At 64.7% G+C, this 57,052-nt stretch carries 50 protein-coding genes, 2 tRNA genes and 5 pseudogenes (2 of these 57 running past the window's edge); 27 read left to right on the forward strand and 30 right to left on the reverse strand.

What is annotated here, in order from left to right:
* Positions 1-287 carry the 5' portion of an NAD(P)/FAD-dependent oxidoreductase gene (locus MKCMC460_RS10130; protein ID WP_236981763.1) on the reverse strand. Its footprint begins 1,144 nt before the window's first position, so only the first 287 of its 1,431 coding nucleotides appear in the window; the start codon lies at positions 285-287; the stop codon falls past the left edge of the window.
* Positions 288-313: 26 nt separating this feature from the next.
* Complete coding sequence (locus tag MKCMC460_RS10135; protein WP_236981764.1) at positions 314-2,083, reverse strand: glycosyltransferase; 1,770 nt, start codon at positions 2,081-2,083, stop codon at positions 314-316.
* 101 nt (positions 2,084-2,184) lie between these two features.
* On the opposite strand from MKCMC460_RS10135, the gene serA reads away from it, so the two are divergent.
* Both serA and MKCMC460_RS10145 read left to right on the forward strand, forming a co-directional pair.
* Positions 2,185-3,771, forward strand: a complete 1,587-nt coding sequence (gene serA, locus MKCMC460_RS10140) for a phosphoglycerate dehydrogenase (protein WP_238305654.1) — start codon at positions 2,185-2,187, stop codon at positions 3,769-3,771.
* Positions 3,768-4,781 carry a 3-isopropylmalate dehydrogenase gene (locus MKCMC460_RS10145; RefSeq protein ID WP_236981766.1) on the forward strand — a complete coding sequence of 338 codons (1,014 nt, stop codon included), beginning with the start codon at positions 3,768-3,770 and terminating at the stop codon, positions 4,779-4,781. The genes serA and MKCMC460_RS10145 overlap by 4 nt, the downstream gene beginning before the upstream one ends.
* Before the next feature lie 133 nt (positions 4,782-4,914).
* On the opposite strand, the pseudogene MKCMC460_RS10150 reads toward MKCMC460_RS10145, so the two are convergent.
* Together MKCMC460_RS10150 and MKCMC460_RS10155 are read right to left on the reverse strand one after the other, a co-directional pair.
* Positions 4,915-5,970 (reverse strand): annotated as a pseudogene (locus MKCMC460_RS10150) (MFS transporter); the annotation flags it as partial.
* Between the two features lie 63 nt (positions 5,971-6,033).
* Positions 6,034-7,275: an MFS transporter gene (locus MKCMC460_RS10155; protein ID WP_236981767.1), complete on the reverse strand. Its 1,242-nt coding sequence runs from the start codon at positions 7,273-7,275 to the stop codon at positions 6,034-6,036.
* Positions 7,276-7,368: 93 nt separating this feature from the next.
* Here MKCMC460_RS10155 and MKCMC460_RS10160 point away from each other — a divergent pair, with 93 nt between their 5' ends.
* Entirely contained in the window at positions 7,369-7,998 is a 630-nt protein-coding gene (locus MKCMC460_RS10160; protein WP_238305656.1) for a hypothetical protein, read from the forward strand.
* Here the strand turns inward: MKCMC460_RS10160 and MKCMC460_RS10165 are convergent.
* A complete protein-coding gene (locus MKCMC460_RS10165) occupies positions 7,995-9,269 on the reverse strand; it encodes a hypothetical protein (protein WP_236981769.1) in 1,275 nt (424 codons plus the stop codon). The two genes, MKCMC460_RS10160 and MKCMC460_RS10165, sit on opposite strands and share 4 nt — an antisense overlap.
* 156 nt (positions 9,270-9,425) lie before the next feature.
* Between MKCMC460_RS10165 and MKCMC460_RS10170 the strand changes: the two genes are divergently transcribed.
* From MKCMC460_RS10170 to MKCMC460_RS10185, 4 genes are all read left to right on the forward strand, one after another.
* Entirely contained in the window at positions 9,426-10,232 is an 807-nt protein-coding gene (locus MKCMC460_RS10170) for a fumarylacetoacetate hydrolase family protein (RefSeq protein WP_236981770.1), read from the forward strand.
* Positions 10,229-11,689: a glutamate--tRNA ligase gene (gene gltX / locus MKCMC460_RS10175; RefSeq protein WP_255735652.1), complete on the forward strand. Its 1,461-nt coding sequence runs from the start codon at positions 10,229-10,231 to the stop codon at positions 11,687-11,689. The genes MKCMC460_RS10170 and gltX overlap by 4 nt, the downstream gene beginning before the upstream one ends.
* A 196-nt stretch (positions 11,690-11,885) precedes the next feature.
* A tRNA-Gln gene (locus MKCMC460_RS10180) sits at positions 11,886-11,957 on the forward strand.
* 96 nt (positions 11,958-12,053) lie between these two features.
* Positions 12,054-12,126, forward strand: a tRNA-Glu gene (locus MKCMC460_RS10185).
* Between the two features lie 18 nt (positions 12,127-12,144).
* On the opposite strand, the gene MKCMC460_RS10190 is transcribed toward MKCMC460_RS10185, so the two are convergent.
* Entirely contained in the window at positions 12,145-12,645 is a 501-nt protein-coding gene (locus tag MKCMC460_RS10190) for a PPOX class F420-dependent oxidoreductase (RefSeq protein ID WP_236981771.1), read from the reverse strand.
* Between the two features lie 55 nt (positions 12,646-12,700).
* Complete coding sequence (locus MKCMC460_RS10195; RefSeq protein ID WP_236981772.1) at positions 12,701-13,402, reverse strand: IclR family transcriptional regulator; 702 nt, start codon at positions 13,400-13,402, stop codon at positions 12,701-12,703.
* A gap of 179 nt (positions 13,403-13,581) precedes the next feature.
* Here MKCMC460_RS10195 and leuC point away from each other — a divergent pair, with 179 nt between their 5' ends.
* From leuC to MKCMC460_RS10210, 3 genes are all read left to right on the forward strand, one after another.
* The gene (gene leuC, locus MKCMC460_RS10200; protein ID WP_236981773.1) at positions 13,582-15,003 is read left to right on the forward strand and encodes a 3-isopropylmalate dehydratase large subunit; all 1,422 of its coding nucleotides are present in this window, start codon (positions 13,582-13,584) and stop codon (positions 15,001-15,003) included.
* Between the two features lie 35 nt (positions 15,004-15,038).
* Entirely contained in the window at positions 15,039-15,635 is a 597-nt protein-coding gene (gene leuD, locus MKCMC460_RS10205) for a 3-isopropylmalate dehydratase small subunit (RefSeq protein WP_236981774.1), read from the forward strand.
* A 212-nt stretch (positions 15,636-15,847) separates the two neighbouring features.
* Positions 15,848-16,504: an HU family DNA-binding protein gene (locus tag MKCMC460_RS10210; RefSeq protein WP_236981775.1), complete on the forward strand. Its 657-nt coding sequence runs from the start codon at positions 15,848-15,850 to the stop codon at positions 16,502-16,504.
* A gap of 72 nt (positions 16,505-16,576) precedes the next feature.
* Here MKCMC460_RS10210 and MKCMC460_RS10215 read toward each other — a convergent pair whose 3' ends face one another.
* From MKCMC460_RS10215 to cofC, 3 genes are all read right to left on the reverse strand, one after another.
* On the reverse strand, positions 16,577-17,509 hold the full coding sequence (locus MKCMC460_RS10215; protein WP_236981776.1) for an NUDIX hydrolase: 933 nt from the start codon (positions 17,507-17,509) through the stop codon (positions 16,577-16,579).
* Positions 17,510-17,578: 69 nt separating this feature from the next.
* Entirely contained in the window at positions 17,579-19,792 is a 2,214-nt protein-coding gene (locus MKCMC460_RS10220; protein WP_236983951.1) for an RNA degradosome polyphosphate kinase, read from the reverse strand.
* Between the two features lie 74 nt (positions 19,793-19,866).
* Positions 19,867-20,523: a 2-phospho-L-lactate guanylyltransferase gene (gene cofC, locus MKCMC460_RS10225; protein ID WP_236981777.1), complete on the reverse strand. Its 657-nt coding sequence runs from the start codon at positions 20,521-20,523 to the stop codon at positions 19,867-19,869.
* Between the two features lie 121 nt (positions 20,524-20,644).
* On the opposite strand from cofC, the gene MKCMC460_RS10230 reads away from it, so the two are divergent.
* Both MKCMC460_RS10230 and MKCMC460_RS10235 read left to right on the forward strand, forming a co-directional pair.
* A complete protein-coding gene (locus tag MKCMC460_RS10230) occupies positions 20,645-21,658 on the forward strand; it encodes an NAD(P)H-dependent glycerol-3-phosphate dehydrogenase (RefSeq protein ID WP_238305659.1) in 1,014 nt (337 codons plus the stop codon).
* Between the two features lie 68 nt (positions 21,659-21,726).
* On the forward strand, positions 21,727-22,836 hold the full coding sequence (locus MKCMC460_RS10235; protein WP_238305661.1) for a D-alanine--D-alanine ligase family protein: 1,110 nt from the start codon (positions 21,727-21,729) through the stop codon (positions 22,834-22,836).
* 26 nt (positions 22,837-22,862) lie between these two features.
* Here MKCMC460_RS10235 and MKCMC460_RS10240 read toward each other — a convergent pair whose 3' ends face one another.
* Positions 22,863-23,402, reverse strand: a complete 540-nt coding sequence (locus tag MKCMC460_RS10240; RefSeq protein ID WP_236981778.1) for a DUF3515 domain-containing protein — start codon at positions 23,400-23,402, stop codon at positions 22,863-22,865.
* 65 nt (positions 23,403-23,467) lie between these two features.
* Between MKCMC460_RS10240 and MKCMC460_RS10245 the strand changes: the two genes are divergently transcribed.
* Together MKCMC460_RS10245 and MKCMC460_RS10250 are read left to right on the forward strand one after the other, a co-directional pair.
* Complete coding sequence (locus MKCMC460_RS10245; RefSeq protein WP_238305662.1) at positions 23,468-24,448, forward strand: thiamine-phosphate kinase; 981 nt, start codon at positions 23,468-23,470, stop codon at positions 24,446-24,448.
* 33 nt (positions 24,449-24,481) lie between these two features.
* Positions 24,482-25,165: a uracil-DNA glycosylase gene (locus tag MKCMC460_RS10250; protein ID WP_236981780.1), complete on the forward strand. Its 684-nt coding sequence runs from the start codon at positions 24,482-24,484 to the stop codon at positions 25,163-25,165.
* A gap of 15 nt (positions 25,166-25,180) precedes the next feature.
* On the opposite strand, the gene MKCMC460_RS10255 is transcribed toward MKCMC460_RS10250, so the two are convergent.
* From MKCMC460_RS10255 to MKCMC460_RS10270, 4 genes are read right to left on the reverse strand one after another with little or no spacing between them, the layout of a single operon-like run.
* Positions 25,181-26,011: an oxidoreductase gene (locus MKCMC460_RS10255; protein WP_236981781.1), complete on the reverse strand. Its 831-nt coding sequence runs from the start codon at positions 26,009-26,011 to the stop codon at positions 25,181-25,183.
* Between the two features lies 1 nt (position 26,012).
* The gene (locus MKCMC460_RS10260; protein WP_236981782.1) at positions 26,013-27,257 is read right to left on the reverse strand and encodes a DUF1214 domain-containing protein; all 1,245 of its coding nucleotides are present in this window, start codon (positions 27,255-27,257) and stop codon (positions 26,013-26,015) included.
* Positions 27,257-28,417: a sulfotransferase gene (locus tag MKCMC460_RS10265; protein WP_370653161.1), complete on the reverse strand. Its 1,161-nt coding sequence runs from the start codon at positions 28,415-28,417 to the stop codon at positions 27,257-27,259. Before MKCMC460_RS10265 ends, MKCMC460_RS10260 begins: the two co-directional genes overlap by 1 nt.
* A 39-nt stretch (positions 28,418-28,456) precedes the next feature.
* Positions 28,457-28,900: a nuclear transport factor 2 family protein gene (locus tag MKCMC460_RS10270; protein ID WP_236981784.1), complete on the reverse strand. Its 444-nt coding sequence runs from the start codon at positions 28,898-28,900 to the stop codon at positions 28,457-28,459.
* 108 nt (positions 28,901-29,008) lie between these two features.
* On the opposite strand from MKCMC460_RS10270, the pseudogene MKCMC460_RS10275 reads away from it, so the two are divergent.
* A pseudogene (locus MKCMC460_RS10275) lies at positions 29,009-29,791 on the forward strand (SDR family NAD(P)-dependent oxidoreductase); the annotation flags it as partial.
* A gap of 9 nt (positions 29,792-29,800) precedes the next feature.
* On the opposite strand, the gene istB reads toward MKCMC460_RS10275, so the two are convergent.
* Entirely contained in the window at positions 29,801-30,691 is an 891-nt protein-coding gene (gene istB, locus MKCMC460_RS10280) for an IS21-like element helper ATPase IstB (RefSeq protein ID WP_238305531.1), read from the reverse strand.
* Positions 30,688-32,364, reverse strand: coding sequence for an IS21 family transposase (istA, locus tag MKCMC460_RS10285; protein WP_238305664.1), 1,677 nt, complete (start codon positions 32,362-32,364; stop codon positions 30,688-30,690). The genes istB and istA overlap by 4 nt, the downstream gene beginning before the upstream one ends.
* Before the next feature lie 144 nt (positions 32,365-32,508).
* On the opposite strand from istA, the pseudogene MKCMC460_RS10290 reads away from it, so the two are divergent.
* A pseudogene (locus tag MKCMC460_RS10290) lies at positions 32,509-32,622 on the forward strand (dehydrogenase); the annotation flags it as partial.
* 75 nt (positions 32,623-32,697) lie between these two features.
* On the opposite strand, the pseudogene MKCMC460_RS10295 reads toward MKCMC460_RS10290, so the two are convergent.
* The 4 genes and pseudogenes from MKCMC460_RS10295 to MKCMC460_RS10310 all read right to left on the reverse strand — a co-directional run.
* A pseudogene (locus tag MKCMC460_RS10295) lies at positions 32,698-32,955 on the reverse strand (hypothetical protein); the annotation flags it as partial.
* A gap of 340 nt (positions 32,956-33,295) precedes the next feature.
* Positions 33,296-33,937 (reverse strand): SDR family oxidoreductase, encoded by a 642-nt coding sequence (locus tag MKCMC460_RS10300; protein ID WP_036391071.1) that lies wholly within the window; start codon positions 33,935-33,937, stop codon positions 33,296-33,298.
* 206 nt (positions 33,938-34,143) lie between these two features.
* Positions 34,144-35,127, reverse strand: coding sequence for an MDR family oxidoreductase (locus MKCMC460_RS10305; protein ID WP_031354507.1), 984 nt, complete (start codon positions 35,125-35,127; stop codon positions 34,144-34,146).
* A 14-nt stretch (positions 35,128-35,141) separates the two neighbouring features.
* Positions 35,142-35,774 carry a TetR/AcrR family transcriptional regulator gene (locus MKCMC460_RS10310; protein WP_086370962.1) on the reverse strand — a complete coding sequence of 211 codons (633 nt, stop codon included), beginning with the start codon at positions 35,772-35,774 and terminating at the stop codon, positions 35,142-35,144.
* A gap of 185 nt (positions 35,775-35,959) precedes the next feature.
* Here MKCMC460_RS10310 and MKCMC460_RS10315 point away from each other — a divergent pair, with 185 nt between their 5' ends.
* Both MKCMC460_RS10315 and MKCMC460_RS10320 read left to right on the forward strand, forming a co-directional pair.
* Entirely contained in the window at positions 35,960-36,541 is a 582-nt protein-coding gene (locus tag MKCMC460_RS10315) for a TetR/AcrR family transcriptional regulator (protein ID WP_036391083.1), read from the forward strand.
* Positions 36,542-36,684: 143 nt separating this feature from the next.
* Positions 36,685-37,380 (forward strand): cysteine hydrolase, encoded by a 696-nt coding sequence (locus MKCMC460_RS10320; RefSeq protein ID WP_225345803.1) that lies wholly within the window; start codon positions 36,685-36,687, stop codon positions 37,378-37,380.
* A 75-nt stretch (positions 37,381-37,455) separates the two neighbouring features.
* Here MKCMC460_RS10320 and MKCMC460_RS31760 read toward each other — a convergent pair whose 3' ends face one another.
* The 3 genes and pseudogenes from MKCMC460_RS31760 to MKCMC460_RS10330 form a co-directional block, all read right to left on the reverse strand.
* On the reverse strand, positions 37,456-37,710 hold the full coding sequence (locus tag MKCMC460_RS31760) for an anti-sigma factor (protein WP_080688369.1): 255 nt from the start codon (positions 37,708-37,710) through the stop codon (positions 37,456-37,458).
* 339 nt (positions 37,711-38,049) lie between these two features.
* Entirely contained in the window at positions 38,050-38,532 is a 483-nt protein-coding gene (locus MKCMC460_RS10325; RefSeq protein ID WP_031354506.1) for a YkgB family protein, read from the reverse strand.
* A gap of 360 nt (positions 38,533-38,892) precedes the next feature.
* Positions 38,893-40,127: pseudogene (locus MKCMC460_RS10330) on the reverse strand (IS256-like element IS1512 family transposase).
* A gap of 1,150 nt (positions 40,128-41,277) precedes the next feature.
* Between MKCMC460_RS10330 and MKCMC460_RS10340 the strand changes: the two are divergent.
* From MKCMC460_RS10340 to MKCMC460_RS10355, 4 genes are all read left to right on the forward strand, one after another.
* The gene (locus tag MKCMC460_RS10340; protein ID WP_016343721.1) at positions 41,278-42,762 is read left to right on the forward strand and encodes an aldehyde dehydrogenase family protein; all 1,485 of its coding nucleotides are present in this window, start codon (positions 41,278-41,280) and stop codon (positions 42,760-42,762) included.
* Between the two features lie 61 nt (positions 42,763-42,823).
* Positions 42,824-43,948 carry an alkene reductase gene (locus tag MKCMC460_RS10345; protein ID WP_016343720.1) on the forward strand — a complete coding sequence of 375 codons (1,125 nt, stop codon included), beginning with the start codon at positions 42,824-42,826 and terminating at the stop codon, positions 43,946-43,948.
* Positions 43,949-44,337: 389 nt separating this feature from the next.
* Entirely contained in the window at positions 44,338-44,685 is a 348-nt protein-coding gene (locus MKCMC460_RS10350) for a helix-turn-helix transcriptional regulator (RefSeq protein ID WP_196760141.1), read from the forward strand.
* A gap of 313 nt (positions 44,686-44,998) precedes the next feature.
* On the forward strand, positions 44,999-45,787 hold the full coding sequence (locus MKCMC460_RS10355) for an HAD-IIA family hydrolase (protein WP_031354504.1): 789 nt from the start codon (positions 44,999-45,001) through the stop codon (positions 45,785-45,787).
* Between the two features lie 1,475 nt (positions 45,788-47,262).
* Here MKCMC460_RS10355 and MKCMC460_RS10360 read toward each other — a convergent pair.
* A complete protein-coding gene (locus tag MKCMC460_RS10360) occupies positions 47,263-48,090 on the reverse strand; it encodes an LLM class F420-dependent oxidoreductase (RefSeq protein WP_033717695.1) in 828 nt (275 codons plus the stop codon).
* Positions 48,091-48,208: 118 nt separating this feature from the next.
* Positions 48,209-48,955, reverse strand: a complete 747-nt coding sequence (locus MKCMC460_RS10365; protein ID WP_023870431.1) for an SDR family NAD(P)-dependent oxidoreductase — start codon at positions 48,953-48,955, stop codon at positions 48,209-48,211.
* A 151-nt stretch (positions 48,956-49,106) separates the two neighbouring features.
* Here MKCMC460_RS10365 and MKCMC460_RS10370 point away from each other — a divergent pair, with 151 nt between their 5' ends.
* Positions 49,107-50,555 carry a bifunctional alpha/beta hydrolase/OsmC family protein gene (locus MKCMC460_RS10370; protein WP_225345739.1) on the forward strand — a complete coding sequence of 483 codons (1,449 nt, stop codon included), beginning with the start codon at positions 49,107-49,109 and terminating at the stop codon, positions 50,553-50,555.
* 822 nt (positions 50,556-51,377) lie between these two features.
* Here the strand turns inward: MKCMC460_RS10370 and MKCMC460_RS10375 are convergent.
* Both MKCMC460_RS10375 and MKCMC460_RS10380 read right to left on the reverse strand, forming a co-directional pair.
* Positions 51,378-51,611, reverse strand: a complete 234-nt coding sequence (locus tag MKCMC460_RS10375) for a zf-HC2 domain-containing protein (RefSeq protein ID WP_023870429.1) — start codon at positions 51,609-51,611, stop codon at positions 51,378-51,380.
* Positions 51,608-52,249, reverse strand: a complete 642-nt coding sequence (locus tag MKCMC460_RS10380) for an RNA polymerase sigma factor (RefSeq protein WP_031354461.1) — start codon at positions 52,247-52,249, stop codon at positions 51,608-51,610. Before MKCMC460_RS10380 ends, MKCMC460_RS10375 begins: the two co-directional genes overlap by 4 nt.
* A gap of 559 nt (positions 52,250-52,808) precedes the next feature.
* Here MKCMC460_RS10380 and MKCMC460_RS10385 point away from each other — a divergent pair.
* Positions 52,809-53,342: an HD domain-containing protein gene (locus tag MKCMC460_RS10385; RefSeq protein ID WP_031354460.1), complete on the forward strand. Its 534-nt coding sequence runs from the start codon at positions 52,809-52,811 to the stop codon at positions 53,340-53,342.
* A 20-nt stretch (positions 53,343-53,362) separates the two neighbouring features.
* Here MKCMC460_RS10385 and MKCMC460_RS10390 read toward each other — a convergent pair whose 3' ends face one another.
* Positions 53,363-53,830 (reverse strand): NUDIX hydrolase, encoded by a 468-nt coding sequence (locus MKCMC460_RS10390; RefSeq protein ID WP_023870426.1) that lies wholly within the window; start codon positions 53,828-53,830, stop codon positions 53,363-53,365.
* 8 nt (positions 53,831-53,838) lie between these two features.
* Positions 53,839-54,639, reverse strand: a complete 801-nt coding sequence (locus MKCMC460_RS10395; protein WP_023870425.1) for an XRE family transcriptional regulator — start codon at positions 54,637-54,639, stop codon at positions 53,839-53,841.
* 255 nt (positions 54,640-54,894) lie between these two features.
* On the opposite strand from MKCMC460_RS10395, the gene MKCMC460_RS10400 reads away from it, so the two are divergent.
* The 3 genes from MKCMC460_RS10400 to MKCMC460_RS10410 all read left to right on the forward strand — a co-directional run.
* A complete protein-coding gene (locus tag MKCMC460_RS10400; protein WP_023870424.1) occupies positions 54,895-55,239 on the forward strand; it encodes a hypothetical protein in 345 nt (114 codons plus the stop codon).
* Positions 55,240-55,333: 94 nt separating this feature from the next.
* Entirely contained in the window at positions 55,334-56,788 is a 1,455-nt protein-coding gene (locus MKCMC460_RS10405; RefSeq protein ID WP_023870423.1) for an FtsK/SpoIIIE domain-containing protein, read from the forward strand.
* On the forward strand, positions 56,745-57,052 hold the 5' portion of the coding sequence (locus MKCMC460_RS10410) for a replication initiator (protein ID WP_095931933.1). Its footprint extends 1,234 nt past the window's final position; the window shows 308 of its 1,542 coding nt (coding positions 1-308); its start codon is at positions 56,745-56,747; the stop codon falls past the right edge of the window. The genes MKCMC460_RS10405 and MKCMC460_RS10410 overlap by 44 nt, the downstream gene beginning before the upstream one ends.

Genomic DNA, 57,052 nt, shown 5'->3' on the forward strand with positions numbered 1-57,052 from the left:
GCCCGGCCGGCCGGCAGCGGGTTGGCGTAGGAGATCTCCGGGACCGACAACTGCACACCCCGCGCGGGCAGGTTGAACGCCGCAAAGAACGGTGACGCCAGCGCCAGCGGGTGCACCGCCGAGCACACGTCGTGTGAGACTCCGGGGAATTCGATGTCGGCCTGGGTGCGGGCGCCGCCACCGAATGTCGGCTGCGCCTCGAAGACCTGAACTTTCAACCCCGCGCGGGCGCAGATCACGGCCGCGGCGAGTCCGTTGGGCCCGCTGCCGACGACGGAGACATCCATAACTCGATTAGAGCTGACTTGCGCGCTCAAAGCGAAGCGGTGCACACCACCTCATCGAGGCTGGCGGTGCGAAAGCCGGCGGCGGCCGCACGCCGGCCCAAATCTGCGGTCGGCTCGGTCTCCGGCGCAACGCCCACCCGATCCAGCCGTTCCGTGTGGTACATCGCGGGTCCGTAAGCCACCTGCTCGGTGAGAAAGTAGCTTCCGCCGCCGGGGGCTTGGCGCACTGGATTTTCCATGGTGCGCACACCTCCCGCCTGGGCCGCGTCGGCGTAGTTGATCGCCACCTGGAACACCTTTGTTTCGGCGTCGAACACCGCCCGCAACCGGGTGATGAGGTTCTCGCGCACAAAGAACTGCCAGCCTTGACCCAGGTGCAGCCAGAACGGTCCGGCGACCTCACCGCGCAGGTGCGCCAGCGGGGTCCCGACGGATTCCTCCGGGCCAGGGTGGCAGAACTCCAGGAATTCGTAGCGGTTCAAGAGCGTCGCGCGGTCCGCGGCGGACAGCCCGGCATCGACCGCCAGGAAGCGCCCGACCCGCGACACATCGGTGCAGCAATTCAGAAACGAGTTCAGTGTCAGCTCGGTGACGGCACGATCCGGTCCGGCGACGAGACTGACCACCACGTCGGCGTCGGGTGGGCCGCAGACCATACCCCGCACCAGCTCGGCGGGATACGAGGATGCCGCTTCGCGCAGCGCCGTCGCACAGATTTCGCGGTTCTCCGCAATCCGCTGCCGATCGTCGTCGGGCAGGTCGGGTTGGGCCAGCACGCGACGCCAGACCGCGAAGGCCTCCGCGTGCTTGTCGATCCACGAAGCGCACAGCGCCAGCTCGTCCAGCGCACCCCACTGGTAGACCTCCTGGCTGACATACAGCGTGTCCTGCTCCGGGTAGGGAATGGCGGCGGCACGTTCGGCGAACAGATAGCCGAGCCAGTACCGCTCGTCGAGCCGGTACCGATGCGCGATGTCATACAGCGGCTCCGCGCGCGACGGCCGGAACTCCCAGGCCCGCAGGTAGGCGTCTTGCACCTGCGGCCACGCCTCGCCTTGTGACCACATGGAACTCGCGACCCGGTACAGCGCGTAGTAGACCTCTTCGTCCCATCCGCCCATCTCGGAGCGTTGCAGATACCACTTTCGCGCGTTGTCGAAATCCGCCAGATCGAAATAGCTCTGCGCCAGATAGAACACGGATCGCGCGTCGTCCGGGTTGCGCTCGACCTCGGCCAGTAACAGGTCGCGATCGCTTTCATACTTCTTCTGCGGGTCGGAGTTCCGCGCGCCGAGGCGGCGGGAATCGATGTAGTAATCGCCATCGAGCCGATCGTGGGTGAAGTCCCCGTCCACCATCACGTACTCGTGCACGACACCCTCGTAGCGAACCGGCAACCCGTCGCGAAACAGATTGGGGCGCCAGAAGACGGCCGAACCGAGCCCGTAACGCAGCTGGTAGAGGTCCTCGCCGAGTTGGCCGAAATCGAGAGTGCCCTCGATGCTGTCGTCAGCGTCGAGCACCCAGATGTAGTCGCCGTGGCCCTGGGCGAGCGTCAACGCCTCGGAGCGGTTGTGCCCGAAGTTGCGCCAAGGCCGCTCGAAGAGGTCACCGGGGATGCCCAGGGCCGCCATCCGGTTGCGGATCAGGTCCTGGGTTCCGTCGTCTGAGCCGGTGTCCACGATCACCCACGACCTGATGTAGGGCGCGACCATGTCGAGGGTCGCCTCGATGATCGGTGCCTCGTTGCGGACGATCATGTTGAGGCAGATCGCCGGGCGGGTGGGGGAGGACACGGCCGGATCGTACCCAGCAGCGCCGCATGACGTTGCGTGATTTTCCCGAGTGATGTCTGGCCGCGCCGCGGGCCGCCGTTGCGTCCGACTACGCTGTCCGCGTGAACTTGCCTGTTGTGTTAATCGCCGACAAACTCGCCGAATCGACCGTCGCTGCCCTGGGTGACCAGGTTGAGGTGCGCTGGGTGGACGGGCCCGACCGCGAGAAGCTGCTGGCCGCGGTGCCCGACGCCGACGCGCTGCTGGTGCGATCGGCCACCACCGTGGATGCCGAGGTGCTGGCCGCCGCCCCCAAGCTGAAGATCGTCGCCCGCGCCGGCGTCGGCCTGGACAACGTCGACGTGGACGCGGCCACCGCCCGCGGGGTGCTGGTGGTCAATGCGCCGACGTCGAACATCCACAGTGCCGCCGAGCACGCAATCGCGTTGCTGCTGGCCGCGGCCCGCCAGATCCCGGCCGCCGACGCCACGTTGCGTGAGCACACCTGGAAGCGCTCCAAGTTCTCCGGTACCGAGGTCTTCGGCAAAACCGTCGGCGTGGTCGGCCTGGGCCGGATCGGCCAGCTGGTCGCGCAGCGGATTGCCGCGTTCGGTGCCCACATCGTCGCCTACGACCCCTACGTGTCCTCGGCCCGCGCCGCCCAGCTGGGCATCGAACTGCTCTCCCTGGACGACCTGCTGGCGCGCGCCGACTTCATCTCGGTGCACCTGCCCAAGACGCCGGAAACCAAAGGCCTGCTCAACAAGGAGGCACTGGCCAAGACCAAGCCGGGCGTGATCATCGTCAACGCGGCCCGCGGCGGCCTGGTCGACGAGGCGGCGCTGGCCGAGGCGATCACCAGCGGCCACGTGCGGGCCGCCGGCCTCGACGTGTTCGCCACCGAACCGTGCACGGACAGCCCGCTTTTCGAGCTGCCGCAGGTGGTCGTCACACCGCACCTGGGTGCGTCCACCGCAGAAGCTCAGGACCGGGCCGGCACCGATGTGGCCGAGAGCGTGCGGCTGGCCCTGGCCGGCGAGTTCGTGCCCGACGCGGTCAACGTCGGCGGCGGCGTGGTCAGCGAAGAGGTGGCGCCCTGGCTGGATCTGGCCCGCAAGCTCGGTCTGCTGGCCGCCGCGCTGGCCGACGAGGCGCCGGTGACGTTGTCGGTGCAGGTGCGCGGTGAGTTGGCCGCCGAAGATGTCGAGGTGCTGAAGCTCTCGGCGCTGCGCGGCTTGTTCTCGGCGGTCATCGACGAGCCGGTGACCTTCGTCAACGCGCCCGCCCTGGCCGCCGAACGCGGCGTCACCGCCGAGATCGGCAAGGCCACCGAAAGCCCCAATCACCGCAGCGTGGTCGAGGTGCGGGCGGTCGGCGCGGACGGCTCGGTGGTCAACGTGGCCGGGACGTTGTCCGGGCCGCAACTGGTCGAGAAGATCGTGCAGGTCAACGGCCGTCACTTCGATCTGCGCGCCCAGGGGATCAACCTGGTCATCAATTACGCCGACCAGCCCGGGGCACTGGGCAAGATCGGCACGCTGCTGGGCGCGGCCGGGGTGAACATTCACGCCGCGCAGCTGTCCGAGGACGCTGAGGGCACGAACGCGACGATCCTGCTGCGGCTGGATCAGGACGTGCCCGACGACGTGCGCTCGGCAATCGCGCAGGCGGTGGGCGCCAACAAGCTCGAAGTGGTTGATCTTTCGTGACCAAACTCGCGGTGATCGCCGGCGACGGCATCGGACCGGAAGTCATCGACGAGGCACTCAAGGTGCTCGATGCCGTCAAGCCGGGCATCGAGAAGACTACCTACGACCTCGGCGCGCGGCGCTACCACGCCACCGGTGAGGTGCTGCCGGACTCGGTGGTACCCGAACTGCGCCAGCACGACGCCATCCTGCTCGGCGCGATCGGCGACCCGTCGGTGCCCAGCGGTGTCCTGGAGCGGGGTCTGCTGCTGCGGATGCGCTTCGAACTCGACCATCACGTCAATCTGCGGCCGGCCCGGCTGTACCCCGGGGTGCAAAGCCCGCTCGCCGGCAACCCCGACATCGACTTCGTCGTGGTCCGCGAAGGAACGGAAGGCCCCTACACCGGCAACGGCGGCGCGATCCGCGTCGGCACCCCGCACGAAGTCGCCACCGAGTTGAGCGTGAACACCGCATTCGGGGTGCGCCGGGTGGTGATCGACGCGTTCGAGCGGGCCCGCAAGCGGCGCAAACACCTGACCTTGGTGCACAAGACAAACGTGCTCACGTTCGCCGGGGGACTGTGGCTGCGGACCGTGCAGGACGTCGGCACGCAGTATCCCGACGTGGAGGTGGCCTACCAGCATGTCGACGCGGCCACCATCTTCCTGGCCACCGACCCGGGCCGGTTCGACGTGATCGTCACCGACAACCTGTTCGGGGACATCATCACGGATCTGGCCGCGGCGGTATGCGGCGGCATCGGGTTGGCTGCCAGCGGAAACATCGACGCGACCCGGACCAACCCGTCGATGTTCGAACCGGTGCACGGTAGTGCGCCCGACATTGCCGGTCAGGGCATCGCCGACCCGACCGCCGCGATCATGTCGGTGGCGCTGCTGCTGGCCCATCTTGGCGAGGACGAGGCCGCGGCAAAGGTGGATCGGGCCGTGGCGAGTTACCTGGCGACTCGCGGGGACGAACGGCCTGCCACCACCGATGTCGGCGAACGGATTGCAGCCGCGCTCTAGTCTCCAACCCTGGTGGCAGTAACTCGGCAGGCACCAGCGGCACCGCAGCCAGCGGGAACAGGCCGCACAGCGCCCACGCCAGCGGGTAGGCGGCCGCGGTGATCAGCGCACCGAACATCGGTGGACCGGCCGCGGCCATCAACCGCTGCATGGTGTTCTGCGTGCCCAGCGCGCGTCCGCTCCAATACGGCCCGGCGAACTCGGTGATGGCGGTGGCTTCCAGGCCGTTGTCCAGCACGGCAATCACCGAGACGAGGATCATCAGCAACACGTCGTAGCGGGAATCCGCGTGGTCGGCGAGGGCCAGCAGAAACAGCGTCAACGCCGACGCGGCGGCGATGATGCGGACCGGCCGCATCCGGGAGCCGATCCGATCCGACCAGCGGCCGACCAGGATCCGGCCGCCGGCGCCGATCAGCTGCGAGATGGTCACCAGTCCGCCGGCCGCCGCCACCGTCCAGTGGTGGTGGTTGATCAGCCAGACCAGCATGAACGTCACCGTCACCGTCTGCGGCATCATCAGCAGCGCGGAAACGGTGTGGATTCGCCACAGCACCCCCGATCCCAGGTAGGGGCTGGACAGTTCCTCGTCGCTGGCCGCTGCGCGCGGTTTGCGCGGCGGGTTCACCACGCCGATCAGGCTGACCACCGCGGCGACGGCGCATACCACCGCGGGAAACATCAACCCGGCATGCGCGCCGCCTTCGGCCAGTTCGGGAATTGCCATGGCGCCCAACGCAATTCCGAATGGTTGCGCGGTTTGGCGGATGCCCATGGCCAGGCCGCGCTGTTGCGGCGGGAACCAGCCCGACACCAGTCGGCCGCCGGCGCTGTTGGCGCTGGCGGCGGCCATGCCGCCCAGGAACAGGAAGACGCCCATCGCGAGCAGCGAGTGCACGGACGCGGCGGCGTAGGAGGCGGCGGCGGTCAGGGCCGAGCCCAGCGCCAGCACGATCCGCTCGCCGATTCGGTCCAGCACGTAGCCCCACGCGATCAGCGTCACCACCATTCCCCAGCTTGGCATCGATGCCAGCAGGCCGGCCTGGGTCAGCGGGATTCCGCGCGCGGCCTCCAGTCGCGGGATCAGAAAGGCAACACCGTTGATAAATAGGAAAGAGCTTGCCGTGACGAACAGCGACAGGACCAAGATCGACCAGCGGGCGACCGCGCCGGCCGGCTCTTGAGACATCCACTCATGCTTGCACAGCACCGAGCCGATCGGCCTGACGAATGGCCGCCGGCAGCGTCGTGGTCACTCGCGTGTGTTCACTTCGTTCTCCGCGAGCCAGCCCGTCGACCGCCGGTCCACGAAACCGGGTACCTCCAACCCGGTCGGTACCACCGGGGCCGCTGCGAGCGGAAAGATCGCGCACAGCGCGAACGCCACCGGATAACCGAAGGCTCCGATGACCGCCCCGAACAGCGGCGGCCCGGCGAGCGTCATCAGCCGTTGGCCGGTGTTCTGCACACCCAGCGCACGACCGCTCCAGAACTGCCCGGCGTATTCGGTGATCGCGGTCGCCTCCAGGCCGTTGTCCATCACGGTGATGACCGACACGGCGACCATCAGCAGCACGGCCACGGGATGGTGCTCGTTGGTGAAGGCCAGCAGCATCATCGACACACTGGTGGCCAGCGCGATCAGGCGTATCGGCCGCATCCGCGAGCCGATTCGGTCCGACCACCGCCCGGCCGCCATCCGGCTGAGCGCGCCGAGCAGCGCGGTGACTGCCACCAATATCCCGGCGGACTGCCTCGACCATCCCTGATCCGCGCGCAGCCAGATCAGCATGAACGTGACGGTCATCGACTGCGGCATCACCATCAGCGCGGACAGCGCATGAATGCGCCACAGCACGGATGAACCTCGGTAGGGACTCGCCAACTCGTCCGGATGGGCTTGGGCGCGCGGCTTGTGTGGCGGGTCATGCGCGACGACGGCGGCGACCACGGCCGACACCGCGCATGCCAGTGCCGGGAACAGCAGTCCACCGTTGGGTGACCCGTGTTCGGCGAGGTCCGGAATTACCAAGGCGTCCATCGCGATCCCGAGCGGCTGGGCAGTTTGGCGGATACTCATCGCCAGGCCCCGCTGCTGCGGTGGGAACCATCCGGCGACCAGCCGGCCGCAGGCCGGGTTGCAGCTGGCCGCGGCCATCCCGCCCAGGAACAGGAAGACCCCCATCGCAACCAGCGAGTGGACGGTCGACGCGGCGTAGGCCGCAGCCGCCGTCAACGAGGAGCCGATGGTGAGCACGATGCGTTCGCCGACAAGGTCGGCGACGTAACCCCAGGTGATGAGTGTGACCACCATGCCCAGGCTCGGCATCGCCGCCAGCAACCCGCTTTGCGACAGCGGGGTGGCCCGGCTGGACTCCAGGGCTGGGATCAGGAAGGGCGTGGCATAGATGAAGCTGAACGCACTGGCTGTCAGCACGAGCGCGACGGCAACCATCGACCAGCGCGTGGTAGCGCCGATCGCGTCCGATGACATCAAGCCATGCTTCCATACTGACAGCAATTCAGCAGGTTGCGGTGAGGAAGAGTTCTTGCCGGACCGCCCGCGTACCGCAGTAGATTCAGCTCTATGCAGTCCCACGCCGCGACCGAGCAGGTTCGTGCTGCCATCACGAGCGCGTTGTCCGGGGCGCCCCGGGTGGTGATGGTCGAGGCGCCCAACGATGCCTGGTACGTCCAGGCCGTGTTCGCCGGACTGCGCCGAAACGTGCCGGTGTACGTGCGGGACGAGGAGATCACGGGCAGCGCCGTGGCCACCGGGCAGGGTGCGCCGCCTGTCGCATTCTTCAGATATCACCGGCTGGTGCACCCCGGTTACCCGTTCATCGCCATGTTGGTGACCAGTGGAATCGGTACGGTCCAGTCCACCGGTCTGGACGAAAACCTGTGTGCCTACTACTCGGAGAACGACACTGCGGACGACACCGCAGAGCGTGTTCAGCAGCTGATGAACCGCCTGACTTTCGCGGAGCCGCTGACCGTTGTGGACGAACGTCGTCTTGTCCCGGGTACGGGGGTGGTGGTCCCGCTGGTCGCGGGGCGGCCGCCGGTCGTCTATCGGCTCAACCCCGCCCCCGGGCCGCAGCACGGTTCGCATACTTACCTGCGGTACCGGACATTCTTGATTCCGCGATCCGACGGTGAAGCGGTGAAAGCCTTGCGGCAGTTCGGATTTGCGCCCTGGCGCCCCGCAGGCTAGTTGAGCGGAACAGCGCCCGGCCCGAACTCGTGCTGCTCGGGTGGGTCGTGCCAGTCGATCCCGGGACGCCATGGGATGAAGCCGAGCCGCTCGAGATATCCAGAGCAATCGCCCTCGGGGCGCGGGACGATGAACTTCAGGAACAGCCCGCCGGGACCCGACTTGTCGGGTCGCACGTCGTGCACCACGGGCAACGCGAACTCGCGCTGCGGGATGATCATGCCGACACCCGGGCCGATCTGCCGTGGAGAGAGTGGAACCCGGCGCTGTTGGGAGAGCATGATCTCACTGACCAAACGTCTTGCGGTGTGGGCGGTTTCAGTGGGCAGGGGGTAGTGCGTGAAATAGTAGGCGGCCAGCCGGCGGTCGAGGACCGTCGACTGCACGGTCGCGTCGCCATCGAGGTTCAGCGTCGCCACGAACGGATAGTCCGGGTGCACCAAAGCCTGGTAGAGGTCGAAGTGCGGTCCCAGGCCGCAGCCTTCGCGCGTCTCGGGGCAGACGTAGACCGCCGTCGTAGACCCCACGCCGCGAAACAGGCTGTCGACGAACTGCTGCTCGTCGCGCGCGCTCACCAGCACGATGCGGGGCTCGCCGTGAAATGCCGCGATGATCTCCTGCCGAGCGGCCACCGAATCGACGGCCGGATACCGTAGTGCGGCCGGGGCATAGGTTTCCGTTGCGGGGCCGACGGGTTCGACGTGTTCGGCGGGCTCGGCGGGTTCGGCGGGTTCGGCGGGTTCGGCGGATTCGATGGGGCCGACGGGTTCGATGACGGTGACCGCGTATTCCGCCGTGCGGGGCCCGGTCACAGCGCGAGGCCGGGTTACCGTGCGGGGCCCGGTTACCGTGGGGGCCCCGGTTGCGTTGTGGGCGGCCAACGTCGCCAACTGCTCGCGGGCATAGTCCGACATCCGTGCCTGCACCACCCGGCCGCCGTCGGCCACCTCGACGGTGTCGTCCTGGGTGGCCAGGCGTTCCCACACGCTTCGACCGGCGGCGGCGTCGAGCCCGGTCAGCAGCGTGGCGGCGTACACCCGTCCGGCCGGGGTGGCGTCAGTCAGAAGTCCGAAAATGCGCCCCAGGTTCGCCGACCCCCCGGCACGAATCCGCTGGAACGCCTTGGCTGCCGGCTGGTCGGCATCGGCAGCCCCCGCGCCGCCCAAAGCCACCGCGCGGGCCCGTCTCAGTTCGTCGAAATCCGCGTCGATATCCGGGCCCGCAGGCCCTCCGGCAGACCCTTCGCCAGACCCTTCGGCAGACCAAGCCACCGAACCAGGATAGCGGTGACCACTCCGGTTGCCGCCAAGCCGATCTGCTTGAATGCCCTTGAATGCTGCAGTCGAGCCGGTGTCAGCCAGCCGGCAGTCATCGGCGTGCCCGCAGCGTGATCTGATGAGCTGTGGGCCGGACGTAGGAGAAAACGCATGCGCCTTGGTCGAATCGCCAGTCCGGACGGAGTCGCATTCGTCAGCATCGACGGCGAATTGGGCGACCCCGCCAACATGACGGTCCGCGAAATCGCCGAGCACCCGTTCGGCACGCCGACTTTCACCGGCCGCTCCTGGCCGCTGGCCGACGTGCGGCTGTTGGCGCCGATACTGGCCAGCAAGGTGGTCTGCATCGGCAAGAACTACGCCGACCATATCGCCGAGATGGGCGGCGTCACCGGCCCGGCGCCGGCCGACCCGGTGATATTCCTGAAGCCCAACACCGCGATCATCGGGCCCAACGTACCGATTCGATTGCCCGCCAACGCATCACCGGTGCATTTCGAAGGCGAGCTGGCGGTGGTGATCGGTCGGGCGTGCAAGGACGTCCCAGCAGCCCAGGCCGCCGAAAACATTCTCGGCTACACGATCGCCAACGACGTGTCGGCCCGCGACCAGCAGAAGGCCGACGGTCAGTGGACGCGCGCCAAGGGACACGACACCTTCTGCCCGGTCGGTCCCTGGATCGTGACCGATCTCACTCCGTTGGACCCGGCCGATCTGGAACTGCGCACCGAGGTCAACGGCGAGGTCAAACAGCAGTCCCGCACCTCGCTGATGATCCACGACGTCGGCGAAATCATCGAGTGGATCTCGGCGGTGATGACCTTGCTGCCAGGCGATCTCATTCTCACCGGAACGCCCGCCGGGGTGGGGCCCATCGAGGACGGCGACACCGTCTCGATCACCATCGAGGGCATCGGTACGCTCACCAACCCGGTAATGCGCAAAGGAAAGTCGTGACTGTTCGAGTTCGGTTCTGCCCGTCGCCCACCGGAACGCCGCACGTCGGGATGGTGCGCACCGCGCTGTTCAACTGGGCCTACGCCCGGCACACCGGCGGCACCTTCGTCTTTCGCATCGAGGACACCGACGCCCAGCGGGACAGCGAGGAGAGTTACGCGGCACTGCTCGACGCGTTGCGCTGGCTGGGCCTGGATTGGGACGAGGGCCCCGAGGTCGGCGGCCCTTACGCGCCGTACCGGCAGTCGCAGCGCGGCGACATCTACCGGGACGTGGTGGACCGGCTGTTGGCGGCGGGCGAGGCCTACCAAGCGTTCTCGACGCCGGATGAGGTGGAGGCGCGCCACATCGCTGCCGGGCGCAACCCGAAGCTGGGCTATGACAATTTCGACCGCGGGCTCACCGACGCCCAGCGCGCGGCGTACCTGGCCGAGGGACGCCAGCCGGTGGTGCGCCTGCGGATGCCGGAGGAGGACCTCAGCTGGGACGACCTGGTGCGCGGACCCACCACCTTCGCGGCCGGCTCGGTACCGGACTTCGCGCTCACCCGCGCCAACGGAGATCCGTTGTACACCTTGGTCAATCCGTGTGACGACGCGCTGATGCGGATCACGCATGTGCTGCGGGGCGACGACCTGCTGCCGTCGACGCCGCGGCAACTGGCGTTGTATCAGGCGCTGATCCGGATCGGGGTCGCCGAGCGAATCCCGCAATTCGCCCATCTGCCAACGGTTCTGGGGGAGGGCACCAAGAAGCTGTCCAAACGGGACCCGCAGTCGAACCTGTTCGCCCACCGCGATCGCGGTTTCATCCCCGAGGGGCTGCTGAATTACCTTGCGCTGCTCGGCTGGTCGATCGCCGACGACCACGACCTGTTCAGCCTGGACGAGATGGTCGCCGCGTTCGACGTTGTCGACGTCAACTCCAACCCGGCCCGATTCGACCAGAAGAAGGCCGACGCGCTGAACGCCGAGCACATCCGGAGGCTCACGGTCGACGACTTCACCGGCCGGTTGCGCGACTATCTCGACACCCATGGTCACCGACTCGGGCTGAGTGAGGCGCAGTTCGCCACCGCCGCCGAGTTGGTTCAGACCCGAATCGTCGTGCTCGGTGATGCCTGGGATCTGCTGAAGTTCCTCAACGACGACGAGTACGCGATCGAGGAGAAGGCCGCCGCCAAGGAGCTGGGCGCTGATTCGGGTCCGGTGCTGGATGCGTCCGTCGCGGCCCTGCAGGCCGTGGCCGGCTGGACGACCGCGCACATCGAGGAAGCCCTCAAGGCCGCCCTGATCGAGGGGCTGGAGCTCAAACCGCGCAAGGCTTTCGGGCCGATCCGGGTCGCGGTCACCGGCACCACGATCAGCCCGCCGCTGTTCGAGTCGCTGGAGTTGCTGGGCCGCGATCGCAGCCTGCACCGGCTGCGGGCGGCGCGGCAGCAGGTTCTCGCGCCGTAGCGCCTAGGCATGCGGAGTGCGGTCTGAGTCTTTGATACTCTGCACTTCGGCTTTCGGAGGCTTTTGGGAAGCTTTCGGAGGCTTTCGCAGGCTTCCGGAGGCTTGCGGAAGGTCTACAACGGCTGGCCACAGTTGTCGCAAAAGGCGGGTAACTTACCCGCAAAATCGGCAGTGACCAGCAGTTTTAGGCAGCCAATGGGGTATGGTGTAATTGGCAACACAGCTGATTCTGGTTCAGCCATTCTAGGTTCGAGTCCTGGTACCCCAGCAAGATCCCACCGCGCGTCAGACCGCTGCCAGCTAGCTGCCGAGTGATTAGGTGGGGTTTCCGGGGTGAGCTATGCTGACTCCTCGGATCATGTCCGGCCCCGTCGTCTAGCGGCCTAGGACGCCGCCCTCTCACGGCGGTAGCGTGGGTTCGAATCCCATCGGGGCTACTTCAGTTGTTCGGCGGGCTATCGCACCGTCGGCGCGGTCGAGCCGCCCACCGGCATCGGGGGCATGCCCAGTTTGCGGTGATCCCAGGACCGGGTGCGCCGGCTGACGATGCGCACGCCGACCCGCTTGTTCATCATCTGGTCGACGAACGGCTTCATCTCGTCGGTGTAGGGGCCGGTGTAGCGCTCCCACACGCTGATCCCGACCCGGTGCAGCACCTCGGGGTCGTCGACGATCTCGGCCACGCCCTCGAAGGAAACCCCGCGCAGGGTGTCGTAGGTGTCGCCGTCCTCGAGCAGGAAACTCACCCGCGGATCGCGCTTGAGGTTGACCGCCTTCTGCGATTTGGCTTTGGTCTCCAGCCAGATCTCGCCGTCGACGACGGCGTACCACATGGCCGTCAGGTGCGGTTGGCCGTCGGGGCCGATGGTGGCCAGCGTGCCGGTGCGGCTGTTGGTGACGAAGTCGGCGATCTCCTCGGGCGACATGACGATGCTCGCGCGCTGATTGGTTCCCATGGCGTCAGTGTGTCAGGTGGCTCCGTTGTCCCGCTGCCGGGTTCGCCTCGCGCACTCAGAGTCGACGGGTGAGTGCCTCGGCGGCGGCCAGCAGGTCCGCGGCCCACCGCGCCCCCGGGCGCCGGCCCATCCGGTCGATCGGGCCGGACACCGAAATCGCCGCAACCACAACGCCGCGGCTGTCGCGCACCGGTGCCGACACGCTGGCCACGCCGGGCTCGCGTTCGGCCACGCTCTGCGCCCATCCTCGGCGGCGCACCTCGGCCAGCACCCGGTCGGTGAATTTGGCATGGGGCAGCACCGCTTTTTGAGTGGCGGCATCGCTGTGGGCGAGCAGCACTTTGGCGCCCGATCCCGCCGTCATCGGCAGCCTGGTGCCGACCGGAACCGTATCGCGAAGACCCGCAGGCGGTTCCAGCGCGGCCACGCAGACTCTGGTGGTGCCTTCCCGCCGGTACAGCTGGACACTTTCGCCGGTGGTCTCCCGCAGTTGGGGCAGTACGGTCGCGCTGGCGCTCAGCAACGGATCGCTGACGTGGCCGGACAATTCGGTCACGGCCGGCCCGAGCCGCCAGCGGCCGTCGTCGTCGCGCGCCAGCAGGCGGTGTACCTCCAGTGCGGCCGCGAGCCGGTAGGTGGTGGCCCGGGGCAGGCTGGTGCGCTCGCACAGTTCGGTGAGCCCGCAGGGCGATTCGGCTACCGCGTGCAGGATGCCCACTGCCTTGTCCAGCACACCGATGCCACTCTGTTGTCTCACAAGTCAATACTAGCGTCTCAGAATTTGGGATGACACCGCTGCGGCCTGCTGAGACGTTGTCGGACTCTCGTCGATACCGGTATGCTGTCTCATGATAAGACATTCGCGTCTCACATATTGAGATCCCAGCCCAGTCGGATCGGTGCGGCGCGCGACCAACGAATCGAGGCAATTCGCGCATGAGTTCAGCCAGCGCCGGGCCGCGCACTCTGGCCGAGAAGGTATGGGACGACCACGTTGTGGTCTCGGGCGACGGGACGGCTCCCGACCTGATCTACATCGACCTGCACCTGGTGCACGAGGTCACCAGCCCGCAGGCTTTCGACGGTTTGCGACTGGCCGGCCGCCCGGTACGGCGGACCGACCTGACCATCGCCACCGAGGACCACAACGTGCCCACCCTCGACATCGACAAGCCGATCGCCGATCCGGTGTCGCGCACCCAGGTCGAGACACTGCGGCGCAACTGCGCGGAATTCGGTGTGCGGCTTTACCCGATGGGCGACATCGAGCAGGGCATCGTGCACGTCGTCGGCCCGCAACTCGGCCTCACCCAGCCGGGAATGACGATTGTCTGTGGCGATTCTCACACCTCGACGCACGGCGCATTCGGTGCGATCGCAATGGGTATCGGCACATCCGAGGTCGAGCATGTGCTCGCCACCCAGACGTTGCCGCTGCGTCCGTTCAAGACGATGGCGGTCAACGTCGACGGCGAATTGCCCGCCGGGGTGTCGGCCAAGGACATCATTCTTGCGGTGATTGCCAAGATCGGAACCGGCGGCGGGCAGGGCCATGTCATCGAATACCGGGGCAGCGCCATCGAATCGCTTTCCATGGAAGGCCGGATGACGATCTGCAACATGAGCATCGAAGCCGGTGCCCGCGCCGGCATGGTGGCCCCCGACGAGATCACCTACGAGTTCCTGCGCGGCCGCCCGCACGCTCCCACCGGCGCCGACTGGGATGCCGCACTGGCCTATTGGCGGGAACTGCGCAGCGATCCCGGCGCTGTCTTCGACACCGAGGTGTACCTCGACGCAGCTTCGCTGAGCCCGTTCGTGACCTGGGGGACCAACCCCGGTCAGGGGGTTCCGCTGGCCGCCGCGGTGCCCGATCCCGAACTGATGACCGACGACGCGCAGCGCCAGGCCGCCGAGAAAGCGTTGGCGTACATGGACCTTCGGCCTGGAATGGCGATGCGCGACATCGCGGTCGACGCCGTGTTCGTCGGCTCGTGCACCAACGGCCGCATCGAGGATCTGCGGGTGGTGGCCGACATCCTGCGGGGCCGCAAGGTGGCCCCGGGTGTGCGGATGCTGGTGGTCCCCGGTTCGATGCGGGTGCGCGCCCAGGCGGAAGCCGAAGGGCTGGGAGAGGTTTTCACCGCGGCCGGCGCCGAATGGCGGCAGGCGGGCTGCTCGATGTGCCTGGGAATGAACCCGGACCAACTCTCGCCCGGGGAGCGCTGCGCGGCGACGTCCAACCGCAATTTCGAAGGGCGACAGGGCAAGGGCGGCCGAACGCACCTGGTGTCACCGGCCGTTGCCGCGGCCACCGCGGTGCGCGGCACGCTCTCCGCGCCGGCCGACTTGAACTGACCAGACTTGAATTCAGACTGAGAAATAGGGGAATCATGGAAGCGTTTCACACCCACACCGGAATAGGGGTGCCGCTGCGGCGGTCCAATGTCGACACCGATCAGATCATTCCCGCGGTGTTCCTGAAACGGGTCACCCGAACCGGTTTCGAGGACGGCTTGTTCGCGAGCTGGCGCTCGGATCCGTCATTCGTGCTCAATCTCAGTCCCTTTGACCGGGGTTCAGTGTTGGTTGCTGGGCCGGATTTCGGCACCGGGTCCTCCCGCGAACATGCGGTGTGGGCGCTCATGGACTACGGATTCCGGGTCGTTATCTCGTCCCGGTTCGCCGACATTTTTCGCGGCAACGCGGGCAAGTCGGGTCTGTTGGCGGCCGAAGTCGACCAAGATGGTGTCGAACTTCTCTGGAAGCTGATCGAGCAGAGCCCGGGGCTGGAAATCACTGTCAATCTTCAAGATCGAAATATCACTGCGGGAACCACGGTGTTGCCGTTCAGGATTGACGATCACACTGCGTGGCGATTGCTCGAAGGACTCGACGATATCGGCCTTACGCTGCGGAAACTCGCCGAGATAGAGGCTTTTGAAGCCCACCGTCCGGCGTGGAAACCGCGCACTGTGCCAACCTCCTGACGCGTTGCGGCGGCGCCGAATTGCGACTCGGTTGCCACGCTGAACCAAGGCAATTCGCGGCGGCGCCACCGGCCTAGGGCGGCAATCGGATTGCGAATTTGTCGGCTATCGGGGCCTGAAATTGCGCGTGGCTCTTGGCAATTTGCCAGCTGAGGGTTTACCGTGTGCTCTAGTCGGTTCCAAAACGAGGACCACTGGCTTCGGAGGGTTGGATGAACAAAGCAGAGCTCATAGATGTGCTCACACAGAAATTGGGCTCAGACCGTCGGCAGGCGACCGCCGCTGTCGAGAATGTCGTCGACACGATTGTGCGTGCCGTGCACAAGGGCGAGAGCGTGACCATTACCGGCTTCGGTGTCTTCGAGCAACGGCGCCGCGCGGCTCGGGTGGCCCGCAACCCGCGTACCGGCGAGACGGTCAAGGTGAAGCCCACTTCGGTGCCGGCGTTCCGTCCCGGAGCCCAATTCAAAGCCGTTGTGGCTGGCGCACAAAAGCTGCCGGCTGAGGGCCCCGCGGTGAAGCGCGGTGTGGTCGCGGGTGCGGCCCGGAAGACGGCGGCCAAGAAGGCCCCCGCCAAGAAGGCAGCGACCAAGGCTCCGGCCAAGAAGGCTGCGACCAAGGCTCCGGCGAAGAAGGCTGCGACCAAGGCTCCGGCGAAGAAGGCTGCGACCAAGGCTCCGGCGAAGAAGGCCGCGACCAAGGCTCCGGCCAAGAAGGCCGCGACCAAGGCTCCGGCGAAGAAGGCCGCGACCAAGGCTCCGGCCAAGAAGGCCGCCACCAAGGCCCCGGTACGCAAGGCTGCGACCAAGGCCCCGGCCAAGAAGGCTCCGGCCAAGAAGGCCACCGCCACGCGGCGCGGCCGCAAGTAGTACTACACGCAATACCCTTCGGGTGACAGCGATGTCGCCCGAAGGGTATTCGTATGCGCGCGATTGGCGGCGTCAGGCCCGGACGTTGGCGGCAAGCGGGCCGCCGATGTGGTCTGCCGCGATGAGCTTGCCGTCAACGAGCGACAGCACCCAGGTGCTGCCTTTGAGATTGCGCGACTTGTCTGGCCGGATCCCGTCGCGGTCGCACCACCAGCCGATCAGATCCGGAATCACCTTGCCCTGCGTACAGATCACCGGCGTGCCCGCCCGTCCGGCGATCTGCAACACCCGCTGGCGTCCGCGCTTGGGATTCTTCGCGTACGCCTCCTCGGTCAGGTCGGGCTCGTTGTGAACTGCCACACCGAGTTCGGCGGCCAGCGGTTCCACCGTCTGGTGACAACGCACCCGGTCGGCCGCATACACGTGGGTTGCGCCGAACGCGGACAATTGGGAAACCAGCGCCTCGGCTTGGGCGCGCCCCTTCTTGTCCAACGGTCGTTTGGTGTCGTCGCCGCGGTAGCGCGCCTTGGAGCCCGCGGTGCCGTGCCGCACCACCAGCACGGTCTTGGTGTCCGCCGGTTGTTTGGCGAACCGTCGCAAGACCTTTCGGTCCGGTGCGTAGTCGAGGGCCTGCATGGCCTCGGTCACCGGTAGCCAGCGCAACTCGTCCACCTCGTCGCCGGGGGTGAATTCCCCGCCCAGGCTGCGGGCGGCCCAGTAGTGCACCTTCTTGATGCCCTGGTCGATCGGGTAGGTGATCGTGGTGAGGCACCTGCCGAGATGACTGTGCTGGCCGGTCTCTTCGAACACTTCGCGCACGGCGGCCACCGGTGCCGTCTCGCCCGGATCGACCTTTCCTTTGGGCAGCGACCAGTCGTCGTAGCGGGGGCGGTGGATCATCGCGATCTCGATCGACTCGCCCGAGTCCGCGACCGGTCGCCATAACACCGCACCCGCGGCGTACACGATCCGGGCCGGCCGGGCCGACGATTTCTGGGGCGACACTCAACTCCTGCAAGTCAATTCGAACATGTCGTGCGCGGCAGTGGATGTGTTCCGGAGCGGGGCCCGAGCTCAGGTGCTGCGATGCTTCTCCATCAGCGACACCTGGTGGTCGCGCACACTCTCGCCGTCCTGCGGGGAGGCGGTCCACACCCCGTCGGATCCTAGTTCCCAGCAACGGGTGGCGGGGTCGAGGGCCGATTCGAACAGTTCGTTGAGCTGTGCGGTCAGGCGCGGGTCTTTGACTTGAGCCATCACCTCGACCCGACGGTCGAGATTGCGATGCATCATGTCGGCGCTGCCGATCCAGAATTCGTTGATCGCGTTGAAATGCAGGATGCGCGAGTGTTCCAGGAAACGGCCGAGAATCGAACGCACGAAGATGTTCTCGGACAAGCCCTCCGTGCCCGGGCGCAGCGCGCAGATGCCGCGCACCACCACCTCCACCCGCACGCCCGCCTGCGACGCGCGGTACAACGCGTCGATGACCTGCTCGTCGACCAGGGCGTTCATCTTGAGCCGGATCCGCGCGTCCTTGCCCTGCCGGTGCGCCTCCACCTCGCGCTCGACCCGCTCGATGATGCCGGTGCGAATTCCATGCGGCGCCACCAGCAGATTGCGGTACTGCAGCTTGCGCGAGTATCCGGTGAGCGTGTTGAACAAGTCGGTGAGGTCGGCACCGATGTCGGGGTCGGCGGTGAGCAAGCCCACATCCTCGTACAGCCGTGCCGTCTTGCCGTTGTAGTTGCCCGTCCCGACATGGCAGTACCGCTTGATGTTCGGGCCTTCGCGGCGCACCACCAGGCAGGTCTTGCAGTGCGTCTTGAGTCCGACGAACCCGTACACCACGTGCACTCCCGCCTGCTCCAGCGTGCGGGCCCAGCGGATATTGGCTTGTTCGTCGAAGCGCGCCTTGATCTCCACCATTGCCACGACTTGTTTTCCGGCTTCGGCGGCGTCGATCAGCGCCCGCACGATCGGCGAGTCACCGGAGGTGCGGTACAGCGTCTGCTTGATCGCGAGCACCGCGGGATCGGCGGCGGCGGCTTCGATGAAGCGCTGCACGCTGGTGGAGAACGAGTCGTACGGGTGGTGCACCAGCACGTCACCTTCGCGCAGCGTGGCGAAAATGCCGCGGGTCGTCTCCAGATCGGCGAAGGCCGGGTGGGTGGCCGGGACGAACGCCCGGTCCTTGAGGTCGGGGCGGTCCACTCCATATATCTGCCACAACGACGACAGGTCCAGCAGCCCAGGCACTTCGATGACGTCACCGGGGTGCACGTCGAGTTCGCGGTGCAACAGCTCGAGCATGCTCTCGGTCATGTCGTCGGCGACTTCGAGGCGCACCGGGGAACCGAACCGGCGGCGCGCCAACTCCCGCTCGAGTGCCTGCAGCAGGTCTTCGTCGCGGTCCTCTTCCACTTCGAAGTCGGCGTTGCGGGTGATGCGGAAGGCATGGTGCTCCACGATTTCCATGCCGGGGAACAACACCGGCAGGAACGCGGCGATCAGTTCCTCCATCGGCAGGAATCGCACCACGGTGCCATCGGAGCTCTCGTCGCCGTCTTTGGCCTCGAGTTGGACGAACCGGTCGACGTTGTCGGGCACCTTGACCCGTGCGAAATGCTGGGTGCCGTCTTCGGGTTGCTTCACGGTGACCGCCAGGTTCAGGCTCAACCCGCTGACGAATGGGAACGGGTGCGCGGGGTCGACTGCTAGCGGCGTCAGGACCGGGAAGACCTGCTCGTTGAAATACGTCGACAGGTGGTCACGCTCATCCTCATCGAGGTCGGCCCACGTGACGATCGAGATGCCTTCTTCTTCCAGCGCGGGCAACACCGCTTCGAGGAACACCTTGGCGTGCCGGCTGGCGATCTGCTGGGTCTGCTCGCCGATGCGGCGCAGTTGCTCGCGCGGCGTCAGGCCGTCGGCGGAGCGCACCGACAGTCCCATCTCGTCGCGGCGTTTGAGGCCGGCGACCCGGACCATGTAGAACTCGTCGAGGTTGGAGGCGAAGATCGCCAAGAACTTGGCCCGCTCCAACAGCGGCAGCGAGTTGTCGGCGGCCAGCGCCAGGACGCGGGCGTTGAAGTCCAGCCAGCTCAGTTCGCGGTTGAGATAGCGCTCTTCGGGCAGCGTGTCGCTGATCGCGGCCGGAGTCGCCGCGGGCGGGGCGGCCGGGGCCGAGTCGCCCGGCTGCCATGCGTTCTCGTCGGGGCGTACCTGCGGGCTGGCTTCGATATCGGTCACCTTGCGATCATTGCCTACGCCTGGCGATGCTGCCAGCAGTCTGCCGACATCCAATCCGCCGTTGGCGTGTGATTCACCGGCTGGAAAGGTTGGCCGCGCGGCTCGGTGCGCTAGCGATGCCCGACGGCGCGCGCAGTCGCCGGGCCCACCCCAAGTTTGCGGGCGGCGGCCAGGTCGGCCGGCGTGTCGACGTCGCAACGCAGCCCGGGCCACGCGCCGGTGAGCTCGATGGCACCCGAACGGCGGTGTCGCGCGGAGGAATCCGGACCGAATTGCGGTTGCAGCGGTGTGCCGAACGCGCACAGCACCGACGTTCCCGTGCCGGCCCGGTCGGCCACGAAGCTGCGCGGGTAGGCGCGGGCGGCCGAGATCGCCTCGTCGAGTTCCTGAGTTTGCAGTGCAGGCAAATCCCCTTGCAGCACAACGAGATTGGTCACCGAGGTGGTTTTCGAACCGGTCATAGCGCGTTCGGCCGCGGCGATGGCGCTGTTGAGCGGGTCGGGGTCGTCGGCCGGCGTCGGGTCGGCCAGCACCTCGGCACCCAGTTCGGCGGCCGCGGCGCCGGCGGCCTCGTCGGGGGTGATGACCACGATCGAGTGCAACGAACGCACCCGCGACGCCGCCGTCAGCGTGTCCATCAACATGCCCAGCACCACGGCCTCCCGGGTGGGCGCCGAGAACACCGGCGCGAGCCTGGTTTTGGCGGCGGCCAGGCGCTTGACGGCGATGATCAGACCCACCTCGCCGTCGGTGCGTGTGCCGCTCATGAGTGTCATCCTGCCAGCGCCGGACTCCGGGGCTGCGGCGAGCCGGGCCGACGTCGCGTGACGGCGGCCCGTCGCTGCTCTAGGGTTGTCGGCTGCGGCGGCAACATATTAGGGGTGGCGGATGACCGGGACTGTCACGGTGATGGGCGCCGGTGCCTGGGGCACCGTGCTCGCCAAAGTGCTGGCTGACGCCGACAACCAGGTCATGTTGTGGGCGCGGCGCGCCGAGGTCGCCAAGCGGATCAACGCCACCCGGTCCAATCCGGACTATCTTCCCGACACGCAGTTGCCGGCGGGAATCCGCGCCACCGCCGACGCCGAGGAGGCGCTGTCCGGCGCGACGACGGTGCTGCTCGGCGTCCCCGCGCAGACGATGCGGGCCAATCTCGAGCAGTGGAACGGCATGTGGGCCGACGGTGCGACGCTGGTCAGCCTGGCCAAGGGTATCGAGCTGGACACGCTGATGCGGATGAGCCAGGTGATCGTGTCGGTGACCGGCGTGGACTCCTCGCAGGTGGCGGTGATCTCGGGGCCCAACCTGGCCAGCGAGATCGCGCAAGGTCAGCCGGCCGCCACCGTGGTGGCGTGCAGCGACTCCGGGCGGGCGGTGGCGTTGCAGCGCTTCCTGAACAGCGGCTATTTCCGTCCGTACACCAACTCCGATGTGGTCGGCACCGAGATCGGCGGCGCCTGCAAGAACGTCATCGCCCTGGCCTGCGGGATGGCCGTCGGGGTGGGTCTGGGCGAGAACACCGCGGCGGCGATCATCACCCGTGGACTGGCCGAGATCATGCGGCTGGGGCTGGCGCTGGGCGCCAAGGGTGCGACGCTGGCGGGCCTGGCCGGGGTCGGCGACCTGGTGGCCACCTGCACCTCGCCGTACTCGCGCAACCGGTCGCTGGGGGAGCGGCTGGGCCGCGGCGACACCATGTATTCGGCGCTGCACGGCTCCCAGAACACCCGGGACGGGCACGTGGTCGAGGGCGTGACGTCCTGCGAGTCGGTGCTGGCGCTGGCGTCCAGCTACGACGTCGAGATGCCGCTCACCGATGCGGTGCACCGGGTCTGCCACAAGGGGCTGTCGGTGAACGAGGCGATAGCGCTGCTGCTGGGCCGCACCACCAAGCCGGAATAGCGCCGGCCGGACCACCTGAGCTGCGCAATCCCGCGCTGCGGCGCCGCACCCGGTAGCCTCTTTAGGTTGTGACCGCCTCGAACCGGGTTCGCGTCGCCGTCGTTTTCGGCGGGCGCAGCAACGAGCACGCCATCTCGTGCGTGTCGGCGGGCAGCATTCTGCGCAATCTCGACCCGCAGCGTTTCGACGTCGTCGCGGTCGGAATCACGCCGCAAGGCTCCTGGGTGCTCACCGACGGCGACCCCGACGCGCTGGCGATCAGCAACCGTCAACTGCCCGCGGTGCGCCCCGAGTCGGGCACCGAGCTGGCCCTGCCCGCCGACCCGCAGCGGGGCGGGCAACTGGTGTCGCTGGGACCGGGGTCTGCGGAGATCCTGGGTTTGGTGGACGTGGTCTTCCCGGTCCTGCACGGCCCCTACGGCGAGGACGGCACCATCCAGGGGCTGCTCGAACTCGCCGGGGTGCCTTACGTCGGTGCCGGGGTGCTGGCCAGCGCCGCGGGCATGGACAAGGAGTTCACCAAGAAGTTGCTGGTCGCCGAGGGCCTACCGGTCGGCGACTACACGGTGCTGCGGCCGTCGCAGTCGACGCTGCACCCCGAGCAACGCGAGCGACTTGGCCTGCCGGTGTTCGTCAAGCCTGCCCGCGGTGGCTCGTCGATCGGGGTCAGCCGGGTGGCGAGCTGGGACGAGTTGCCCGCCGCTGTGGAGTACGCCCGCCGTCACGACCCGAAGGTCATCGTGGAAGCGGCGATCAACGGCCGCGAACTCGAATGCGGTGTGCTCGAAATGCCGGACGGCACAATCGAAGCCAGCACGCTGGGGGAGATCCGGGTGGCCGGGGTGCGGGGCCGTGAAGACTCCTTCTACGACTTCGAAACCAAGTACCTCGACGACGCGGCCGAATTGGACGTGCCGGCCAAGGTCGACGACGACGTGGCAATCGCCTTGCGGCAGTTGGCGATTCGTGCGTTTACAGCCATCGACTGCCAGGGCCTGGCCCGGGTGGACTTCTTCCTCACCGACGACGGCCCGGTGATCAACGAGATCAACACCATGCCGGGGTTCACCACGATCTCGATGTACCCGCGGATGTGGGCGGCCAGCGGCGTCGACTACCCGACGTTATTGGCCACCATGGTGGACACTGCCCTGGCGCGCGGCGTGGGGCTGCGTTAACGCACTGCGCTAACGCACCGGCGCCGCTAACGCACCGGCGCCGGATCGATCGGTGTCGCGGCGATGGCGCGGTCGATGATTGCCGAAAGATCCTGGATCGGTGTGGGTCCCGATTCGGCGGGCAGCGTGATGGCCACATAGACCGGACGATCCACCGTGTACCAGGTCGAGCTGCGGTCGTCCGACTGGCCGGACACCCGGAACCACTGCACCCGGTCGACGACCTGGATCGGTGAGCCGATCACGAAGTCGTCCGGGCGTTGCAGTCCGCACCGCACGATCACGGTGTCGGATCCGGCGCGCCAGGCGCTCGCCCCCTCCGGCGCCGGCTGCGCGACGGCGGCGCGCTGGAAATCCCCGAGCCGGGCCGGCAGGGCCGCCGACAGCGCCCGGCATTCGGCGTTGGCGGCTTGCGGGGCGGGCACCGAGGCGATCGCCACCGGCCGCTGCGGGTTGTCGCGGGTGGCCGCGAACACCAGAACGCCCGCGATCGTCACCAGGGCCACCGCCAGCGCGGCGATCAACACCGCGCGCGGTGGCCCACCGGGATCGGACTCGCCCGTCACCTGCCTGACCCCCTTCGACAATTCCACCCTTGACTACACTGACCTGCGCCCGAACGGGCCCGAGAATGAACTTACCGGCGGGGGAGGAGGCGGTCGTGCGCGACGAGTCCCCGACGCTTGCGGAACTGGGTGAGTTCGGCGTGATCGAACGCCTGGTGCGCGACCGCCGCCAGCCCGCCGCGGTGATCCTCGGACCCGGCGACGACGCCGCGGTGGTGTCGGCCGGCGCCGGCCGTACCGTGGTCTCCACCGATATGTTGGTGCAGGACAGGCACTTTCGGCTGGATTGGTCGACCCCGCACGAGGTCGGGCGCAAGGCGATCGCGCAGAACGCGGCGGACATCGAGGCGATGGGTGCGCGGCCGACGGCGTTCGTCGTCGGCTTCGGCGCCCCGGGCAGCACCGACTCCGGCCTGGTGACCGCGCTGGTCGACGGCATGTGGGATGAGGCGCAGCGGATCGGTGCCGGCATCGCCGGCGGCGACCTGGTCAGCTGCCCGCAGTGGGTGGTGTCGGTGACGGTGCTGGGCGAGCTCGACGGGCGCGCGCCGGTGCTGCGCTCGGGCGCGCGGGTGGGTTCGACGGTTGCCGTCCGCGGCGACCTGGGCCGCTCGGCGGCCGGATACGAGTTGTGGCGCAACGGGATCGAGGAGTTCGGCGAGCTGCGCTCCCGACACCTGGTACCGCGGCCGCCGTACGGCGCGGGCCCGGCGGCCGCGGCCGCCGGCGCCACCGCGATGATCGATATCTCCGACGGTCTGGTCGCCGATTTGCGGCATGTGGCCGAGGCGTCCGGGGTGGGAATCGACCTGTCCGCCGCGGCGCTGGCGCCGGACCGGGACGCGGTATCGGTCGCAGCTGCCGCCGTCGGCGCCGACCCCTGGGCGTGGGTACTCGGTGGCGGTGAGGACCACGCCCTGGTGGCGTGTTTCCCCGGTGCGGTTCCGGACGGGTGGCGTGTCATCGGCCGGGTGCTGGACGGGACGGCGCGGGTGTTGGTGGACGGTGAGGAATGGAGTGGGTATGCGGGCTGGCAGTCGTATTAGTTGCCGCGCCGGCAGTGCGGCCGGGGGAGCGCGATGACCGCGCGTCCGCTGAGCGAACTCGTCGAGGCGGGCTGGGCGAGGGCGCTGGCGCCGGTGGCCGATCAGGTGAGCCGGATGGGGCAGTTCCTGCGCGAGGAGATCGCGGCCGGGCGACGCTACCTGCCGGCCGGGCCGAACGTGTTGCGCGCCTTCACTTTCCCGTTCGACCAGGTGCGAGTGCTGATCGTCGGGCAGGACCCGTACCCCACTCCCGGACACGCGGTGGGGTTGAGCTTTTCGGTGGCACCCGACGTGCGTCCGTTGCCGCGCAGCCTGTCGAACATCTTCGACGAATACGGCAGCGACCTCGGTTTCCCGGCACCGTCCTGCGGTGACCTGACGCCGTGGGCGCAGCGCGGCGTGCTGCTGCTGAACAGGGTGCTCACCGTGCGCCCGAACAACCCGGCCTCGCACCGCGGCAAAGGCTGGGAAGCGGTGACGGAGTGCGCTATTCGCGCGCTGGTGGCGCGCGAGCAGCCGCTGGTCGCGATCCTGTGGGGTCGCGACGCCTCGACTCTGAAGCCGATGCTGGCCGAGGGGGATTGCACTGCCATCGAATCCCCGCACCCCTCGCCGCTGTCGGCGTCGCGCGGGTTCTTCGGGTCGCGGCCGTTCAGTCGCGCCAACGAACTGCTGACGGGCATGGGCGCCGAACCGATCGACTGGCGGCTGCCCTGACGGACCTGCGGACGGTCAGGCGCCCGGGAAATTGACGTCCTTGGTGACGGCTTTCCACTCCTCGATCGACGCCGACATGGCGGCGATCTTGTCGCGCATCGCCTTGAGCACGTCGCGGCCCAGCAGCAGCCGCAACGGCGGGTCGTCGAGTCCGGTGACCATCAGCACCGCCTCGGCCACCTTGCGCGGGTCGCCCGGCAGGTGATCGGCGAACTGCTTGATCAGGTCTTTTCGCGCGGCCACATCGGCATAGTCGGCGATCGGGTGTGCGGACTCCTTCATCGACCGCGACGCCCAGTCGGTCCGGAACGCGCCCGGTTCGATGGCGGTGACCTTGATGCCCAGCGGCCGCACCTCCTGGGCCAGCGCTTCGGTCACCGCCTCCAGCGCGAACTTGGTGGACGAGTAGTAGGCGTTGGGCGGGTTGGCCACCAGGCCGGTCATCGACGAGATGTTGACGATGTGCCCGCTTCCCCGGGCCCGCATCGCGGGCAGCACCGCCTTGATCATGTCCACTGCGCCGAAGTAGTTGACATCGAACAACTTTCGCACCTCGGCGTCCTCACCCTCCTCGACGGCCGACAGGTAACCGTGACCGGCGTTGTTGACCAGCACGTCGATTCCGCCGAAGGTGTCCTCGGCGGCCTTGACCGCGGCCGCGATCTGTTCGGCGTCGGTGACGTCGAGCGCCACCGCCAGCGCCCGTTCGCCGAATTCGTCGGCGAAGTCCTGCACCGCCTCGGCCCGTCGTGCGGTCACCACCACGCTGTGGCCGGCTTGCAGTGCCGCGCGGGCGATCTCGCGGCCGAAGCCGGTGGAACAGCCGGTGACCAGCCAGCGCGCCATCTCAGGCCGTCCCTTCCGGCAGCCGCCGCAGATATGCCGTGCGGCGTTCGGCGAGTTCGGTCTTGCGCATCTGCTCGGTCACCCGCGGCAGCTGCGGTACCTCGGCTTCGAGCAGGTCCCGTTTGACCACCCGGCCGTGCGCGCCCAGACCCGCACGCGGGCCGGTCTCACCGAACTCGGCCATCCGCAGGGTCAGGACGGCCTCACGGAGCCCGTCGGTGTCGATCCAGTTGGCCAGGCCGGGATCCTCGGGGGAGATCACATAGGTGTAGGTGCCGTCCTCGTTGGGCACCGACTGCGCCTTGTTGAGGCTGCCGGTGCGGTCGACGATGTCCAGCGTGGTGCCCCAGATGTTGCTCAGCGGCACCGTGAAGTATTCGGCGCCACCGGCGTTGAGGTCGACCACGAACACCTCGTCGGGGGCCAGGTCGATGCGGCCCATCACGTAGAACTGGTTGCGCATCGCGCCGTCCTTGTCCGCCGACCACGCCAGGTCGAAGTGGTTGGCCGGCATCTTGTAGACGCCGTGGCTGAGCCTGCCGGTGAAGTTGGCGAAGTAGGCCATCATCGCCGCGGTCGCCTCGGCCTGCTCGTCGAGCGTGCGGGCCGGCGTTTCGGGTGGGCCGCCGAGTCGTTGTATCTCAATATGATTCGGGTCGTCGCGGCCCCAGTCCAGCAGCACGTCCCGGATGTAGAACTCGTGCGCCTCGGGCGTGCTGCGCACGTGGTTGGGTCGCCCGTTGGCGGGCTCGGAGTCGATGGTGATGGTGTAGCTGCCGTCGGAGTCGACCGCCATGGTGCGTCCGTTGAGCACGTCGACGGTGCCCATGTCGGCGTCCCACAGGGTGAAGTAGTTCTCGGTCATCCGGTTCTTGCCCACCCGACCGTGGATTTCGTAACGTTCGTCCCCGGAGATCGGGATCACCCGGTACACGCTGTCGGGATTGTCGATGCCCCAACGTGATCCGGGGATGCGGCGGCCGTCGACGGGGTGGGCCAGCCGGGTGATGCAACTGACCTTGGGCCGCAACTTGTCCTGATTGGACGACCAGATCGCGGCCGAGAACATCACCTCGGCGAACGCGTCGTCGAAGCGTTCCCGCATCGCCTCGGATGCCTTGGCGCGGCCCAGCCAGGTTTGCGCAACGGTTTCGTAGGCGGCCCTGACGGTAGGGTGTTCGATCAGTTCGAGGGCGGCCAGTTCCTGCTCGTGCTGGGATGCCGTCGCGACCGGGTGGTCGAGCATCAATGGATCCTCTCGTCGATGAATTCTGCAAAACGCTTGTTGTACAGACTGAATCGCTCGTCGACCTGTTCGGGCCGCAGACCGTATTCGGCCAGCCCGTAGGCCGGACGCGCCGGCTCCCGGGGCCGCTCGCGCAGCCAGCGCCGCATCGCGTCCTCGGCCGGCGCGCTCAGCGGGAGACCGACGGCGTCGTAGACCCGGGCCACCTGCCCGATCGGATCGGCCACCGCGGCGTCGAACCCGACGTCGGTCACCCGTGCGGCATCGTCATCCCAGCCGTCCCGGGCAGCCACGGCCCGGTCGTTGGTCCAGCCCATCCGCTGCAGCCACTGCGCGCCCACCCGGGCGCGGTCCACGGTGTCGGCGTGCATGGCGTGCAGAGTGGCGTTGAGACCGGCGCCGGAGGCGATGGTGGTGCGCGGATTCCGGTGCATATGGACGAGGTGCAGATCCTCGAACTGCGCGCGCAACAAGTCCAGATAGCCAAGGTGGGCAGGCGATTTGAGCACCCAGCGGCGCGGCTGTTGGCCACGCTGTCGTTTCTGCCATTGCAGGAACTGCAGCATGCGGTGCAGGTAGTCGTAGGCCGGCGTGAAATCCTGTGCGTCGAGCCAGGATCGGTAGTGCGGCAGGTTCGCGCCGGATTCCGGAACGTGCGACAGGAACGCGTCGGCCAGGAAGACGATCTCCTCCTCGGCCTCGCGCGCGTACATCGGATGAATGGTGAACAACTCCGGCGCCAGTTCGCGCGACTTGGCTTCGCGCGCTTCGCTGATGGCGATGCGTGGGTCCGGGCCACCTTGGCCGTCGAACCGGTAGCCGAGCCGGGGCGCGACCTCGACCACCTCCCAGCCGTAGGCGCAGCTCAAGCGCGGGTCGGCGGCCAGGAGTCGTTGCAGCAGCGTGGTTCCGCTGCGCATCATGCCGACCACCACGATGGGTGCCTGCACCTGCTCGTCCAGTATCTCCGGGTGCCGCCGGACCCACTCCTGGGTGCGCAGCCGCATCCGCAGGCTGTGCACCAGGCCCGAGCGCAGGATGTGGGTGCCGATCGCGTTCAGTTCGGCCCGCGCGTAGTCGGCCAGCAACACCTGCAGCGGTTCCTCGAATTCGCCTGGGCCCCAATCCGTCAGCGATTCTTTGCGTTGCGCGTCGGCCATGATCGCCGCGCGGTCGAAGCCGGCTGAGTTGTCCACTGGTCAAAACTTCAGGTGACGGCTCAGATCGCCCACCTGGTCGATGAACATGGTGCGGCTGTCGAACCACCAGACGCCGTCGATCCGCTGGAAGGTGTCCTTGTAGTGCCCGGTCACGATCACCTGCAACGGCAGGTCCGGGGTGGCCTGGGTGACGCAGTAGTAGGAGGTGCTGCGCGCGGTGCCCGCGGCCTCGTCGATCTGCAGTTGCACATTGGTGGTGTTGTGGTGGGTCTTGGGGGTGCCGTCTTCGTAGAGCCGGGTGCTCATCTCGTACATGGCGCGCACGCCGGTGATGCCGGTGAAGACGGTCTCTGGTGGGCCGTCCTCCACCCCGCAGATGCGGCCGTGCCGGAAGAGCGCGGCAACACCGTCGAGATCGCCGCCGTCGAGCAGTTCGGCGTAGGTGTAGATCAAGTTCGTGATCGCTACGGCGCTGTCACTCACGTTCGATTCCGCTCCTGACTGTCTGTCGAGCAGGTGCCCAACCGAGCCCAGACCATGTTGGCAGAACCGCTGTGGCTTTCATAGAACCGCCCACTATTCTTGGCCGTTGTGACGTTACCCTGGACTCCCGCCCGGCTCGGCGATCTGAGCGGCAAGCGAGTCATCGTGACCGGAGCGACCAACGGCGTCGGCCTGGGAACCGCGCGCGCCCTGGCCAACGCCGGCGCACATGTCATCCTCGCGGTGCGCAACACCGAACTCGGTGAGCAGCGTGCCGCCCAGATCGCAGGCTCGACGTCGGTGGTCAAGCTCGACCTGGCCGACCTGTCCTCGGTGCGCGCCTTCCCCGATCTGATCGACGGAGACGTCGACATCCTGATCAACAACGCCGGAACCCTGACCGACCGGCGCAAGGACACCGTCGACGGCTTCGAGATGACGCTGGGCACCAACCTGCTCGGACCGTTCGCGCTGACGAACCTGCTGCTGCCGCGGGTGCGTTCGCAGATCGTCAATGTCGGCTCGGACGCGCACCGCTCGGCGACACTGCGACTCGACGATCTGCACCTGCGCCGCAACAAGTGGTCGCGGCTGGGGGCCTACGCGCAGTCGAAGCTCACGGTGATGTTGTGGGGCCTGGAGTTGGACCGCCGGCTGCGTGCGGCGGGCTCACCGGTCGTCAGCCAGCTCACGCACCCCGGTTGGGTCGCCTCGAACCTTTCGCATCTTTCCGACTCCGGGCTGATGTCGTTGGCGCACAAGGTAACTAAGAGTCTGGCCGATCGGCTGGGCAACGACATCGACCAGGGTGCTGCGCCCACCCTGTTCTGCATCAGCGAACCGGTGCCGCCGGGCAGCTACATCGGTGTCAGCGGTAGGGGAGGGCTGCGGGTCTCTATGTCAACCTGACTCAGGACCACTGTGACGGCTTGATTCGGGACCACCTCGGCGAGGAGGTGGTGGCTCAGGCGTCTTCGTAGGCTGTGATCGCGAGCTGCTACCGCGGGTATGGCTGAGCCGGTATGAGGTGGTGCCGGTTTCGATGATGGTGCCGTGGAAGGTGAGTCGGTCGACGATCGCGGCGCAGAGTCGGGGGTCGGTGAAGGTTTTGGTCCAGCCGGAGAAACTCTCGTTGGATGCGATGGCTACTGACGCCTTTTCCTCGCGTTCAGTGAGTACTTGGAACAGCAACTCCGCGCCCCGGCGGTCGAGTTCCATGTAGCCGAGTTCGTCGATACATAAAAGATCGACGCGGCCGTAGCGGGCGATCGTGCGGGCGAGTTGCTTTTCATCGGCGGCCTCGACGAGTTCGTTGACCAGTTTGGTCGCCAGTGTGTAGCGGACGCGGAAGCCTTGCTCGGCGGCGGCGGTGCCCACACCAATGAGCAGGTGGGACTTGCCGGTGCCCGAGTCGCCGATCAGGCAGAGCGGGTCGCCTCGGCGTATCCAATCGCCTTGGGCGACGGTATGTACGGTGGCGGCGTTGATGTTTGGGTTGGCGTCGAAATCGAAGTCGCCGAACCATTTCTGACGTGGAAACCCGGCCGCTGCGACTCGCCGCAAGGTGGATCGGCGGTCCCGGTCATCGCATTCGGCCAGGAGCAGTTCGGCGAGGAAGCCGTGGTAGGTGAGCTGTTCACGCTCGGCGACTTTCACTGCTTCGTCGATCACCGCACGCACGGTCGGCAACCGCAGGCGTCGGCATGCGGAATCGACGGCGGCTTGGGCCGCTTGTGGGGTCATCCCGCGTTGGCGGCGCAGGGTGTTGGTGACTTTCGTGGCCGTGCTCATGATCCAGTCGTTCCTTCCATTCCGTCACCGGGTGGCGGTGTTGGGGGTCTGCGTTGGAGCAGCTCGTCGTAGGCCGCGACGTCAGGCAGCGGCCGGGTGTCGGGTGGCAGGCCGGCGATCACGGTCGCTGGATCAGCCAGGCGGCGCTGGGTCAGACTGACGACCCGGTAATCGACGGTATTGGCATGGTTACCGGCGTGACGGTCTGATTCGAGACCACCACCGGCGGCATGCAGGCGTGCTTCGACCGCGACCACATCCGCTGAAACGGCACCGACCGACAGGGCGGCGTGGATCCCGGCGATCACATCGGTAGCGCGCATGCTGCGGTGCAGCAGCAGCACGTCGATTAGCGAGCGAGTCCCGCCAGCATCGCCGTCGACGCGGCGGGCCTGCTGCCAGAACGCCTCGTGCGCTGCGGTGAAAGTGCCGGCGGCGCGGGCCTGAGCAAGCGCGGTGGAGCCGGGCAACGCGCCGGGTTTGCAGTGCAACACCTCCAGATAGTGGTCGAGGTTGATCGATTGCCCGTTGCGGGTCGTGACGCGTTCATGGCGTGCGGCGATAGTGCGGCCGTCGAAGACGACCAACTCCGAGGCCCGCAGCGACACCCTGACTTTGCGTCCGATCAACCGGGCGGGAACCGAGTACTTCGCCGACCGCGCCGTGATCAGCGCCGACCGGTCCACCCGTGGATGCAGCACCAGCCCCGGGTCGAACCGCTCGGCAGGCAGAGCGGCGAGATGTTCTCGTTCGGTCTGGAAGTCCTGGCCCACGGCGTGCAGCCGGCCGGTGACCCGCCGATGATCCTCACGTGCTTCGCAGCGGCGGATGTAGTCGTTGAGCTCTGACAGCGAGTCCACTTCCGGCATGGGCGTGAGCCAGGTGCGGCGGAAACGTCCGATCTCGCCCTCGACTCCGCCTTTCTCGTGGGCGCCTTTCACTCCCGGCTGGCAGTAGAACGGGTCGAACCCGTAGAACGATCTGAACAGCACCCACCGGTCGTTCTCGACCCTGCCCCGACCGCGGCCGAACACCACCGAGGTGACCGCAGACTTCAAGTTGTCGTAGCGGATATGGCGCACCGGGATGCCGCCGATCACGTCGAATGCTTCGATGTGGCCTTCGAGGAACGCCTCCTGCGACTGAGTCGCATACACCCGATGGACTGCCTTGCCGGACATCGACATTCGGAAAACGAACATGTAGCAGCGGGTTCTGACACCAGCGAGGATGACGTGAACCTCGCCGAAATCAACCTCAGCTTCAGCGCCGGGCGGGTGTTCCTGCGGCACGAACGCTTCCTGCGCCTGCTTACCGGACTCGGCGATGATCTCCGCACGACGGACCCGGACATAGTCACGCACCGACGAATACGACACATCCTCAACGCCGTGTTCATCGGCCAGACGATTGCAAATCCTTGTCGCAGTGTGGCGTTGCTTGCGGGGCGCATCCAGATCGGTCCGCAGCATCGCATCAATCGCAGGTTTGAGCGGGCCCAGTTTCGGCGACTCCCGCACCGGTGTCTTCCGCCTCGGCGGCTCCGGATTCGCCAACGCGTGCCGGACCGTATCCCGGCCAACCTTGTACTTACGAGCAAGCGCCCGAATACCCAAACCCTCGACCCGGGCGTCCCTACGTATCTGGGCGAACAGCTCCACACGACTTCCCATCCGGAACCCTCCGACAGCGAGCCAATAATCGACACGCCAACCGTCGAGGGTGGTCCTGAATCAAACCGTCACAACACACCGGTCTGAAAGAAGGTGGTCCTGAATCAGGCCGTCACACCGGTCCTGAATCAAACTGTCATAGCCATGCGGGGCGATCCGGTGTTCATCGGACGTTCGGCCGTCGCCGGCGATTACGACACGGCGGCCCGGCTGGTGGCGTTCGCCGAAGCGGAGACCGGCACCACCGTGCCGCTTTGATGCCCGGCGAAACGGCCCGCGGCAATTTCTAGCGATTGCGGCGTTCGTCCGATTACCGCGCCGCAATCACCGCCATTAGTTCCTCGACGACGCGGGTGGTGGTTGGGGTTGGAAGGGTGTGTACCACCACCATTGGGCGTGTTCGCCGGTGGGGCCGGTGCAGGGTTTGACGTCGGGAGGTGCGGTGGTGGGGGGTCGGGCCAGTGATCCGGTGGGCAGGGGTCGGCCGTTGCTGTCGGTGACGGTGAGTTGGTCGGCGGGGCCGGTGAGGGTGATCAGGCCGCGGTGATGTGCGCGGTGGTGGTAGGGGCAGACCAGGGCCAGATTGGTTACAAGTCGTTGATCTACCTGCTTCTTGCCTGCATTCTCCCGGTGTGGCGCTGGTGAGCGTGAGCAAAGCTGGGTGAGCGTCAACGTACGTACTGAAGCCCGTACACGATCTATGGGGTTGTGCCGCCTCCCTCTGAGTGAAGTCTCTTCAGATGTTGTCATCGCCTGTGGAGCATGCAGCCAATGACGATCCGCTTGGCCTGCTCGTACTCGACCTAGGCGGTCTAGTGCTCCCGCGAGGGTGAACTTACGCCGCCCGACGCAGGCTGCGACCTCATGCCCAGAGTTCGCATTGCGCCTGGACTATCCACTATCCAACGGCTCTTCCCGATCGCGTCCGGAATTACTGCCATGCAGGCTTGTCGGCGTCGGTGCCTGGCTTGTTTACTCCCAGTGAGCCGTGGAGTTCTTGTGAGGGATCGGTAATCAATCGTACGACGAGTGCCGCGATGCTTTTTCGGGATACCTCGGTGCCTTTGAAAGGTTCTCCTTTTTGGGTGATCTCGTAGTCCACTTCGTCTTTGTCTGTAAGCCATGCGGGTCTGATGATTGTGTAGTCAAGGCGCGAAGACTCGATCACTTTCGCCGCTGCGGCGTAGGTTTCGAGATAGCCGCCGTCGAGCATCCGATGGTTCCAACGGCCAAACTCGCCGGGGACTTCGTCGTAGATCCCTAGCGTCGAGATCCAAATGAGCCTTCGCACGCGAGCGCCCTCAAGTGCAGTGACGACCCCACGCGCTTGGTCCACGATATCTTTACCGCCAAGGTTGGCATAGACGATGTCTTGTCCCGCGACCGCTTGTTTCAGGAGACTTCCGTTAAGGACATCACCTTCTACTGCCGTTGCGCGGAGGTCGGGCAAGTCGTGCAAGCGTTGGTCGTTCCGTAGGTAGAGGGTGAGATTCACGCTCTCGTCGTGGAGCAGTTCGCGTACTACGATTTGCGCGATTCTGCCTCCGGCACCAAGTACAAGAACTCGTGTCATGAATGCTGCTCCTTCTGTCGTCGTGTGTGGTGGGCGTTATAAGCGGCGATCAAGGTATTTCCTACTCGGCCGAGTCCGGCACGACAGTTACTGGCGAGCTGGCGGCCCCTCGGTTGTGCTGATCGCATGCTGCGGGAGAGCACGTGCCTATCGTGCAGATAACCCGTCAGCTAGCGACTATCCCGCACTGCTCCAGCAAAGGGGAGTTAGCGATTCACGTCAACGATGATGCGGCCCCTCACTCGGCCCTCAAGAAGATCTGTTGAAGTGGAGATAGCGTCAGTGAGGCCGATCTCGTGGCTGATCTCGCCTAGGTGTCCGGTGTCGAGGTCGCTGCTCAGCCGGCCCCACGCTGTGACGCGTTTGGCGTGGGACTGCGTGACACTGTTGATACCCAACAGGCTCACTCCGCGCAGGATGAATGGCGCAACAGTGCTTGGGAATTCCATGCCTTGAGCCATGCCACACGCGGCGACGGCTCCCTCGGCACTGGTAGTGGCACACACATTGGCCAGTGTGTGGCTGCCCACGGAGTCGATAGCGCCGGCCCAGCGCTCGCTGCCCAAGGGGCGGCCCGGTTCGGCGAGTTCGGCTCGGTCGATCACCGTAGCCGCACCCAACCTCCGCAGATAGTCTGCCTCAGCGAGGCGGCCGGTTGCCGCGACGACCGTGTAGCCGTTGCTCGCGAGCAGCGTGACCGCGATGCTTCCGACGCCGCCACTGGCACCGGTGACGAGTACTTCACCGTCGCTAGGGGTGACCCCGTGTTGTTCGAGTGCCATCAGGCAAAGCATCGCTGTATAGCCCGCAGTGCCGATGGCAGTGGCCTGCGCCTCGGTGAACGAGGGGGGGAGTGGCACTAGCCAGTCCGCCTGGAGCCGAGCGATCTGTGCAAGCCCTCCCCAGTGGGTCTCGCCCAGTCCCCAACCGTTCACCAGAACGTGATCACCGGGTTTGTAGCGCGCGTCATTGCTGGCCTCAACGACGCCGGCTAAGTCGATTCCCGGGACCATCGGGAAGCGACGGACGACGGGGCCCCTACCGGTGATGGCCAGGGCGTCTTTGTAATTGAGGCTGCTGTATGCGACCCGGACGGTCACTTGCCCCTCAGGTAGGTCGTCGCTGCCGAGCCGCCGCATTTCCGCACGGTAGTCCGTGTTGGTCTTCTCAACCACAATCGCGCTGAACATCGTATTCCCTTCTCCTACGCGCGGGCACATGCGAGGAATCCACTGAAAAACACGTCGAGCGGTTCGACTGTCCGAGCGAGTTTGGTGCGCAATACCGCTCCCTCCCAACCGATCCAGAAGAACCGTGATAGCGCGGCGCAGTCGGTGTCGGCCGGAAGATCTCCTACGTCAACGGCCAGTCGCAGGCAATCCTGTAAGCGCTGCTCCCAGTCCTCAAGTGTTTCTTCGAGTTTCGTGCGATAGCTCTCGGGAAGTGTCCGAACTTCTTGCCCAAGATTGCCAACAAGGCATCCACGATCAAACCTGTGTCTGGCCATTCCGGCTTTCGCGTCCTCGACGAAAAGGGTCAGACGTTGCAGTGGTGGCAGACTGTCGTCCAACAGCCAGCGATCAAGTTTGCGCGCGAAATACTCCGCGTAGCTCTGCAGCACCTCCAGACCGAATGCGTCTTTGCTGTCGAAGTAGTGATAAAACGAGCCCTTCGGTACATCGACGCGCTTGAGCACCGATTCAATACCTGTCGCAGTGAGGCCCTGCGCAGTCAGGATTTCCATCCCGCAGCGAAGCAATGCTCCCCGCGTGTCTTCGTGGTCACGGCTGACTTTTGGCGGCCGTCCACGACGAGGCCGGACAATGGGAGCGCTCATGGTGATGAGATTAGACCGACTGTCTCTAAATGTCCACGGGCGCGTTCAGCGCCCGGTGAGTTCGCGCTACGCAATGGCGCACCAAAAATGCTCACTTGACCGGATATGTGCGTCTGGACGCGCGTGGTCGAGTTGGTGCCGTGCACGGCCAAGGTCGTCCTTGTTCGGTCAGTTACTCTGCTCCTGTGCCTCGCCCGGGGAACCCGGATATCCGCAGACGGTTACTCGCTAGTGGACTCGAGCTCTTCTATGCCCGTGGCGTCAACGCGACAGGTGTCAAGGAAATTGCCGATCGTGCCCACGTACCGAAGGCGGCGTTCTACACGTACTACGAGAGCAAAGAAGCCTTTGTTGTCGCAGTGCTAGAACAGTACTGGCTCGAACTTCAGGACCGGTCCGGATCCTTGCTGCTAGGTCGCGGGAGACCGGTTCGCCGCCTGCAACGCTACTTCGCGGTGATTGCCGACGAGCACGAGCGCCATACCTTTATGCGCGGCTGCCTAATTGGCAATCTCGCGCTCGAAGTCTCAGCCACCAGTGCGTCGGTCCACGAAAAGCTACGCGGCATTGTTTGTGCTTGGGAGCACGAACTGGCCGCTGTTTTCACAGAGGGAACGCCTCAACGGCGTCGCGAAGTCGCAGGTTTGATTATCGAAGCGTGGGAAGGGGCAGTGCTTCGCGCCAGGATCGATCGCACCCGCGCTCCATACGACCGTTTCTCACGAATAACCTTGCCGCAGTTGGTGGGTTTGGTCGGCACGTCCTGAAGTCCCGCCTCCATCATCGAGGTCCGAAAGGCCGGACTTGTTGATATCCGACCGGTCGTCTATTTATACTTTCCGGGCGCTGCCGTGTGTCGCGCACTAGCGCCCGATAGGAAAGGGACTCCCATCCAATGTCGACTTCATCCGTGTACGACGAGCCCGCAGAGCCCGGACTTCCGCCATCTGGCTTCCAGCTTGACGTGACGCACGCTGCGCTCGTCGTGACTGACCCGCAGAACGACTTTCTCAGCCCCGATGGTGCAACATGGTCGGTGTTCGGCGCCAGCGTCGAAGACAACGGCACTGTCGAGCACATCGACCAACTACTGTCAGCTGCCAAGAGCGCGGGGATCACGGTTGCGATCTCTCCGCACTATTACTATCCATCCGATCAGGACTGGCAATTCGGCGGACCGCTTGAGCGCTTCATGCACAGTGTCGGCATGTTCGCGCGGACGCATCCGCTGCAGCTGGAAGGGTTCGACGGTTCGGGCGCGGACTATCTCGAGCGGTACAAGAACCGCATCCTGGACGGAAAGACGGTGGTCGCTTCTCCCCATAAAATCGTGGGTCCGCAGTCCAACGATCTCGTACTTCAGCTTCGCAAACGCGGTGTGACCCAGGTTCTTCTGGCTGGAATGGCCGCGAATCTGTGCACCGAAAGCCATTTGCGCGAGCTGATCGAACAGGGTTTCGAGGTTGTCGTCATCCGTGACGCGACTGCGGGTGCACGGTTGCCCGAAGGCGACGGATACTTGGCTGCCCTGATTAATTTCCGATTCCTCGCCTCAGCTATCTGGACCACCGATCAAGCGGTGGCTGAGTTGGCGCAAGCCACCTAAAGACCGATGGGCGCTGACGGCAGCAAAGTTGGTGTATCCATTGTTGCTGAGCTGAACTCGGTTGCCCTGCGAAGCTCAGCGGCGCCGTTGGTGAAAGTGCGCCGATAACGTATCGCGCAGCGTGCGCTTGAAGCCGGCCACGGGGATCTGATTCAAGATTGCGATCGTCGATATGTATTGAGTGCGATAGTTTGCGCATCCGGCGCACTCGGACAGGTGCGTTTCGAGCCTCACGTGGTCGCTCGAACCGAGCGAGTCGTCCAGGTATTCGGTGAGTAGTTCGGCGAGTTCGTTGCATCTCATCTGTCTGCATCCTTTCATGTAGTGCATGAGCGACCGGCTCGCCGGCGACCATGCTCCCCGGTGCTTGAGGAAAAATTCCCGAGGATGGCTTCGTTGCTCCGACTCCTCGTCCAGTTTCTCGTCGTCGAGGGACTGCGACCTTTCCTCCTATGAAAGTTCGCAGACAGCTCTGTGAACCGAGGTGACTGATCCTGGGAAGAGCCGATTCCTTTGTGTAAGAGGCCTTCCTGTAGGGGGCCTTCGGCGATCTGGTGTCCTGACGTAGTCGCGTGCGAGGCGTGGCGTCGTGGGGCTTGCAAGTCGACAACTTGCACGAAGCCGCCCTCGTCACCCGCACGAAGCGAGGTGACGAGGGCGGCTTCGGCCTCAGCGGCGTGTGAGTGCATCGACCAGCGTCCAGGCAGAGATTCCGAGCAGTGCGACGTCCTTGATCAGGAACTGACCAGTCGACGACAACACCGGGAAACCTCCTGCTGATGCTTCGAATGCACCAGGCGTACTGAGCACGAATGTCAGTGTTGTGGCGAACATGCCGATGGCCATGAGGCTACCGATCGCTGAGAGTCGAGGGAACCACGGTTTGACGGCGAGCAAGACCGCGATTGCGATCTCGACTACACCGAGTAGCGACGAAAAGGTGGTGATCGAGAAAATGTCGTACAGCCAAGACATGAAAGGGCTGTTCGACACGAATGGCGCGATGCCGTTGGCTTCGTACTCTGTGAACTTCAGCATGCCGATCCAGGCGATGACGACGGCCAGCCCGTACCGTGCCAGGCCCGCGCCGCCACGTGCTACTGGCGACTCTGGGCGCACGCCGGCTTGAATCTGCTCGCGGATGGTAGCGATCATGATGACTCCCTTGCTAGTTGGGTTGACTACACCACTGAGTGCTATGCACTTCGGAAAGCGTTACAGCGCTTCCGTTTAGGTGGGTGTGCCGTACGTCATAGTTCCTGCGGGGATCTTGTGGGTCGAGACCGACGACGCGGATTGCGAGGTCTCGCCCTCGACCATTTGGGTGCCCACGCCCTTCCGCGCGGCGCTGCGGTCGTCGACGCCAAGTTCCTTTAGTCGCGGTAACCCCAGAAGTCGGCTTATCCGCCCCGTGTCGGCGCAATCGACCAGCAAAGCACGGACCATTTAGCAGCGGGTCAAGTCCAGGGACGTGGTGTACGACGTCGTCGTGTGATTCTTCGATGTCGTGACTTATGCGGTTAGTGCCGCGGGGTTGTCCTCCTGTTCTGCTGGTGTGGTGGTGGTCAGGCGGGATTTGCTGAGGACGTCGAGACCCAGGTAGCGCCGTGACTCGGCCCATTCGTCGTGTTGTTCGGCCAGCACAGCGCCGACGAGGCGGATTAGAGCATCGCGGTCGGGGAAGATCCCGACGACATCGGTGCGGCGGCGGATTTCTTTGTTGAGTCGTTCCTGGGGGTTGTTGGACCAGATCTGACGCCAGATCTGCTTAGGAAAAGCCGTGAAGGCCAGCAGGTCGGACCTGGCCGCTTCGAGGTGATCAGCGACCTTGGGTAGCTTGTCGGAAAGCGCGTCGATGATCCGGTCATATCGTGCAGCAACAGAAGTGGCGTCGGGTTGATCGAACACCGAATGCAGCAGGGTCTTGACCCAGGGCCAGGAGCTCTTGGGGTGATGGCCATCAGGTTGGTGGCGTAATGGGTGCGGCAGCGCTGCCAGGACGCCCCGGGCAAGGTGGCCCCAATCGCTGAGAGCAGTCCAGCATGGGCGTCGCTGGTGACCAGCGCCACCCCAGACAGGCCGCGCGCGGTCAACGAGCGCAGAAACGTCAACCAGCCCGCACCGTCTTCGGCGGTGGTGACGTCGATGCCCAGGATTTCGCGGTAGCCCTCAGCGTTGACGCCCACCGCGATCAGCGCGTGCACGTTGACCACGCGGCCGGCCTCGCGGACCTTGAGTACCAAAGCGTCGGCGGCCATGAACGTATACGGGCCGGCATCAAGAGGCCGAGTGCGGAAAGCCTCCACGGCAGTGTCGAGTTCTTTGGCCATCACCGACACCTGCGACTTCGACAAGCCGGTAATCCCGAGGGTCTCGACCAGCTTGTCCATCCGCCGGGTCGAGACCCCGAGCAGATAGCAGGTGGCCACCACAGTTGTCAGGGCCCGCTCGGCGCGTTTGCGGCGTTCCAGCAGCCAGTCCGGGAAGTAGGACCCCTGGCGCAGCTTGGGAATCGCCAGATCCAAACTGCCTGCCCGGGTATCGAACTGGCGATGCCGATAACCGTTACGAGAGTTAGTCCGCTCGCTGCTGCGCTGACCGTAGGCCGCGCCGCATAGCGCGTCAGCCTCGGCGCCCATCAGCGTGTGGATGAAGGTAGCCAGCAGTTCGCGCAACACATCAGGGTGGGTGGTGGTGAGTCGCTCAGCCAACAGTGCGGGTAGGTCGATATCGTGGGCAGCGGTCATCGCGTCGATCCTTTGCTCTAGTGACTTTGGTCGGTCTCTCGAAGAATCACGCGATGACCCTTTACTAGCCGGCTACGACACGCCGGTCCTCACCTCACGGCCCGACTCGTACACCACTTTCGTGGACGCAACCTAGCAGCGCAGCGCGGTCAGGGAAAACGCCGGCGTGGTCTGTCGGCCCTCGTAGTGCCGATTTGCTGTGTCGCGACTAACTAACGGCCGAACAGATTTGGCGACCAATCTGCTTTGAGCAAGGCGATGAACGCAACCCTAAACGCACTGACCGCCACCAGACAGTGCTGGGTCTCTCCAGTTTTGGGCGACCTTGAGAGGCTATCGACGGCTAGGAGCGATGGTCCGACCATGTTGCGCAATCGCAGCCTGCGACAGCTTCTCCGACCGATACAGCCGGCGAATCTCCGCCCAATCCTCCACAGTGATCACTCTCCAATCGAAAGGTGAAGTGCTCACTTTTCAACCGGAACTACCTGCTCACTTTTCGACCGGAGCTGACAGGCATGGTGCACATGACGAGGTCGACGATGCTCGGCAAGCTTGCGGCGTTGCAGCAGACCTCGGCCCAGGAAGTAGACGCTGCGCGAGAATCGATCAAGTGGCCACCGCACCTACCCCCGCGTCACCAAACGAGCAGCCGCCACCAAGTTCCCACGAAAAGCACTACACCACAGGAACATCAGACACAGAGCGCCACCCGAGATCCGACTCATCCACCTACAAAGTTAACGGCATTGGGTTTGATGCGCGTCAAACCTGGGGTGGTTCACGGTTTTCGTATCGTTGCCGATTTCATTCGACTGCGGGTTCCTGGCCGGATGGCACGGTCGAACCTGCGCAGTTCGGCGAGTCCCTATTGAGTGGGGATCGTCCGAGTTAAGCCGCGCAGCAGAGCGCACCTCAAGCACGGTCACGCACCGACGGCCACCAACCAGCCGACCCGGCGGTGTTAGCGCAGGAAGACACCCCCTTTACGCCCATCTGAATATCGTGCTATTGGGATATTGACGTATCTCGATATCTAGGTTAGGGTTGGTGGCACCACGTCGTCAGGGGTGGTGAACAACGAAATCACGGAAGAGGTTGAGCCGGTTGTACTTCCGGCCCGCCCGCCAATCAGAAGGAGAAGCGCGCCATGTCCACGTCCCAGTATGCTCCGGACCGCAGCTACGGAATGTTCATCGACAACCAATGGGTGGACGCGGAGTCCGGGGAGACGATCGAGAGTATCAATCCCGCGACGGGTGAGGTGCTGACTCGTATTCCTAGTGGAACAGCCGCTGATGTCGATCGCGCGGTCCAGGCGGCGCAGCGTGCGTTTGCGGGCTGGAGGGCGACCACGGTGACGGAACGGGCGAACGCGTTGAACAGGATCGCCGACCTGCTGGAGGCTGACGCCGAGCGTTTCGCGGTCCTGGAGTCGCTGGATGTGGGCAAGCCGATTCGCGAGTCGCGCGTTCTCGACGTGCCCATCGCCATTGATCACTTCAGGTACTTCGCCGGAGTGATTCGCAGTCACTCAGACGAGGCGGCCGTGCTTGATGAACAGACCCTCAGCCTCGTGCTGAGCGAACCGCTTGGTGTGGTTGGTCAGGTGATCCCCTGGAACTTTCCGTTGTTGATGGCAGCCTGGAAGATTGCCCCGGCAATCGCCACAGGGAACACCGTGGTGATCAAGCCATCGGAGATGACGCCGGTCAGCATTTCCGAACTGGCAAAGATTTTCGCGCAAGTTCTTCCCCCCGGTGTCGTCAACATCGTCACCGGCACAGGGCCGGTTGCCGGCCAGGCCGTGCTGGATCACCCGACGGTACAGAAGCTGGCATTCACCGGTTCCACCCGAGTCGGCTACACCGTCGCCGAAGCCGCAGCCAAAAGACTGGTACCAGCAACGCTGGAGCTGGGCGGCAAATCGGCGAATATCGTTTTCCCCGACGCGAATTGGGACAAGGCCGTCGAGGGGGCAGCCCTGGCGATTCTATGGAATCAAGGCCAAGCCTGCGAATCCGGAGCTCGCCTCTTCATTCACGAGTCGATCTACGACCGTTTTATCGACGAACTAAAAGCCAAGTTCACCACGGCCCGCGTGGGGGATCCCCTCTCACCAGACACCCAGGTGGGCTCGTTGATCAGCAAAGCCCAGCTGGAGCGCGTGTTGGGTTATGTAGAAACCGGTCGTGCTGAAGGTGCCACGGTTTTGACGGGTGGTCGCCGGCTCACTGGCGGGGACTACGATTCCGGATTCTTTGTCGAGCCGACAATATTGGTCGATGTGCGCAACGATATGCGCGTTGCATCGGAAGAGATCTTTGGCCCCGTTCTCGTTGTTATCCCATTCAAGGACGAGGATGAAGTTATCGCCTTGGCCAACGACTCAGAATACGGACTCGCCGGCACAGTGTGGACCCAAGACATCAACCGTGCACTTCGCGTGGCACGCGCGGTGGAGACCGGTCGGATGTGGGTGAACACCGCCCATGAGATCCCTGCGCATGCACCCTTCGGGGGCTACAAGAAATCCGGTCTGGGCCGCGAAGCCTACAAATCCATGCTTGACGCGTACACCCACAAGAAGAACATCTACGTGAGCATGAACGAAGCTCCGCGCGGACTGTTCTAAATCGCGTATCCCATCGCTGCACAAGATTGAAACCATCACACCAACACCGGAAAGAAAAGAAATGAAAGACTCAGTGCTGTTCACCGCTACCAAGCTCGGCCCCTATGAGGTCAAGAATCGCATCGTTCTTCCCCCGTTGACCCGTTCGCGCAGTTCGCAGCCCGGCAACGTACCCAACGAACTCATGGCGGATTACTACACGCAGCGCAGTGGTGCCGGGTTCATGGTGACCGAAGGTACGCAGATCGAACCGCGCGGGCAGGGCTACGCCTGGACACCCGGGATCCACAACCTTGAACAGGTTGCGGGTTGGCGCAAAGTCACCGATGCGGTTCACACCGCCGGTGGGGTGATCTTCAACCAGCTCTGGCATGTGGGACGGGTGTCGCACACCTCGTTGCAGCCCGACGCCGGCGCACCGGTCGCCCCGTCGGCCATCACCGCGGACGCCGTGAAGGTTTTCGTGGAAACGGGCCCGGGAGCCGGAGCGCTGGCGCCGCCGTCGCCGCCGCGGGCTCTGACGACCGGCGAGGTCAAAGACGTCGTGCAGCTCTACGCCGACGCCGCGCGCAATGCTCTCGACGCCGGATTCGACGGGGTGGAAATCCACTCAGCCAACGGGTACTTGGTCAACCAGTTCATGTCCACCCATACCAACCACCGCAACGACGAATACGGCGGTTCCCTGCAGAATCGCCTCCGGTTCCTGCGCGAGGTGGTCGAGGCAGTTGCCGGCGTCGTCGGTAAAGACCGTCTGGGTGTGCGGTTTTCGCCATTGTTCACCACCACTGGCGAAGACCGTGTCTACCTTGGCCTTGTCGAAGATGACCCCCATGAGACCTACATCGAGGCGGTAAAGATCCTCGAAGAGGTTGGCATCGCATACGTGTCGTTGGCCGAGGCCGACTGGGACAACGCTCCCGAAATGCCGGAAAGCTTCCGTGTCGCAGTGCGCGAAAACTTCAGCGGAACCATCCTACTGGCGGGCAAGTACACCGCCGAACGCGCAGTCCGTGCCATTGAGGCTGGCTGGGCCGACTTGATCGCCTTCGGCCGACCGTTCATCGCCAACCCAGACCTGCCCGAACGGATCGCCAACGACTGGCCGCTCAACACCCCGGACCCGAGCACCATGTACGGCGGCACCGAGAAAGGCTACACCGATTACCCCACCTACCGTAGCTAGTAACCGAACCACGTCTTGCCGTGCAGTCGATCAGGCTGCACGGCAAGACGAGTCGCACCTCGGACGCTCCGCGGCCCAGCCGAACCGCCTACGAGAAACGTTTCATGCGGACCCAACCGCGAAGCCGCCAACGAGGTACGACATGCGCCGACGACGATCACCGATGGGCCGCGCAGCGTTCTGGCCAACTACCCAGCGCATCGGCACAAACTCGCAGGTACGCTAGTCCCTATACACGACAGGATCCGCAACATGTCCGTTCTCCAGCTCCCGGTGTGTCGAACTAGCAACGCCGCCACTGGATGTAGGCCCACGTTTACTAACTACTGTGCAACATCCGTCAGATCGGCGGCCCACCCGCGTAGCATGACCACGAAAGGGATCATAAAATGCTGAGCACTTCACCTGAACGTACTAATTCCCAGAATTCAATAAGTATTGATGTCAACGAGGCATTGAAAGCCCTCGATAACCCTACCCGATTAACGATACTCAGTTGGCTCAAGGATCCGCGAAAAAATTTCCCCGAACAGGATATCGATCCACAAGAAGTCGGCGTGTGCGTGAGTATCATTCAAAAGCATGTCGGCTTATCACAGTCGACAGTGTCGTCATATATGGCAGTTCTGCAACGCGCGCAATTGGTAACCTCCCGACGGATCGGGCCCTGGACGTACTACAAACGGCACGAAAAGAATATTGAGTCGCTGCTGGAAGCCTTGAATGCGCTGATTTAACCGCTGCGCGCTCTCCTTCGCTGACCAACTGAGCACGAGCCAGCCAGGTAATAGCCTGTGGTAAAAGCTACAGCCGTCATTTCACTTTTAACTGAACACGCAAGGACGCGGGGCTACCATCATTAACTGAGACGGCTTGATATCGCTTCGCGCAGCCCAGCCCGGCATCCACGTCAACGCCATACCGTTACAGAGGCAACTCCACTATGTCACCAAGTTCTGACAAACAGATCGGCGCCGCCCCAATCGCTCTTCCCGAACGTTCTCGATACATCCGGCACATGCGGCAGGTCAGTCATTTCGCGGAGTATCGATGACGCCAACGCCTGTAGTATTCAGCGACCTGGACGGTACGCTATACGTTGGTGACGAGCTCGTTCCCGGCGCGCCTGAGGCTGTGACAAGACTCCGAAACATGGGTTGCACGCTCCGTTTTCTCACCAACACCGATACTGTGCCACCACAGACCCTCCAAGAAACACTGCGCGAGCGCGGATTCGACGTTCGTGTCGGCGAAGTTTTCACCCCCGTATCCGCTGCCCTGCAACTCTTTGAAGCAACGCGCGGCCGGATCAACGTATTGCCGGTGGTGTCAAGCGCCTTGCTTCCGACATTTGCCCCCTACCGCCACGCCGGCGGTGCGATCACCCATGTCGTCGTCGGCAACACTCACGACACGCTAACGCATCAGCTACTCGACTTGGCGTTTCGCGCTCTCGAGCGCGGTGCGACCCTTATAGCACTCCAAAGAGGGAAGTATCGAAAACGCCCCGACGGCAACCATATCGACACCGGTGCGATCACGGCAGCGCTTGAGCACGCCACCGGCGTCACCAGCAAACTCCTCGGCAAACCATCACCAGAATTTCTGCGATCCGCCGCAGCGAGCGTGCCCGTCAAGCCGAACGCACTCTGGCTGATCGGCGACCAACCCGCCAACGATATTGCCATGGGAAACGCGGTAGGCGCACACACAATCCAGGTACGCACCGGCATGTATGCCGACCAAATCGACCTTACCCAGACACATCCCGCAGAAACCACTCTGGACTCCATCGTTGACATGCCCGCTTGGCTAACGCGCAACGAGCACCAGCACTGATAGCCATCTAGCCGTACGACGGTGCCTGCGCTGTGAGTGTGGCAGTAACCGGTGTACGCGGCTTTACGGCCCGTGCCGCCAGACGTGCTCATCCACCCCGCGCACCGCCACGCCATCCAAGCGGGCCTGGTCAGCGATGAGCAAACCGCTGGCCCACCGTCAGTTCGGCTGAGAGCGCCCCGCGGCGCCTTCGGCTCACACTGGACCGCCTATGACCGATCAACCGAAAGGCCCTCTGGCACTGGGAAGCCCGTCCCACCCGGCGCCACGAGACCAGCAACCGCGACCCGCCCACAAGCCTGACCCCGTCAACTGCGACCCGGAGTCCGGCGACCATCGCCTTGGACGGAAATCGAGACTAAGACGCTCCAATACCACCTTCCTAGATATAGCGATATCGCGATATCTGGATTAGAATCGTAGGAGTGACGCTCCGATCGGCAATTAATCTGCGAGGGCCGCAACTGACGCGGCGCCCAGCGAAAGTCGCCCAGCTGCTACTTGCCGGGTCGGCGTGCGTCGCTGCGATAGTATTCGCCGCAACGGCGACAGCTGAGGATTCTGCTAGCGATGCTGGAGCTGAATCGCCCAGCATCAGAATGACACTCGGCGAGACGACGACCAAGACGACGGCTCCTTCTGAACCTCGCACGCCGTTCGCTGAGCCAGCCGTCAAGGCAATGGTGCCCTGCGGATTCACATTCGGCTGCTGAGCGTGCCCAAGAGACTGCCAAGGTCATCCCAATCGATCCAAACGACAGACCCAGTCTAGCCACCCGGATCTTTCATCCGAAACCCGTGAAGTGGAAGGTGTTTCGTGATCAGCAAGGACATGCCTGAGGCTGGGCGGCCGTCGCTGATGGCCATGTCTAATGATTTGACCACCAAGGTGGCAATCGCCTTCGAGGCTATCGGTCAGCCGACGATGCTGCGACTGACCCTGTCGATGACAGCGCAGCAGTGCAACAGCCTTCGCTGCTGCGGTGTTGGACATATAGCATTGACCTGCAACTTATTTGGAACGAGATGCTGTAGCAGGGGCTGACCAGATAATCGACTGTGACCGCACCGCAGTGGACGTTGGAGCCACTCTGGTCCGGGCAAGTGTAGATGCCGGTCAGCCGTATCAGGGACCGACTTGGTGCGGGGGCTTCCTCGTCGGGACACCTTGGCGCACTTGGTGTTCGATGTCGTTTTGCTTGGTCCACTGAGAAGGGTGACCGGGTAGATGCCCAGATTGCCGGCGGACTAGCTCGGTGAAGTTCCCCGAGAGCGTGGAGGCATCGACAATAGGGGTCGAGATGCCAGAGAAACGGAAGAAGTACGACTAGGAGTTCCGTGAGGGTGCGGTCCAGATCGTCGAAGAAACGGGTAAGCCGGATCGCCCAGGTTGCTCGTGACCTGAGCGCGTATGAGGGCACGCTGGGTAGCGCGGACACGGGCGGCCCGCGAGGGTCGCGGTGAGCTGACCCAGTCTAGCTGTATGTATCGCGCCAGTGGATCATATCTTTGAGTTCGCGAAAGTCGAATCCGTCTGCGTCCGGGTGGATTTCAGTGGTAAAGAACGTTACCCCCATACTCGCAAATGCGTCGGCGTCGGCGCGGCCTGTCCAGTGCACTGCGCGTTCAATCGCCGACTCATCGCGCCCTACTACCTGTGCCAACTCGCCAAGCAGTGCATTCTTACGCCGGTACTCGGCGGGGCTGGCGAACGTATGCCAGATGTCGGCGTACCGTGCCACCAAAGGCAGCGTGCGGCGCACCCCCATGCCGCCGATGAGAATCGGGATGCTGCGTGTCGGAGCCGGTATCAGTTTGTCGAGCCGCTCGCTTATGCGTTTCAGGCTGCTCTCAAATAGGTCCATCCGTGACTTGACGGTACCGTACTCGTAACCGTAAACGACGTAATCCTTTTCATACCAACCGGATCCAATCCCCAGAATCAGGCGGCCATCGCTGATGTGATCGACTGTGCGGGCCATGTCAGCGAGAAGATCCGGATTGCGGTAACCGACACCAGTTACGAGCAAGCCGATCTCGGCGCGTGAGGTGATCTCGCCCCATGAGGCCAGCGACGTCCAGCCTTCGAAATTATTGACGTCGGGCTGCACGGGTAGGAGCTCGGGCAACCCGTCGGAGGTCGGGGCGGTTGCGGGTTTATGGAAATGGTCGTAGCCGAAGATTGCGTCTACGCCGAGTTGTTCAGCGGTGATCACTGCGTCGCGCCATGTGCGGTAGTCAGGGGTGTCTCCTGGCCACAGCTGCACACCGACGCGAATAGGCAGGTTCCGACGGCTAGACATATTGATATACCTCATATTTCAATGGGATGAGCAGGACACTTATTAATCGATGCACGCTGCATTCGGCTCCCGTGTGATCGGAATTGATGGCAGCATGGACTGTGCGGTTAGCTGGTGTTCAGACGGCGGTGCGGCCGCCATCTACAGCGAGGGTGACCCCGTGGATGTAGCTGGCTTGGTCGCTCGCCAAGAACACAATCGAGTTGGCGATTTCTTCAGCCTGCGCGGGACGGCCCGCGGGAGCAGGGCCAACCAGCCTGCGAAGCCCCTCACCCATAGCTGCGGTGCCTTCGGTGAATGTCGGTCCTGGACTGACCGCGTTGACCCGTATGCCCCGCGGTCCGTACTCGGCTGCCCACGTTTTGGTGAGGGATACGACCGCAGCTTTGCTGGCGCCGTACAGACTGGTTCCGACGTTTCCGTACTCGGCGACCATCGTAGTGACATTGACGATCACGCCATTGCCGCGTTCGGCCATCTTGGGGGCTAGTTCGGCTACCAAGAAGAACGGAACGCGAACGTTGAGATTGAACACCGCGGTGAAATCTTCTTCGGTCATCGATTCGGTTGGTCCGAACGGATAGACGCCGGCGTTGTTCACCAGCACGTCGATATGGCCGAGCCTTGTAACAGCCTCAGCAGCGAGCAGCCTCGCGGATTCGGCGTCGTGCAGGTCACTGCTGAGAAACTCGGCCTTGCCGCCCGTGGACTCGATCTCTCCTACTACCTGTTGCCCACGCTCCGCGTTCCGGCCTGACACTGCCACTACGGCACCGTGACTAGCCAGAGAGACGGCAACAGCCCGCCCGATTCCGCTAGTTCCGCCGGTGATGAGAACGCGTGCCTCGGACAGTTGGACAGCCATCGTTCATCCTGCTTTCTTATGGTCGACCGGATTGTGTGCCGCGGCCAAGGTTTTCTTCGTACTATCACGTGCGACCAATGAGTGTGCGGACGACGGTCAAGCGTTACAAGTCTCGGCCGTCCCGCAGAGTGCTATAGGGTTCAGCGTGGCGATGCTCGCGCTGGAGCACCGTGTGTGCAGGGTCTGCTGGCAAGCCGATCCCGAGTGGAAGGACAAGTATTGCGTTCGTCGGGCTTACGACCCCGCCCACCGCGAACTGGACACCGCGGGCGGACTGACACATCCGGCCAGTTCTAGCGATGAGGAGGTCGTCCCGATGAGCAATTCAGAACGCGTGACGTTCGCTGGCAGTAGCGGTTCGCTGTCTGGGCGGCTGGAGACTCCAGAACAGCCGCCCACGACGTGGGCGGTATTCGCGCACTGCTTTACCTGTGGAAAAGACAACTCGGCTGCGGCGCGAATCTCTCGTGCCCTCACCGGCAGTGGTATCGGCGTCCTACGCTTCGACTTCACGGGGTTGGGGGACTCCGAGGGCGACTTCGCCGCGACAGGATTCAGTTCCAATGTCGATGACTTGGTGTGTGCAGCCGACTTCATGCGAGCGAGCCACGGTGCGCCAACGATGCTGATTGGGCACTCCCTCGGTGGGGCTGCGGTGCTTGCGGCGGCGTCGCGAATCAATGATGTCAATGCCATTGCCGTTATTGGTACACCGGCAGATCCCGGTCACGTAGCGGGCCTGCTGCGCCAGTCACGCGACGACATCGCGGCAGGTGAGGCGACTATATCTATCGCCGGTCGCGAGTTCCGTCTGCAGCGGCAGTTCCTCGACGACATCGCAGCACAGCCCCAGCGGGAACGTATCCGAGCGGCCGACGCTGCACTCCTAGTGTTGCACTCGCCGACCGACCAGGTGGTCTCAGTCGACAATGCCCGAGAGATCTTCGACATCGCGCGGCACCCTAAATCCTTTGTCGCACTTGACGGCGCTGATCATCTGCTCAGCTGCCGCGACGACGCCGAGTACGCCGCTACTGTGATAGCTGCCTGGGCTGGCCGTTACCTGAAGCACCATGCGAGCACAGCTCTGACTCGCAGCGGCCCTCCGCCTAGTGACGACGGTGTCGTACGGGTCGCAGAGCGGGGTGATGCGGGAAGTCTCACCCAGGACATCACGGTCGGCTCGCACCGCCTTGTTGCGGATGAACCTCGTCCGATCAGCGACGACATGGGCCCCACCCCGTACGACCTATTGCTCGCCGCGTTGGGAGCCTGTACGTCGATGACGATCAGGATGTACGCCGAACGCAAACGATGGCCACTGGAAAGCGTGGTTGTCGATGCCCGCCATTCCCGTGTCCACGCGCAGGACTGTGCCGAGCTCGACAAAACGAAAGGGTTCATCGATCGCATTGAACGTCACATTATGTTGCAGGGACCACTGAGCGCCATCCAACGCGACAGGCTCATGGAGATCGCCAGCAGGTGTCCAGTGCACCGCACTCTCCGCTCCGAAGTGGACATTCGCACCACCGGGCGACTCCGTGACAGTAATCATTCCCAGCTTTCACCAGCATCCTCCATCATCGGCGACCGCTGAGTCACCCACGAGCCCGAAGCGCGGATCATGGGCCGCGAACGCTTCATCGCATGAGCCCATTGCGTCCCGTTGGCGTCGTGCGGATTAATGTCCGGTACAGAAGTGGTGACAGGATAGTTTGCGCGAATGCGCATCCGACCGGGCACCGTGGTGCGCCGGAACCGCCCACAGGTAGCCCGAACCCCGCGGCGATGAGCTCGAAACGACTGCGTTGCTGTGCCGCAAAGTACGCCGATACTTTTCTCACGAACGCGATATCGCGTTCCTTCTCGGCGATCCCCGTACGGAACCGGGTGCCAACTCGGCACGCTCGATCGCGGTCAGCCACCATCCGGTGGAACCCTGTGCGCATCGGTGGCAGCGCCGTCCCGGAGCCTTTCGGCCGCCACCCATTTACGTAACAGGTGCTCGTGAACATTGAGCTCCCGGCCGATCTCGGCGACCGGCTGGGCCACCATCAATCGCCCGCCGAGCGGCCTGAGCCTTGAACTCCGCCGTGAACGACCGACGAGTCCTGGACATACCCACATCCTCCCAGCGGAACCCCGTGCCCCGCTATCTCGGGTGTCCACTGAAACCGGGGAGGCTCACCATACACCAATGCCGCTGACCAAGAGCGTAAGCATGCAAATAGTTGCGCACGAATAGGTTTGGTCAAGTTACTCGGGACGAAGCCCGCTGCGACCTTCGCAAGCCGATGCCCGAGTCAAATAGCGCCTACCAACAACTGTGGCGCCATCCCCGCACGATCGCGCGTGCTTGCCAGGCGCCGGGACTGCTTCATTTGGCCCGCAGGTGGCACTCTGTGGTTGTAAAAGGGCGTCACCGCCAATCCTTGAAAGCCTCAAGTAGTTGCGCGCGGAATTCCGGTGCCAACTCGCTTTCACGGATCCGGCCGACCGTGCTGATAGTGACCCGAAACTGCTGCAGGTAGTTATCGCATCCGTCGCATTCGAGCAGGTGCTCGTCGAAGCGCGCCCGCGTTTCGAGGTCGAGTGAGCCGTCCAGATAGGCAGTGACAATTTCGACGAGCTCGTTGCAATCGAGTGGGTTCACGACGCATCTTTCAGGTAATTTTCGAGAGCCTCTCGAATGACCGCACGGCCACGATGAAGCAATACCCGCTGGTTCGCAGCGCTGATCTCGAGTAGTGCACAGACCTCATCGGAATCGAGACCGAGCATGTCGCGCATCGTCACGACAATGCGCTGACGCTCAGGCAAGGTATCGAGATTGCGCTTGGCGACGTCGGTGAGTTCTCTGCTGAGAGCCGAGCCCTCAGGGGTGTCCGGGAAAGGAGTCGGTGTCTCCTCCGCCTTCCAGTGCCCGGGTAGCTCGTCGCCAGCAGCACGGAACCGCTCGGGGTCAACTGTGCCGCCGGTGAACGCTTTGATCTGAGTGTCGACGTGCCTGCGTTCCTTGAGCCCTCTAGTCTTGGCGATATTGACAAGAACCGTAAAAAGCCAAGTACGTAGGGACGACCGTCCCTCGAATCTGTCCAAGCCCTTGAGGAGCGCGATCCACGTCTCCTGCACGACGTCCTCGGCATGCTGCTCACTCGGCACGTAGCCACGTGCCACCCGCAGCATCGCCGGAGTGTGACGATCGACCAACCGAGCAAAAGCTCGATGGTCGCCGGCGCGAAGTGCAGCGACCAAAGCGCCCTCGTCTTCCGAAACCGTGGCTGCGGTCATGGTCACTCAGCGACTGTACCTACCGGTATAGCGATGGCGCTACCGACGGCTCAGCCATACCCGTCATACCTCTATTGACCGGGATTCCCAATCGGGTGCGAGCCGAATTGCCTACATTTCGGCAGGCCTGCGCTCTCGAACGATTTGGTGAAATACATGTACAGTTCGGCCGGACGATGCGCCGCGTGGTCTCGTCCTTGATAGCAGTAAGGAAAGTTATCACACCGCAGGTCAAGGCGGTCAGGCGGGCATCGGTCGCGCCTGCTGCGCGCGGCGTCTCGATGCGGCGGGGGCGAGGACAGTGAGGCTGGTCGTGCTGCCAGGGTGTGGTGGGCATTGAGATGCGGGCACTGGATGTCTGCGCGGGCTGGTGTTGGCGGCGGACGGAGGGCGAAGCGTAGGGAGCGGCGCGGACGGGAGCGCCAGCGGACGGGAGCAGAGCGAGCGTAGCGAAGCCCGCAGGTAGCCGCCGGATTTCTACGGGCTTCGGAGACGAATGCTGCAACGGCCATCAGCTATGGGCCTGCACAGTGGCGGTGGGACTCGTAGGCTGGCGGTTGTGAGCGGGGTTCTGACGCAGCGTGCACGGCGAGAGGCGGAGGCACGGCTGGCTGGGTTGCCGCGGTTGGCGCATGTGCGGGGTGTCGCGGCGGCTGCCGAGCGGTTGAGTCGACGTTTCGATGCGGACACAGCGGACTGCTTGGTGGCGGCGGCGTGGCTGCACGATATCGGCTACGCACCGTCGGTGCGCCAAACCGAGTTTCATCCTCTCGACGGCGCGAAGTTTGCCCGGTGGGCGGGTTTTGGGGAATTGGTCGCGTCGTTGGTGGCGTTTCACACCGGTGCGCTCGCGGAGGCTGCTGAGCGAGGCGTGTCGGGTTTATCGGCGTTCGGCGATCCACCCAGCGATGTTCTGGATGCGTTGACCTTTTGCGATCTCACGACCGGACCTGACGGGTTACCGATACCTCCGCAGGATCGCCTGAGCGACGTGTTAGCGCGCTACGGGCCCGAGGATCCGGTGCACCGGGCGGTCGACGCAGGTCGCGACGAGTTGCTGGCGACAGTAGGACGGGTACGCGCCTGGAAGTAGCCGCCCTTACTGCTCGCGGATCAGCCGAGGTAGGGAGCGTCGCGGTGTTGCAGGTAGTGGTCGATGCGCAGCCGCATCGATGGGTGCATGTCCAGGCCGGTCATGTCGTCGGGATGGGTCCAGGCGATTTCGGTGCTTTCATCGTCGATCGCCAGGGTTCCGCCGAGCACCTTGGTGGTGAAGGACAGCGAGAACTGTTGGCGGACTTCACCATCGGAGAACGCGACCACGTGCTGCGGGTTGGTGTAGACACCGACCAGTCCGGTGACTTCGACGTCAAGCCCGGTTTCTTCTTTGACCTCGCGTACCGCGGTATCGGCGATGGTTTCGCCGATGTCGTGTCCACCGCCGGGTAGCGCCCACAGGGTGTTGTCGCGGCGTTTGATGAGCAGGATGCGTCCCTGTTCGTCAGTGACGATGGCCGAAGCCGAGGGGACGACACTGTTGGGCTGCGGGGCGTTGGGGTCGTTGTAGTAGTCGGTGCGCATCGATGGGTTCAGCCTTTCGCGGTCAGGGGTGTGGCGTTGTCCCATACCTGGGTGAAGGCCTGTTCGAGGGTGGCCCAGAGGCGGGGTTCGTGGTGGCGCGATAGCACGAGGACGGGGTTGTTGCGTCCGGGTGAGCCGTAGATGTGGAAGTTGACGATCATCGCATCGTCGACGCGGAAGATCGACGTGTAGAGCGTGGTGTCGTGGGTGCGGATGTTCAGTCCTGGGGTGCCGGCGTGGGGGGTGAGCAGTTCGACGGAGGTGCGGCATCGGGCGATGACGGCTTCACCGATCCCCTCGTCTTGACCGCGCAGGATCGTGGTGGCGGTGTCGGGGTTACCAACGAGAAATCGCACTGCAACGCCGCGGGCGGCGGCGTCGAGGAGGGTGTCGAGGAATCCGTCGAGGGTGTCGAAGAGGAACGTGGCGGCCAGGACGAGGATGTCGATGCTGGTGGTGGCGTCGGCGAAATGCTGCTGCCATGCGGTGATCGGTAGCTGGGTGCGGCTGGCATACAGCGTCGCGGTGAACGGCCCACCCGATGACGTTGTCGCCAGTGGGTGCGCAGTGGAGGGCGGGTATTGGTTGGGCCACAGGTCGTACGGGGTGCAGTCGAGCACATCGGCGGCCCGGTGGGCGTTGTGTTCTCGGACCTTGTAGTCACTGTCGGCCAGCCAGCGTCGCACTGTCTTGATATCCACACCCACGGCAGTGGCGAACCGTGCGTGGGATAGGCCCTTGGCCCGTAGCCGCTGTGCGAGGCGCTCGTTGGGGATCGTCACGGCCTCAGCATCGTCGTGATCGTCCATCGTGTCAGCGCACATCTTCCCGTGTCGATTCTGTCCATCCTCTACGCGTGGTTCCTAGTTTGCCATGGGTCCGTCGCCACTCCGTGACGGTAATGCCCGTGCGACGTCCGCTGGTGTGTCTCGGTCGTGTCTGAAACGTCCGAGGCCGTGTCGGCAATGCCTGTAAATGTCCCTCGCTACGTCCCCGGTGTCCACGTGAACTGTGCCCAGCATTCGAAACGGGTGCAAGCAGATCATGAAAGGACCAGTAGGACAATGCGTTTGAGAATCGATACGTCAGGAACCCGGTTCATCGTCACCCGTGCGGCTGAGCCAAGGCTGAACTTCGAGACCGGCAGCCCGAAAGTCGACACCGCCACCGGGGTGCCGCTGTTTGCCACCCAGGTGCTGGCGTTGGATGACACCGGCGGTGAAGTCCTCAACGTCACCGTCGCAGGTGACCCGAAAGTGACAGTCACGCAACCAGTCTCAGTGTCGGGGTTGGTGGCCATCCCATGGGCACAAGGCGATCGCAGTGGTGTGGCGTTCCGAGCCGACGCGATCAGCCCCACCACCCCGAACGGTGCTGGGTCGAGTGAGCAGGCCCGTCCGCAGAAATAACCGCTGAGCGGGTTGGGGCGCGCGTTGAGCAGATCGTCGCGCCCCACCCCCGGGGAACTCCTGCCGACCATTTCGCTCGCGAAGGGCACCTGACATGGCATTAAACAATAGGAACACCAACAACACTGAGCAGAATAATGATGATGACTGGTTCGGGGATCTGGTCATGTCTCTGTTCACCGCGGCCGGATATCTGCTGTGGTGGGCGGCGCTGTTCCCGGCCATCAGCCTCCCCATCATCGCCAGCCTCGCACTCGGCATCACCCATGGCCCGCGTGCGGGCCTAGTCTGCGCGCTCGCACTGAGCGTCGCGTATGCAGGCTGGGCGTGGCTCGATCGAGGCTCGTTTCGCGGCTGGGTGACCGAACCGGTACGCCGACGGTGGCTGACCTGGTCGCGCTACACCCGCAGCTGGGAATCGACATGCACCCTGCACGGCCTGGCCGCCCGCCTCGGCGAACGCACCCTCACACCCACACTGCGCTACGTGCGCATCGGCAGAACCACCGATGTGTTGGCGGTGCGGATCGTCACCGGCCAATCGACGGCCGACTGGCACAAGCAATCCGATGCGTTGGCCGCCGCGTGGCGCGCCGACCGGATCACCATCCGCGCGACCGCCCCCGGCGAACTGAAGATCACGTTGATGCGCGGGGATGTGCTCGCCGAACCCATTGGTCTGCCGATACCCACCGCGGTGACCCCGGTGGATCTGGGGGCCGTGCCGGTGGGGATCACCGAAACCCGCCACAGCTGGCAGCTACCGCTGCTCGGCCATCATGTGCTGATCGCGGGAGCCACCGGCGCCGGGAAAGGCTCGGTGTTGTGGTCGCTGATTGCCGGGATCGCCCCAGCGGTGAAAACCGGGCTGGTGCGGTTGTGTGTCATCGATCCCAAAGGCGGCATGGAACTGGGCTCCGGGGCACCGATGTTCACGGTGTTCACCCACGACGCCACCGACACCACCCTGGAACTCCTCCGCCAACTCGTGACGGTGATGCACGCACGGGCCAACCGGCTGCGTGGCCACACCCGGCTACACACCCCGACATCGGCTGAGCCGTTGTTTGTAGTGGTGATCGATGAGATCGCCGCGTTGACTGCGTATGTGACCGACCGCAAGGTCCGCACCGAAATTGAACAACTCCTCGGCCTGCTGCTCTCCCAAGGCCGCGCAGTGGGGATCAGTGTGGTGGCCGCGGTGCAAGACCCGGCCAAAGACACCCTGCCGGTGCGGCAGCTGTTCACCGTGCGGATCGGGTTGCGGCTGACCGAAGCCACCCAAACCACCATGGTCCTCGGGCAAGGAGCCCGTGACGCCGGGGCGGAATGCGACCGGATCCCCGACACCGCCCCGGGTGTCGGGTACATGCTGATCGACGGCACCGCTCAGCCGCAGCGGGTGCGGGCCTTCCACGTCACCGACCACGACATCACCACCCTCGCGCGCCGCTTCCGCCGCCCCACCAGCCGAGCAAGCAGCACCCGCCGGCCACGCGCCACCGATGCCGGCCACACTTCGGGTGAGGGCAACAGTGAACAGCGTTGATTACCTGGGCCAGCTCGCCCTGCCCGGGGTGCCGGACACGGTCGACACGGCGAAGGTGGTCGAGCAGATGGTGCGCCGAGCATCTTCGATGGGGTTCGAATCATGGTGGCGGCGAGCCGAATCAGTTGGATTCTGCGCCCACCCCATCCAACTCGTCGGTGCCGATGAATACAGGCGGGATCGGGTGGTGTGGACGCGGTGCAATAATCGCCGCGCCCACATCTGCCCCTCCTGCTCGGACCTCTACGCTCGCGACACCTGGCA

Source organism: Mycobacterium sp. 20KCMC460, from assembly GCF_022179425.1.
In the GTDB taxonomy this organism is placed as follows: Bacteria; Actinomycetota; Actinomycetes; order Mycobacteriales; family Mycobacteriaceae; genus Mycobacterium; species Mycobacterium kiyosense.

Coding starts and splice junctions, on each gene's coding strand:
- MKCMC460_RS10155 (WP_236981767.1), bottom strand. CDS start 7,275: ATGTCATCGGACGCGATCGGCGCTACCACGCGCTGGTCGATGGTTGCC.
- MKCMC460_RS10160 (WP_238305656.1), top strand. CDS start 7,369: ATGCAGTCCCACGCCGCGACCGAGCAGGTTCGTGCTGCCATCACGAGC.
- MKCMC460_RS10170 (WP_236981770.1), top strand. CDS start 9,426: ATGCGCCTTGGTCGAATCGCCAGTCCGGACGGAGTCGCATTCGTCAGC.
- MKCMC460_RS10190 (WP_236981771.1), bottom strand. CDS start 12,645: ATGGGAACCAATCAGCGCGCGAGCATCGTCATGTCGCCCGAGGAGATC.
- leuC (WP_236981773.1), top strand. CDS start 13,582: ATGAGTTCAGCCAGCGCCGGGCCGCGCACTCTGGCCGAGAAGGTATGG.
- leuD (WP_236981774.1), top strand. CDS start 15,039: ATGGAAGCGTTTCACACCCACACCGGAATAGGGGTGCCGCTGCGGCGG.
- MKCMC460_RS10210 (WP_236981775.1), top strand. CDS start 15,848: ATGAACAAAGCAGAGCTCATAGATGTGCTCACACAGAAATTGGGCTCA.
- cofC (WP_236981777.1), bottom strand. CDS start 20,523: ATGAGCGGCACACGCACCGACGGCGAGGTGGGTCTGATCATCGCCGTC.
- MKCMC460_RS10230 (WP_238305659.1), top strand. CDS start 20,645: ATGACCGGGACTGTCACGGTGATGGGCGCCGGTGCCTGGGGCACCGTG.
- MKCMC460_RS10245 (WP_238305662.1), top strand. CDS start 23,468: ATGAACTTACCGGCGGGGGAGGAGGCGGTCGTGCGCGACGAGTCCCCG.
- MKCMC460_RS10250 (WP_236981780.1), top strand. CDS start 24,482: ATGACCGCGCGTCCGCTGAGCGAACTCGTCGAGGCGGGCTGGGCGAGG.
- MKCMC460_RS10255 (WP_236981781.1), bottom strand. CDS start 26,011: ATGGCGCGCTGGCTGGTCACCGGCTGTTCCACCGGCTTCGGCCGCGAG.
- MKCMC460_RS10260 (WP_236981782.1), bottom strand. CDS start 27,257: ATGCTCGACCACCCGGTCGCGACGGCATCCCAGCACGAGCAGGAACTG.
- MKCMC460_RS10265 (WP_370653161.1), bottom strand. CDS start 28,417: ATGGCCGACGCGCAACGCAAAGAATCGCTGACGGATTGGGGCCCAGGC.
- istB (WP_238305531.1), bottom strand. CDS start 30,691: ATGAGCACGGCCACGAAAGTCACCAACACCCTGCGCCGCCAACGCGGG.
- istA (WP_238305664.1), bottom strand. CDS start 32,364: ATGGGAAGTCGTGTGGAGCTGTTCGCCCAGATACGTAGGGACGCCCGG.
- MKCMC460_RS10300 (WP_036391071.1), bottom strand. CDS start 33,937: ATGACACGAGTTCTTGTACTTGGTGCCGGAGGCAGAATCGCGCAAATC.
- MKCMC460_RS10305 (WP_031354507.1), bottom strand. CDS start 35,127: ATGTTCAGCGCGATTGTGGTTGAGAAGACCAACACGGACTACCGTGCG.
- MKCMC460_RS10310 (WP_086370962.1), bottom strand. CDS start 35,774: ATGAGCGCTCCCATTGTCCGGCCTCGTCGTGGACGGCCGCCAAAAGTC.
- MKCMC460_RS31760 (WP_080688369.1), bottom strand. CDS start 37,710: ATGCACTACATGAAAGGATGCAGACAGATGAGATGCAACGAACTCGCC.
- MKCMC460_RS10340 (WP_016343721.1), top strand. CDS start 41,278: ATGTCCACGTCCCAGTATGCTCCGGACCGCAGCTACGGAATGTTCATC.
- MKCMC460_RS10345 (WP_016343720.1), top strand. CDS start 42,824: ATGAAAGACTCAGTGCTGTTCACCGCTACCAAGCTCGGCCCCTATGAG.
- MKCMC460_RS10350 (WP_196760141.1), top strand. CDS start 44,338: ATGCTGAGCACTTCACCTGAACGTACTAATTCCCAGAATTCAATAAGT.
- MKCMC460_RS10355 (WP_031354504.1), top strand. CDS start 44,999: ATGACGCCAACGCCTGTAGTATTCAGCGACCTGGACGGTACGCTATAC.
- MKCMC460_RS10360 (WP_033717695.1), bottom strand. CDS start 48,090: ATGTCTAGCCGTCGGAACCTGCCTATTCGCGTCGGTGTGCAGCTGTGG.
- MKCMC460_RS10365 (WP_023870431.1), bottom strand. CDS start 48,955: ATGGCTGTCCAACTGTCCGAGGCACGCGTTCTCATCACCGGCGGAACT.
- MKCMC460_RS10370 (WP_225345739.1), top strand. CDS start 49,107: ATGCTCGCGCTGGAGCACCGTGTGTGCAGGGTCTGCTGGCAAGCCGAT.
- MKCMC460_RS10380 (WP_031354461.1), bottom strand. CDS start 52,249: ATGACCGCAGCCACGGTTTCGGAAGACGAGGGCGCTTTGGTCGCTGCA.
- MKCMC460_RS10390 (WP_023870426.1), bottom strand. CDS start 53,830: ATGCGCACCGACTACTACAACGACCCCAACGCCCCGCAGCCCAACAGT.
- MKCMC460_RS10395 (WP_023870425.1), bottom strand. CDS start 54,639: ATGGACGATCACGACGATGCTGAGGCCGTGACGATCCCCAACGAGCGC.
- MKCMC460_RS10400 (WP_023870424.1), top strand. CDS start 54,895: ATGCGTTTGAGAATCGATACGTCAGGAACCCGGTTCATCGTCACCCGT.
- MKCMC460_RS10405 (WP_023870423.1), top strand. CDS start 55,334: ATGGCATTAAACAATAGGAACACCAACAACACTGAGCAGAATAATGAT.